Raw genomic sequence first — 57671 nt, 5'->3', positions numbered from 1 at the left:
AGTTCAACGAAGCAGATGGTGTTCAGCGTTCGGCTCTCCTGGCGCTTGGACTGGTGCTTTTCCTGATTACCTTCATTGTGTTGGCGATCGCGCGGTATATGCTGTTGCGTATTGAACGCCGTACACCTTGAAGTGACAGACCATTCATGACGGATCGCTGGAATGACGCATTCAACTTCACTTTATCGCAGGCGTAAACTGGTCAATCGTATGGTGATTGGTTTATGCCTCTCGGCAGCAGTTTTCGGGATTGTCTGGCTTGTATGGATCCTGATTACCCTGCTATGGAAAGGAGTGCCCATTCTGGCGCCCTCCATCTTTTATGAGCGTACCATGATCTCTGGTGGAGGGATCGGGAACGCGATCATCGGCTCTATTACGCTGACAATCGGGGGAACGCTACTGGGTACAATTATTGGCATAGCTGCCGGAACATGGCTGGCGGAATATGGTTCCGGTACGAAGCTGGCCCCGGTGGTTCGCTTTATCAATGATGTGCTGCTCTCTGCCCCTTCTGTCATCATTGGCCTCTTTGTCTATGCGATTGTTGTTTTGCCAATGGGACATTTTTCAGGAATAGCCGGTATTCTCGCATTGGCGATTATCGTTATTCCTGTCGTTATCCGCTCCACCGAAGATATGTTGAGGCTGATTCCCAATTCATTACGTGAGGCTGCAACGGCTTTGGGGGCACACCGTTGGTGGGTGGTTGTCCGTGTTTGTTACAGCGGAGCCAGAGCGGGGATCATTACTGGTGTGTTGTTGGGATGTGCGCGGATCAGTGGTGAAACGGCCCCGCTGATCTTTACTTCCCTGAACTCCAATCAGTGGAATTTTCTCAACCTTGGCACGGAAATGCCCAACCTGCCGATGACGATCTATCAGAACATGACGATCAACTCGTTTATTCCTCGTCAGCTGGAACTTGCATGGGCCGGTGCGTTGATACTGACGGCCACTATACTCATCCTTAATATCATTGCTCGCGTTGTTGCGCGGGACAAGAACAAGAGGTAATCATGTCCTCATCCTATCTTGATACCGGCGCTTCCATGGCTGACGGCAAGGATCAGCGAATCGATGCCAGACCCTTTAGTGTGTCTGAATCCGGTGTATCTACTGCAGATTCGGAAACCAAGCTTGAAGTGAAGGATCTGAATTTTTATTACGGTAATTTTCATGCCTTGAAGAATATCAGTATGAAAATGCCTGCCAATCAGGTGACCGCATTTATCGGACCCTCCGGGTGTGGTAAATCGACCTTATTGCGTTGTCTGAACCGTATTCATGATCTCTATCCGGGCGTGCGCACTGAGGGTGAATTATTACTGGATGGTCAGGATATCAATGATCGTAAAGTTGATATCAACCTCTTGCGTGCACGTGTCGGAATGGTCTTTCAGCGACCGACACCGTTTCCAATGTCAGTATTTGACAATATTGCATTCGGTGTGAAGCTGTATGAACGTTTGCCTCGGCGTGAAATGGAAGAAAGGGTGGAATGGGCATTGCGCAAGGCGGCGCTGTGGGATGAAGTGAAAGACAAACTACGCAAGAGTGGGCAGGCGCTTTCAGGTGGTCAGCAGCAGCGACTATGCATCGCTCGCAGCATTGCGATTCGTCCGGAAGTCATTTTGCTGGATGAACCCACCTCGGCGCTGGACCCTATTTCGACAGGGTATATCGAAGATTTGGTGAATGAACTCAAGCAGGAATACACCATTGTTATTGTCACGCACAACATGCAGCAAGCTGCGCGCGTGTCAGATATGACAGCGTTCATGTATTTGGGTGAAGTTATCGAGTTTGATCGCACCGCTAAAATCTTCACCCAGCCGGGTAATAAACGTACTGAAGATTACATTACCGGCCGTTATGGGTGACGCCTCTTGTCGATGCAAGTATTGACTAAAAACATGAACTGACAAAACGCCCAGGAATAGGCGCTCTAAAAAGGTCTGCTGCACTGATCTAAGCGCAGCAGGCCTTTTACATATGGTAGGCATTCATGTAACCGCTGAGCTTCTCAGACATCGTAGAACCTTGAATTGTGGATAGCACGACTCCCGGGCCTTAAATGGTCACGCTAGGTTTGTGATGAATAGGGGCTTGGCCTTAGGAGGCTCGCGGGGCGAATAACCTGAAATGGACCAGAATCTGCTCCAGCTTTTCAACGCACGCAGGCCCCAAGGGCGTCATTAACCACCAGGGAAGAAGTATCAGGGCGATGGATAGCGACCCCATCCAGACATCCATGAACCAATGTGCGCCCACCATAATACGGGGCGCACTTAACAGCACGACCATCAACAATGCGGTGACTTTCCAGCGTCGTGTTGAAAAACGCAATATGAAGGCCGCAAAAATCATTAACATCATTCCATGGTCACCTGGAAAACTGGATGACGCCATATCTTTCGTTGAAAAGCTGACCAGCTGCGTCAAATGATTATAAGGTACTCCGGCTGCACGGAAGACATAAGTGGGGCTGGGGTGTGCATAAAAGTGGTTGATGATTTTGTGATTGAAAAGGGCCACTACGACAGCGGTTACCACCATCATGACACCCACACTGAACCAGTGGGCGACTCGATCCGCACGCGGGTCTTCTCGCATGGAGAGGAACAGTACCAGCAACATCAACAAAAAGGATATGACATCGTAGTACCGTGTGTTCAGCGCTGCCATTAGAGTATCCCAGAGGGGGTGCGCAGGCGTATAGGTCGCATTGAAGCCGAAAAAGACGGCGTTATCCAATCTTGGCCACAGCGGCAATACCGTTTGCAGCCAGCTGAACAGGATGGCTAGTCCAAGGATATTCAGCAAAAGTATTCGGGGGAGTCGCATGGGCTATTCCAGATATGAAACCGATGACGTATAAACAGAAAAGTGAACTCCCTTGGGCAATTCACAATGCCTTACCGTTGAAGGATACGAGCATCAGCATATGGCTGAAAGGCTTCTGAAACAAACGTGAAGGGTATTGATACAGAAGTCATTAAGATCGGGTATCCGTTTCCCTGCTCTTTACTATCAACCAGAAAGTTGAGCAGGGAACGTCATATTTCAAAGATACCCTAAAGTGAAGAAATTTTTTCGTACTGATCGTCAAGCAAGGTCAGGGCTTGTTTGGCCTCTTCAAGACGGGCGCGCTCTTTCTCCACAACAGCAGCGGGGGCCTTGTCCACGAAGTTGGCATTGGACAGTTTGCCTTCGATCCCCTTGATTGACTTCTGATGCTGTTCGCGTTGCTTATCAAGACGTGCCAGTTCAGCCTCTTTGTCGATCAAACCCGCCATGGGAACACGGACTTCCAGACTTCCTACATACCCCAACGCAGAGGGTGGTATATCCGTTGCGTCGGCAAATTCGGCACTTTCCAGCTTGGCAAGTTTGGTAAGCACGCGATGGTTTTCTTCGAGGCGGCGACGATCGGTTTTATCTCCCCCACAGAAGAAGAGGGGTAAGGCCTTGCCGGGTGAGATATTCATCTCGGCACGAATATTACGGACAGCCACGATGACGTGCTTCACCCATTCGATGTCATCAATAGCCGTTTGATCGATGCGTGACTCATCGGCTTGCGGCCAGGGTTGAACCATGATCGAGGCGTTCGCTGTCACTTCAATACCTGCCAATGGCGCGATACGTTGCCAGATCTCTTCTGTAATAAAGGGCATCATCGGATGCGCCAGACGCAAAATGGCTTCCAGTACACGTACCAGTGTTCGACGGGTACCGCGTTTCAGTTCGCCACTGGCTGAATCGTCCCATAATACGGGTTTGGACAGCTCAAGATACCAGTCGCAGTATTCATTCCAGACGAATTCATAAAGTGTTTGCGAAGCAAGGTCAAAGCGGAATTCATCAAAGTGACGTGTTAACTGGGCTTCCACCTGCTGAAGACGTGAAATGATATAGCGATCCGCACGGCTAAGCTCAACCTGTTCACCATTCGCTCCACAATCCTGATCTTCAGCATTGGATAGCACATAACGTGCCGCATTCCACAGTTTGTTACAGAAGTTGCGGTAACCATCCAAACGACCAAGGTCAAACTTGATATCGCGCCCGGTAGAGGCCAGAGAAAGATAGGTATAGCGAAGGGCATCGGTGCCGTGAGGCTCGATTCCCTCAGGAAATTCCTTGCGAGTCGCTTTCTCGATTTTTTTTGCCAACTGTGGCTGCATCATATTGCCGGTACGTTTCTGAATCAGCGTGTCCAGATCAATACCGTCAATCAGATCGATAGGATCAAGTACATTGCCTTTCGACTTGGACATTTTCTGCCCTTGTGCATCACGTACCAACCCAGTGATATAGACCTTCTTGAATGGCACTTCATTAGTGAAGTGCAAGGTCATCATGATCATTCGGGCAACCCAGAAGAAGATGATATCGAAACCGGTCATCATCACATCGGTGGGATGGAAGGTTTTCAATGCTTCGGTATTTTCGGGCCACCCCAGGGTTGCGAAAGTCCACAAGCCCGAGCTGAACCAGGTGTCGAGTACGTCTTCGTCCTGCCGCAGCGTTAGCTCTGAAGAGAGGCCATGCTTTTGGCGCACGTCTTCTTCGTTGCGACCCACATAACAGTTGCCTTGATTATCGTACCAGGCCGGGATGCGGTGCCCCCACCACAACTGGCGTGAAATACACCAGTCCTGAATGTCCCGCATCCATGAGAAGTACATGTTTTCATAACTTTTCGGGACGAACTGGATATCACCATCTTCAACAGCCTTGATCGCTGGTTCGGCAAGCGGGGCAATCGAGACGAACCATTGTGCAGTCAACATTGGTTCGATAACCGTACCGGAACGGTCCCCGAAAGGCTGCATGATTACCTTGTCTTCAACCAGTGGTTGTCCTTCCGCATCGGTAACGGCAAAGCCTTCCGCGGTGACGGCGTCAACAACTTGCTTGCGTGCCTCATAACGGTCGAGTCCACGGTACTCATCAGGAACCAGATTGATGTCGCTGACATCACCTTTTTCACGGTGCCCATGCGCGATAGCTTCAGCCTGTTCGACACTTTCGTTGTAGGAAAGGCCATCCGACCGCATATGAGCGGTCAGATCCATCAGTTCATACAAGGGCAAATCATGGCGCAGGGCGACCTCATTATCGTTGAAGTCATGCGCTCCGGTAATTTTTACTGCACCGGAACCGAAATTGGGGTCCGGATGTTCATCGGCAATGATGGGAATCTGGCGGCGCTGCTCTTTAGGACCTACAGGAATAATCGCGAATTTTCCGACCAGTGCCTTATACCGTTCATCAGAAGGATGAACGGCAATGGCACCGTCTCCCAACATTGTTTCGGGGCGAGTGGTCGCAATCGAGATGTAGTTGCGTGTTTCGCGCAGTACCACGTTACCATCGGCGTCTTTCTCGATGTATTCGTAGCTTTCACCGTTGGCCAGAGGATATTTGAAGTGCCACATGTGGCCGGGCACTTCCTTGTTCTCGACTTCGAGATCGGAAATGGCCGTGTTCAACACCGGGTCCCAATTCACCAGCTTCTTGCCACGGTAAATCAGCCCTTGTTCATGCAGACGAACGAAGGCTTCCAGAACAGCATTTTGCAAGCCGTCATCCATGGTGAAACGTTCACGTGACCAGTCGACGCTGTCTCCCAACCGGCGCATCTGACGTGTGATATTGCCACCTGATTCCTGCTTCCATTCCCAGATCCTTTCAATGAATGCATCGCGGCCCAGGTCATGGCGACTTTTGTTTTCCTCGGCGGCTACCTTGCGTTCTACCAGCATCTGGGTAGCGATACCGGCGTGATCCGTACCCGGTTGCCACAGGGTGTTGTAGCCTTGCATACGTTTGAAACGCACCAATGTATCGCGCAGTGTGTCACCAAACCCATGACCCATATGTAGACTGCCTGTGACGTTGGGGGGAGGCAGCATCAGCGAAAAGGGCGTTCCCTTGCCTGATGGGGCGAACAGGCCTGCCTGTTCCCAGCGATCATACCAACGCTCTTCCAACTGCGCTGGATTATAGGTTTTGTCCATAGGTTCCATGCGGCGACTCACGATCCATTAAAACGAAAAAGATAAAAAAAGAGCAGGGTAAGCGCCCAGATCATCTGAGCAGGGCCCTGTTAATAATGCTTACAATTATACGCATCTTGCACGCTTGTGGGTATTCTTCTCGCCAAGAGGTAGGTGTTATTACCCTTTTGCCTTGAAATTTTGTCTTTCTATACCGATAGAGACTACATTGGTATGCGTATTAACGGATGCTCAACACATTTCATGAATGGCAACAGTGCCCCATGGAATGAACCCTACAACACATTAGTGTCTGGAGAAATTCATGAGCGACAAACAAAAGCGCGTATGGCTAGTGACAGGATGTTCTACAGGATTTGGCCGTGAGCTGGCTAAACAGCTAATTGAGCGAAATGAAAATGTGGTCGTTACTGCACGTAAACCTGATCAGATCGCCGACCTTATTCAAGGCCACGGGCATCATGTACTAGGGCTTGAATTGGATGTGACCGATGCGTCCTCCATCGAAAATACTGTTCGCCAGACGTTATCTCGTTTCGGCCGTATCGATGTGTTGGTCAATAATGCAGGTTATGGCTATCAAAGCTCTATTGAAGAGGGCGATGAGCGGGAAATTCGGGCTCAGTTCGATGCCAATGTCTTTGGTTTGTTTGCGCTGACACGTGCGGTATTACCGACGATGCGCAAGGAGCGTAGTGGACATATCCTGAACATCACCTCAGTGGCTGGCCTCGTTGGGTTTGCCGGTTCAGGCTATTATGCTGCCACTAAACATGCCGTTGAAGGCTTTTCCAGTGCTCTTTCTGCTGAAGTGGATCACCTGGGTATCAAGGTCACATGCGTAGAACCCGGGCCTTTTAGAACGGATTGGGCCGGCCGATCATTGCGCCAGACCAAAACCGCGATTCACGAATATTCTGACACCGTGGGTAAGCGACTTGCTGCTACGTCTGATGGCAGCGGCAAGCAGGCAGGCGATCCAGTCAGAGCGGCTAGTGCGATGATCAAATTGGTCGATGAGCCGAATCCCCCCCTGCATTTGGTATTAGGCAATTTTGGTGTGGATGCGGTGTCAAAACGACTACATGAAACGCTCAGAGAAATTGATGATTGGCGTGAAGTGAGTATTGCTACCGATTATCCCAAAGAGTAAAAACGTTTTAATCGAATGAGGATGAGATGAGCCCCAACATAGCGTAGGCAGCCCTCTTTTCTTGTTTCAGACTTGTTTTCTGCTCTTGGCGAGGGATATTCGATGGCATTGATGATTAAAAAGGTGTCAAATACTGCCTCTAAATATTTCTTGTCATGAATATACTGCTGATTTTGGGGTTGTTGATCACATGTATTCTATGAACAATTTTAACTTTACGAAGACGCTTACATGACCTTGAAACCGTTGCCTGTCTCGCGTGTTGAATTGGCCAGTCTGTTATTGATGGCGATCACACTGATACTCATCATGCCTTTTCACTTGCTGGCACCTTTATTGGCGGGCCTGCTGGTTTTCGAGGTCATCAATAACCTGGCTCGTTTTATCGAAACACGCGTATCGTCGCGATTCGGTCGCCCGTTGGCCGTGGCTGTTCTGGTGATTGTTGTGCTAGGTGCATTGGGAGGGATCTTCACGGGTGCCTTCAATCTGATTTTGCATGAAGTCAATGATCCAAGTGACCGCTTGACACAGTTGCTGAACGTGATCGACAAGGCACGCAGTCAGTTGCCGAGCGTCATCACTAATCACCTGCCCAGTTCATCGGCTGATCTTTATCAAATGGCCCAACATTGGGCTCGTGAACATGTCGGCCAATTACGCCTATGGGGTAGGGAAACCTTGCACCTGCTGGTCGCTATCCTGATGGGTATGGTGTTGGGGGCAGTCGTTGCTGTCATTCCTTCGCCTGACAAAAGCACGATGAAACCACTGGCCAGGGCTTTGCAAACCCGTGTTGAGCGGTTGGCCGATGCATTTCACCGCATAGTTTTTGCTCAGATCAAGATATCTCTGGTAAACACTATCCTCAGCGGTATCGTGCTTTTGGTGATAATGCCGCTGGCAGGTGAACACATTCCCCTTGCCAAAACACTGGTACTCCTCACGTTCGTTTTCGGGTTGCTTCCGGTGATTGGCAACCTGATCTCGAATGCGCTTATCTGCGTGGTTGGCCTTTCCGTCTCTATCTGGATCGGGCTCATCCTGTTGGTGTACCTGATGCTGATTCACAAGCTTGAATACTTGCTCAACGCCAGGATAGTAGGTGGACGTATCAGTGCGAGAGCATGGGAATTATTGCTGGCAATGTTGGTCATGGAGTCCATATTCGGATTGGGTGGACTTATCGCCGCACCGATTTTCTATGCCTACCTCAAGATCGAGCTTCGCAATTACGAGCTAATTTGAAAACAGGGTATTTTATTGATTTGCTCCTCCACTTTTGGTCCTCCACTACAGAAAAACCATGCGAGGGCGATGAAGGGTGAAGCACTGAAGTGAGCGAAGTTATAAACGGGGCGTTATAAATCGACCGCTATAAATGGGTCGTTATAAGTGGGTAGTTATAAAAAAAGGGCAGCGTAATCGTGCGCTGCCCCTTTGTCTCTCAGGCTCGGCAAACATTCCTGCTGGCCTTGTTACCGATAACGTATCTGCTTATTGCGGTTTTATCTGGTGAGCCTTGACTGGATACCCGCGCTGTTTATATAGCTGCCAGCATGCCCGTTTGTCATTCAGTACCTGTTGATTCTGATTGATTATCTCGGCGACACGTTCGAAACGGGAAAACCACTCCGGTACATCAGGGTGCAGGTTGAGCATTACCTCTACGCCCATCGGGGGAGCCTCATGCCACCCTATAGCCACTGGCGTTTTCGCCTCTTCCTTGTCGGTGTCTTTCAGCGTGCCTCCCGTCAATGTGTGGGGGACAAAACTTTCAGGGCGGAATATCCATAACTGATCATCAAGTGCCCGCGCTGCGGCTTCATCTTCGCAATGGATATAAAGCTGGTAGCCTTTGCGATAGATGGTCTCCGCCAGCTTACAGGCGAATTCAAGCCGAGCCTCGACAGACGTTTGAGACAAAACGTAGAAATCAATCTGGGTCATTGTGAAGGGTTCCGCGTGGCGCTGTATTACTCGAATCTGAGATATCTACACTGATATGGAACATGCCAGGATGTGCTCACCTGGCAACGACGTATATAGACTAACATCAGGATTGGCTGGAGACAGAATTTTTATATCTTGCACTGCCATTTTCGTCTTTGAGAATAGCCAGGGGAGCGACATCAGGTTATTCATTACTCTTTAAAGCAATAATAATCTCAAGCAGCTATAAATGGCAGCCTGGCTGTCATGGTGTGAGCAGATATTTGTCGATGTTGTCTTTTAACATTTGGGGGGAGTATACGTGGCTCCATACAATAAATGTATCGTCCGGGAAGGGGTACAATTCATGATGCGTCCGGGAGTGGACATTCTCCAGCCAGTGTTGATGTAGGTACTGGAGTAGGCCGATGTTCCCCTACACCCAGGAAGTCGAGTCGCATCTCTACGCGGCGACTTGCCTCTGCAGTTGGCTTGGTATCATTTGAGGAGTATCCACCCACTAGAAAGAGATCTCGAACCTGTAGCTTCTGATTGTCATTAAGCAGATTCGGGCCGGATGTTGACATCAACGTGCATAAAACACGTTCACTGCGTTGCAGACTCAAATTGAGGTTGCTGAGATAAGTCCCTTTCCTGTCAGTGAAACCTTCAACGACTACTCTTTTTATTACATCCTGGCCTGCTTTGTTATTTGCTTCTGATAAAATAACAGGCACGAATTGCCTGAGCAGGCCTTCCTGTTCTGAAGTTAATGCTGAGCTGGCAAAGTTAAAGCGAGCTCTGTCGCCAAAATCAATGACCCCGTTATTTTGATCAACAGTAACACCGTTATACTGTTTGGCTGCTTTTGCAATGTGCTCCATAACAGTCTTTATTTCCTGTTGATGTTCACCTTCCAGTTTTTGCTGCTTTTGTTCCATTTGTTCATGATGGGAAACATGGCTAGTAACGACATTCAATGTTATTGCCATGAGTATCAGGAATAGCACCATCAAGGCCGTCATCATATCTGAATAGGATATCCAGAAAGGTTTCTCCGCTTCGTCCCTGGACCCACGTTTGATGATGATACGATTACCCAGCATGATTATTTACCGTCGGTTGATAATAATTCCGTCCGCATAACACTGTATGTGATAAAGCTTCATACATCGTTGTTTTGAGTACGGCTATGGATAGGCGTATCAGATTGGAAAATATTACTCTCCGATTCATAGGTACCATCCATCATGTGACTAATTCGTGTATCGATCTGCTCCAGAGATTTAAGTGTTACCACTACCTGCTCAATACTATCTACCGTTTTTTGGTTTAGTTCATTGAGACTGTTTAGCTGCCTACTGAAAACATTGTCCAATTTATATATAAAATCGGTCATCACTTTCTGAAGTGATTCATTATTATTGGTATCTGCGCGCTGATATTTGCTCATGAATTGCAGCGTATTGGCAATGTGTTGCAGGGTAGGGTGTAAAGCATCCTGCACATTTTTGTTTATGGAAGCTTCAATGGCCTGATTACCCGTATTCAAGGATTCACGCTGAGTGTCCTTGAGTTCGCGTAATGTACTTCCGAGTTCGGAAATCAACTGATCCTTGAAAATATCAAACTGGAACGACGATTTGTCCGAAGCTTGCACTAGTCGTGACAAGTATTCTTCACCTACTCCGGAAATAAAGTTCTGATCCACACGCTGAGCAATATTTTCCGTTCGCTTGTACAACGATGACATTAGAAACTTTTCAATGAAGGTTACGATCATTGCCAGTGTGATCGCAAAGGCCGATATGGTGAACGCACTTGATACCAGGTGCATCAGGTTTTCGAGGCTATGGCGTACTACGTCAGTGTTATTGCTTAGCGTAAAGTGTTGTAGACCCGTTATCAGGCTGGTAAATGTCCCAATAATACCGATGCCGGTAAAAATACCCGGGAAATGCTTGAAGAACTCAGTCCCAACGCGATGATCGACAACGGCCTGGGTACTAAAAAAAAGCTCAGCAGGGACAGTAGCGCGTATAGTCGCACTTCTTGAACCGTTCACATCATCGGTGGACTGAGTATGAAGCGTCTTTTGATATTCACTCCATAGATGCGACAAGTGCGCATCGACCGAGAATATTTCCTGATATTCACTGGGAGTGATAAAAGTACTGCCATGCGTGTTACTGGAAAGCCCCCCCAACTGCTTATCTATTTTTTTCAGCAAAAATACATAAAAAGAGGCTCTAGCAAAGAAACACAGGGAGAGAATCATGAGTATGAGCAGGCAGATGCCAATGTATGCATGCTCTGACAGCGCTGCGAATAACATACTTATATACACTCGCTTTTTTCTCCCTTCATTACGTTTTCTATCTCTAACAAGCGATGATCAAATAACAAAACAGCAGGATGATGAATACTGTCCCAAACTATCCCCGGTCAAATATTCAACATCCCCGGCCATTACTTCCTTAACCCTTGTTTCTATATCTTTTCAATATACTGTTCTCACGTCTTGCGTCAAAGAACGATTCAGAGCATCAGGATTGAGCATATACTGAAGAGACACCTTGATCATCATAGGAAGAAGAATCGTCACTGCCTCCCTGAATTTGATTATCAATGGCGGATTCAGCCTGGTTCTCTCCCTCATCAATACCTTGCTTGAGGCCTTCCTTGGCAATCGAAGCGGCGCCTTTGGCAGCCGTCGAGCCTGCGCCTAGCGCTGCATCTGTTGCAGCATCAATACTGGCATCTGCCAATCCGCCGAGCTCTTCACCGCCGGGGATGATGAACGAGACAACAGCAAGGGCTGCTTCTCCCAAACCTTCAAGGAATTTTTTGAAGCCACCGCCTTTTTCTTTTTTAGCATCGGGTTGAGTTTCCTGTCCCGTTTCCATATCACTGGCAGAGGAGGAATTAAAGCCCCCTCCCAGAATGGACAGTGTATCCGGAGCAGCCGTCTGGTCTTGAGTGTGTTTCATGAATGCAGCCAGGTCACCCTTGCTGATATTACCATCGTTGGCTACATCCCATGCATTCCCTCCGGCACCGTGCTTGCCGTTATCCAGCATCTCGAAGAGCATGGAGTGGGGTTGAGCCAACAACGTTGCTGCATTTCTTACATCCTGGCTATAACTACTGTCATTGGCGATATCATCCAGTTTGCTTTTGGTAATGCCACCATGCTGGAAGAAAATATCCTGATTGTTTTGTAATGTCTGTAAGGCTTGCTGCTCCTGTGGTGAAAATTTCACTTGTTGTGCAGCCAGATCAGACATTCGGTCAGTGGAGATCTTGCCGTTTTTGGCGCCATGAGTGAAAGCGCTCCACTGAGCGGGATGGTTAACAAAATACTGGGCAGCGGTCTGTAATTGTGGGGGAGCCTTGTCACCTTTCTGAGTGCCGTCTGCAATTTTCTGCAAAGTGCTGAGATCCAGATTTTTTGGCAAGCTTTGCGAAAAGTTGAAAAGCTCTCGCATGGCATCATTTTCGCTCATTTCACGCGGCAATGCCCCGGGAGGTGCATCAGACGGCACATAGTTATGCGTATAGCTTTCAGCTTCACTGCTCTGAAGCTTTTGCGCTGCCGTATCTTTCTGCATCATGGCATGAACATCCTTGGAGCTGAATTTGCCATCCAGATGTTTACCGCTTTGGTCTCCCTTCTGGTTCCCGCCATCCAGTTTCGCGAAGTAGGATGGATTGTTCAGTACTGTCCGAAGTGCTGCTTTTTCATCGTCGGGCGTATTCTTGTCTTTCAGGATCTTTTCAAGTTGTTTTTTATTGTCACCATGACTGCTCAACAACCCCAAATGGCGATTAAGCACTGTCAGCACTTGAGCAAAGGACATTTGCCCCTGAGTGGTTGCGCTTCCTGATGTAGTGCCTGAATTGCCAGATGAGCCCGACCCCAACGCACTGTTCAAGTAATCATCGGGTGACATACCAGCACTGCCGCCAGAATGACCTGAAGAACCGGTGGAAGAGGGCAGAGTTGTCGGCGTAGGTGTCATTCTTGTCGTGTTCACAGCTGCCGCAGGATCAGTTCTCATTTTAAATCTCCGGAAATCTGGATACCTACGCTCGAGTGAGCCACCCTCGGGCGTGTTGTAAATATCGTCGGGTTATTATTCTGTAAAACCGTGGTTAATATGCTTGTCACTGAAATAGGGCTATTAAACAATTCCAGTTGCCTTACGCATTACCAAAAGAAGCATATAATTCATTGGATGTTGTCCCGCTCATCGGATTATTGCCTGCACTATTGCGATCATCGTCGGGATGAATATAGGCACCGTTCATACCCAATTTATTTTCAAGGAAATCACCCGCTTCTTTCATCGTCGCTGTGGAACCATCGTACCAACCGGCGATGGTGGCATTTCCTGCCGAGTCATGGCTCACCAGATTCGAAGGCGCCTGAGCCGCTATGCTGGTGTTATCTCCCTTGTTCAGTCCCTTGCCATCGCTGATTTTGATGGAGGCATTACGTCCATCAATGTAGCTCACGTCAGGGAACTTCATTTTGCCGTTGGCATCGGCTTCGTACTCGAGACGACTAGCAGTCGGCAGGAATTTACCGTTTGCACTCGCCTGGCTGACGACACCCGCTTCACCATTTTGATAATGAACACTGGCAGTTTGGCCAGGTTTGATGGTGATTTTAGCGGAAGGGTCGGTCGTGGATTCGCCATTCTTGAATTTGCCGATGGTAATGTCATGGTCCTGCGTATTCTTGATGTGAATAACATTGGGACCCGAGCCGATACTGCCTTGCGATGTCTGATTGCTGGCGGTTGTTGCAGGAGCGGCCGATGCAGCAGATGCCGTGGTAGGTGATGGGGATACCGTTTTATTTATTAATGAGGGCGACTCGGGGGCTGGCCGGGAATCAAAGTTGATGGAGTCGGGCGAAGAAGGCAACATGCTGGATGCACTCCCACCCTGAATGCCACCACTCTGTTCTGTACCTTCAATTTTCTGCTCGATTTGCTGCAACATCGATTCCAGTTGCTGGAGTACCTGGGCAACATTAGTCCCTGATCCATCAATCTTTTCCATACCACATTCCTCATAATATCACTGTAAATAAGAGAGTCGGTGATCACGAATAACGCCGAAGAATGCGATGTAGTACAGATGCATTTATCTGATAGGTAAGCATCCGCAGGGGCGACTTATTCACGTTTTGTATGATGACTCTCAGGGTAGAGATGTTTTATGTGTGGCGTTTTTCTGTAGATTGGTTCCATTCAATTGAATTAAAGGCAGGAAAAATAATTATCGAAAAAAAATGGAACCGTGAGGAGCTCTTCTGTCACTTAGCATGTGTGAGTGAAGGAAAAGATAGGATGGTTATTGTTGGATATGACCGCCTTGATTCGAACCTGGTTAAAGCTGTTCATATTGTAACGCCAAAAAGAATGGAACCGTATCTGGATAGATGGCACTCACATAATACGAGTGAAGGCTTTAATGACGATCCTATTGTTGATGTAAAACAATTTCTAAACATCGGAGAGGACTCCATCGTGACAATTGAACATTATCATTTTCATGTTCATCACCATCATCATGCTGATGAACCAGAGGCGCTTCCAAAAACGAAAGCAGAGCCAGAGGCAGAAGAGCCGAAAGCCAGTGGTAGTGGCGTTGAGGTTAGTGCTTCACCTGCCAGTGAAAGTGAATCGGAAGGCGCTGGAGTGAGTGGTAGCAAACCTTCAACAACTCATGGATCCAGTGAAGCACCTACTTCAAGTGCTGAAGAGAGTGGTTCAGATAGTTCTGGTTCTCTTTCTGGGCTGGGAGCGCTTTTCGGATCACTTCAAAAAGGGTGGGGAGAGGTAGGAGATGCTGCCGATACGGTTGGGTCTGCTATCAATGCAGTGAATGAAATTCGTGATTTTCTCGATGGTAATTCTGCTACAGACAGCACTTCCTCGAATGGGTCGTCAAATGATGCAGCTGGTAACTCTGGTAATTCCAGTCAGTCTGCAGGCGGAACCGCTGATAATCAAGATACTGTTGGCAAGATTCTAAGTGATATCACTGCTTTGGAGGCACTTTTTGGTGACTCTAATAATGCTGACAAGGCCTCAGCAAATACGGATTCCTCCAATCAGCAGCTCTCTCAGACTGACGGGCTGGCCTCTTTGCCGATCCAGAATAATCCAGAGGCGCAGGGCATAATTAATATTCCAGCGAATTCTGGTTCATTTGGTGTCCCCAAAGATATTGATTCAAACTTGCCATTATTGAATCAGCCGCATCATAACGAGGGTGGGCTGGCAGGAATATTGAATGGTCCACAAGGCCCCGGTCCTGTTATTGGGCCGAATCTTGGTGGAGCGCCTCATGAGCCATTGTTGGCCACCAATGGTGGTCAGAGTTCAACCACCACGACTACCACAACCACCACGACTACCACTACTTCAACTGAAGTCTGAATATAATTTGTTTTCAGTTGATTGGGTATAAAAGTGTAATTGAAGATAACGTTCGTTGAGTGCTGGGTTAATAAACCCATTATATCATCTTAAACAGGAGTAACGATCATGTCAGACGTATCTGCAACTGGTGCTGGATTTAAAGCGGCCCTTCAGGGCATTCAGCAAGAGAACGAAGCCACCACAATCGAGCAGGCTCAAAACTCTGCTCAGCTGCAGAAGCAGCAGGCTGAGCAGGCCATCATGACTGAACAAATGACCGATAACAACAAAGCGTTTAGTGCTGTCACTAAAGCTGACCAAAGCATCAGTTACTAAACTCGGCTCCGCTACATATCCTGGGTCTACTTGGGTGGTGCTCGCAGTGGGTTGATTTAAGATTCATTGCGAATGAAAGTGCCTCTGTAGACCCGGTTGCAGCTAACTGAGTGTTTGTTTTGGGTAAGAAATAGTGGGTGCCAATCATTTCAAATGCTTAGGTGAAATGTAATGAAAATTCCTGCAGGGATGGGGGAACTTCTCCACAAATTCAGTCAGCATTATGGGTTCTCTGGTGGAGATGAGGCCAACAGGTATAATGTTATCAATGATGCCTACAGAATCTACAAAGGCGATAGTCGAGCAGATATCATAGGCGATACCATCTCATATTTAACTTCAGCCAGCGATGATAAAAAAGATAAACATGCATCTCCGGATCTTTCCAGTTTAGTTGGAACAATGAAACCGCCCCATTTGCAGGCGAAGGGGCCGGTCGATGTGTCAGCACAGCCGTTTCCCAGGTTTCCCGAGCTCAAGGAGCCGTCACTAGCGCCACTTGCTGAATCTGTTCGTGGTGATATTGCCCCAGGGCATTCTAATGAAATCTCCAGTCAAGCTAACCTGGATCAGTTGTTGACAGCTTTTCGTGATGATATTGCTCCAGGGCATTCTAATGAAATCTCTAGTGAAGCCAACCTGGACCAATTGCTGTCAGCTTTTCACAAGGGTGAGTAATAGAAGTGCAATCGCGGTACGTTAGTATTTTCGCAATAATATGCTGCGATGTGTGTGATGAGTGGTGAAGTGAACGATTAATATTTCCCGAATTTGCTGATGACTTGCATTTGGTCTTATTTGGGTTTTATTACATGGACAGGCTTGCTAATGTGCTATCAGTTCCTGTCAAGTTCTTAATGTGTTGATATAAACAGGAGTAATAACTATGTCAGACGTATCTGCAACCGGTGCTGGATTTAAAGCGGCCCTCCAGGGTATTCAGCAAGAGAACGAAGCTACCACGATCGAGCAGGCTCAAAATTCTGCTCAGCTACAGAAGCAGCAGGCTGAACAAGCCATTATGACCGAACAAATGACTGATAATAACAAGGCGTTTAGTGCTGTCACTAAAGCTGACCAGAGTATCAGCTACTAATTCACTGACGATGCTATTGTCAGTCGGATAATTGGCTTTGGGTCGCTATCGATTCTTCGATGGCGGCTTTTTCACTTTCTGGAGTAATTATGGCTATTAATCCATTGGATGCAGCATTGACACAAGGCATCAACCCTCAGTCACAATTAAGTGATGTGGTGGAAGAGGGGATGGATGGACGCCCCTTGGCGCCCGCTTCCAGTGATGTTGATTTTTTCAAGCAACAATTGGACGGTCCTCTTTCTCCACAAGAGAGTGCTGCCACTCCGTCTGTTTCTGGTACTGGCAAAGGCAATGCGATCACTGCCATGCTGGACTCCTTTAATGATTCCTCCAAAGAAGCAGAAGCCAGCTTGCAAAAGGCGTCACTAGGCACTACCCCGGCTCAGATTGTCGATAGCATGCGTAAAGTCTCTTCATTTGATCTGCAATCACGGTTATTGGCCAAAATGGTAGGCGATGGCGTGAAGGGCATCGATAAACTGACCAATATGCAGTAATGGAGCGGTGTGCAGGATGAGGAAGTTGTTTCTGTATGTGCTGTCATTCCTGTTGCTGGCAGGCTTGTCTGCTTGCAGTGGACGTTATCCGCTCTATAGCCATCTGGACGAAAACAATGCCAACGACATCGTTGCCGCGCTTGAAAGCCATGGCATCAATGCTGAGCGTGAGCAACAGGGAAGTAGCATCGCGGTAACCATTCCTTCGGGCAGTGTTCAACAGGCGGTTCAAATACTCAATGCCTATGGATTGCCCAGAAAAGAATCCGTAGATCTGGGTAGCATGTTCCAGCAGGATGGCATCATGTCGACGCCTTTCGATGAAAAGGCGCGTTACATATACGCACTTTCACAGCAGCTGGAATCAACACTGGATCAGATTGATGGTGTTGTTACGGCCCGTGTACAGGTTGTTCTTCCTCAACAGGCGGCTCCCGGTCAACCTATTGAACCCGCCTCAGCTTCAGTGTTTATAAAGTATCGTTCGCCCCTGGATCCTGATGTACTCCGCCCTCAGATTTTACAATTGGTGGCTACCAGCATTCCCGGAATTTCTGATGGAAATCGCAATCTTTCGGTCGTGTTTGTCAAGGCTGATCCGATTTCAATATTGAATCAACAGGAAAAAAACAGTAACGCATCTGTGCATGCACCGCCGGCTCATGGTCATGGAAGTATCTGGTTGTGGGTAGGATTGGGTGTGGTAATAGCAATTGTGGTCATAGTGAGCGTATTGACGTTCTAGTGCCATACACTGTTCAGGTTAAAGATGAGTGAAATAAAGAGGCGGGTAATTTTCCGGGCAAAATGAGGTCTATGGAAGGCAATGCGTGAACTGGACTGGATCAATTGGTGGGCGACCCCATGGGAGAAGGCGCTGGAGGAGTGGTGGCCTCCCTTGCTCAAAGCTCTGGATGCGGCTCAGTTGGAAACTCTGCGTACGGTGAGTCCGAACAGCTTTCTTCGCGCATTTGACATTACACCCTACTTTCCTGACCAACCCAATAATCTGGTATTGCGTTTGGTCAATATGAATTCAGAAGAGTGGACACATCTACACCACCTGAGTTTGGCGGTATGTTCTCCCTCCAAACCCTCCCCTCTGTCCGAGGGGCAACGTATCTGGTGTGAGCGTTTTGCCAAGGGGGTTAGACCCGGGCGCTGGTTGAATGAAGGGGATGATCCTTTCTTTCTGCTGAAGTTATGGTTGAATGAGCCTGCCTGGGAGCGTGTTCGGCTTGTTCTTCCTCGTGAGCATGTTGCGTCTCTGGAGTCTCTCGTTCCTGCAGAAGAACCGAGCAAAAGGCAATTGCGTATTTTTTGGGAATCATTGATCTGGCGTGTATTGGGTACAGAATGACCGCCTGCCTATTCATGATCATGGATATATATGTTTGTTAAAAGACATTTGAATCTCTCCCCTTCTGGTGACGGGCTTGTTCCTGCTTATATAAGGCGTGAAGATCTTCTTGAGAGCGGTGTTCTGGAAGATATTCGCCAGTCAGCACAAGAAGAGGCAGAGCAGATACTCGCTACAGCAAAGGCTGAAAGTGATCGATTGCATGAGGAATTCGAGCAGGTGTTTTCCCGACAGGTGATCAATGTCATGCAATCGCTGAAAAATCAGCAGGTCAACATTGTCGCGAATGTTGAACAGTATGCAACCGACGTGGTGATTACTGTTCTGAGCCAGCTTATGCGTGATGTTGATATGCCGACACGTATGCTTTCCATGATCAGGGAGTTGTCATCCAGGCATGTCCCCTCTGCCGATCTGGTTCTTTACTGCCACCCGACGGTTTATAGTGACGTCAATGAGGTTGTCAGGAAAATAGGCAGCCATCTTTTTTCAGTTGCCGAGGATGATTCGTTGTCGGTCGACGCATTAAGAATGGCGACGGATTTTGGGCAAGTGGATATTTCGTGGAAAGCATTCTGCGACGCTGTTTTGGCAAGTATCCAGACTGCCAATGTGCAGGAGTGAATGAGGAGTCGATATGGTTGGAAAGATGCTGGATTTCTGTATGGTTTTAAGTAGGACGTCATAAAAAAGACAAAAAGTATTAATAGGATGGAACCGTTCTTCCGATCAGAGGCACTAACATCTATTTAAGCCTGATCGATTTAATCGAAGGTGTTGCCATGGATTCTTTCTCATCTGCTCCAATGCCATTGAGTAGTGTACTTACACTCCACACCAGTCTTGTGGAGTCGGAATCCCTCGCGGCTTTACCAGAGGACGAAGCGGTGGGCAATGCCCTGCTCGGAGCGTGGGAGGCCGAATCTGCCATCGAGCCCGGTCGTATTCCGCGCACTTCCCTGGCACAGCGCGATATCAACATACTTCCCTCCAATCAGCCCCTTTCTCTTGGCCCTACCAGTGGGATCCAATTGGGACGCATGGGCTCTCGTAATCTGAAAACGTTGTCCAACAAGCTGAAGATAAAAATCAGTGCGGGTGCCAGTATTGATGAGCTTTTGGAAGAGACGGGTGGCGATGCCGCATTGCTGGCGGATGTGCTTGCACAAGAAGAGGGCGATGAAGAAGATCGTAAAAAGCGTCAGGCTTATTCGCGTCTACTTCTCTCTCAATATGGCTCGCAGGTCTCGTGCAATGATCTAGTAGAGAATCATGCACAAACATCTTCGCAGCAGGAACTTCGTGGTTTTTTCCATGACAAGCTATGGGGGGATGCCTCCTCCAAAAATCTTTTGGGGGCGATGATAAAGTTTTTGGGAGATAGCGGTTTGCCCACCGGCTTTAAAGAACTCCGACACGAACTCAACCGCAGGCTCGGTGAACAGTCGTTGGGTGCTCGACAAGCGTTATATAGCCAGCAGCTGGATTTTCTTGTCATCAGTACGTCTATTCGACTGGTAAATGCATGGCGTGGCTGTCATGAGTTAATCTCTTTCATGCAGATTAATGATAAACCCACTGCTTCGGCCCTCTTGCAACGTATTCTTGAGATGATCGATGAGGGATTGAGTGGAGATTCCATCAAGTCTCTCTACATTAGTATCGGGGGAAATCAGGGAGCCTATCGGCATCGCATGAGTATATTCAATTACCTGATTACGCTCTTTCGTCGTCTGCCACTAGTGATGTGGAAAACGGAATCCGATCGTCAGAATGATATGACAATGTTACTTACCGTCATGGGGTTACTGACGTCGAAGGTGCCGCGTAATGCCTTGCCAACATTGTCACAATCTGTAGCAAGAGGTATTACTCATGGGTGAATTATCATTGAAACTAAATGCACTCTTGAGAAACGTAGGAAAGCGTTCCGAATTGATTGCCGCCGGATTCGTTCTGGCCGTGGTCTTCATGATTATCATTCCCTTGCCGACCTGGCTACTGGATGCTCTGATTGCAATCAATATCTGTATTGCTTGCCTGATGATTACGATTTCTCTATTCCTTCCGAGGCCACTGGCCTTTTCCAGTTTTCCTTCCGTTTTGCTTCTTACCACCATGTTTCGCCTGGCACTCTCAATTTCGGCGACGCGATTGATTTTGCTTTATGCAGACGGTGGGGCGGTTATCAGTTCTTTTGGTCACTTTGTTGTACGCGGGAATCTGGCCGTCGGATTGGTCATTTTCCTTATTATTGCTGTTGTCAATTTCCTCGTCATCACCAAAGGGTCTGAGCGTGTGGCGGAGGTCTCCGCGCGTTTTACGCTAGACGGCATGCCGGGCAAACAGATGTCCATCGAAAGTGACCTGCGTGCAGGTCTGATCTCTCAGGAACAGGCGCGTGCCAAACGTGGAGAATTGGTAAAAGAGAGCCAGATGTTTGGTGCCATGGATGGGGCACTCAAGTTTGTCAAAGGGGATGCTATCGCTAGCCTCATCATTGTGGCGATCAATCTTATTGCTGGTCTTGCTATTGGTATGTTGCAAAAAGGAATGCCCATCACTGAAGCGCTTGCGGTTTATTCAGTGTTGAGTATTGGTGATGGCATGGTTTCCCAGATTCCGGCACTCCTTATTTCCCTGACAGCCGGTATGATCACGACACGCATAGCTCAGGATGAAGATGGCGAAGAAGGTGCTTCCAATGTAGGGCGTGATGTCATTTTGCAAATGAGCCGTGAACCACGTGCCTGGTTTGTGGCTGCCCTTGGTATGGTCGTATTTGCATTGATTCCTGGCATGCCTACTATCGTATTTCTTTTCATGAGTGCTCTGGCCGCCGTGGGAGGCTGGTATCAGTATCGGCACAAGGCCCGTGAAATGAATCAGCAGGAAGTGCTTCCGCCGGAAATCGCGCCTGCAGAGAATGGCTTTCAGGATATCAAGACGTTCGATCTTTCCAGAGAGTTGTTGGTGCAATTGCCTGCCAGCTATGCAGGGCAGGAAATTACAGCCCCTATCATGCAGGCGATACGAAAACGTCGTAATTTGATGGTGACCAGTATTGGGATGGTTATTCCCAACCTGAAAGTGGAATGTACTACAGCGCTGGAAGAGGATGAGCTGCGGTTTTGCATCCATGAAGTGCCTGTGATGAAGGCTACGTTAACCAACACAATGGTTGCATTGAGGAGAGGACCACTACCCGTTCAGCCCATGAGCTTCACCGAAGGTCGTGCCGACAGGGGGGAAAGCCACCTGATCTGGGTTCCTCAGGAAGATGCACTGGTCAGTCATGAAAACGTCGTTGTTTCTACCAGTGAAGAGATGATCGTGGATCGTGTTGAAGAAGTCATGTTCAGCAATGCATCGCGTTTCTTCGGTATGCGGGAAACAATGATAATTTCGAAATGGCTGGAAATGCAAAAGCCGGAGCTTGCTCAAGAGCTGCAACGTCTTATTCCACTTGCCCGGCTGTGTAGCATATTCCAGCGGTTGGTGAATGAGCGGATCCCTTTGCGGGCAACGCAATTGATTGCTGAAGCATTATGTGAGCATGGGCAATACGAAAAGGATGTAACAGCGCTGGCAGATTATGCACGTATTGCTCTGCGAGACCAGATCTTCGACTATTTTCAGCATGACGGTGTTCTTAACATTCATATTCTTAACTCAGAAACTGAAGAGCTTTTGAGAGAGTCATTGCGTCAGACACAAACGGGGACGTTCCTGCAGTTGGAGCATGAACATGCACTTAGGCTGACAAACCATCTTTCCAAAGTCTTTGGGGCTTCACGGAGACCCAAAAGTGTCCTCATGGTTGCGCAGGATATACGGGCTCCGTTGCGTGACCTGATTGCGGGTGATTTTAACCATGTGGCTGTCCTTTCCTTTGCTGAAATATCCAAGGTGACCCCAATTGAAGTAGTAGGCCGGATGGATATCACGAAAGATGAGCAAGCTCAAAGTGCATAAGGAAGGTAAGGTGGTTGCTAATACCATGGGTATGATGTCACACACTGTTATCTCTGGTATTTCGGGGGTATCCATCATTGAAAATGCCGTACCAACGGTTGTAACGACTACAGTGGTGGGGTCTTTGGCTATACATGTTTGAGCTAAGAATTCTGAGTGGTACTCATCAGGGGGCCATGTTGCCGCTGGTGGGAGAAAACTGGTCCATTGGCGCAGGCAAGGACGTTGATCTGGTCCTGTTTGATTCAGGCTTTGCTGCCAGCCAACTGTTTATATATTGGGCCAATCAATGGTGCTATGAAATGCAGGGCTCAGCCACTCTCCTGGATGGAGCCAAAAACAGTTTGCCCGGAGAAGGTGTAATAGAAACGGGTGTCCCGCTATGTGCCGGCGGGGTCTGGCTTTGCATTATGTCCGCCGATGCCGCATGGCCGGAAGAAGGGGCCATGACACACCTGACTTCGGCCAAAAGCAAAAGCGGGCCAATAAAACAAGGATTGCTGCCCTGGATGGAAGGGCGATTGTCCAGCGGGCGGGGGGTGTCAAAACCCGCATTTCTGAGCAGGATGAACGAGCGCACATTGTGGGTCACTATTGTGGCATCCCTCTTTGTGATTGCCATTCTCGGTATTTTGCTATGGAGTTTTTTTACCCGCGGACAAAGCGATTTTTCAAACAATGCCTATGAGAATGCAGCCTCTCCTGTGAGCAAGCTGACACTTTCTCCGGAAAATGCGGCTCAACATCTGGAATATATGCTGGCCGAGCGTGATATTGATCAATCTGTAAAGGTAAATAGAAAAGGAAATGATATTCAGCTAACCGGCTCGGTAGACGGCGAACAGCAGGGGATTCTTTCCCGCATGCTCACGACATTCAGCATGCAATATCATACTCCCGCACATATTGAGAATCGTACTACACCCATCAGCACCCGCCTGCCATTTGGTATTCGCCAGATTGTAGGCGGTTCAGATCCCCAAGTAGTGTTGGATACGGGGCATCGGATGTATCAGGGCGATACCTACAAGGGTGTGAAACTCGTCTCTGTCACTGCCAGTACAGTGAACTTCCAGAGCGGAGAACAACAATACGAGGTGCACTGGTAAAATGAATACAACACAACAGCGCCTGCGCACATGGAGAGAACGATGTCTTGAGCAAATAGGCAACGTTTCCCCATTGAAAACCTTTGGAAGGGTCCGTGAGGTTAACGGCATTCTGGTCAAGAGTAGTCTTCCTGGTGCCACTATTGGAGAGCTTTGCAAGATTGCGCTTCATGATGGTAAGCATGTGCTGGCAGAAGTCATCGGATTCAATCAACAAGAGGCCGTCCTGAGTGCACTCGGTGGAATAGAAGGCGTGCAGCTAGGGAATCTGGTAGAACCTCTGGGGCATGCCCATCGCGTGAGTGTCTCCGATGCATTGCTTGGAACTGTACTGGATGGTTTCGGGCGGCCTTTGGATGGTAACGGTGTCAGTGCCTTTGCCACACGCGCGGCAAAATCATCAGTGGATGTGATCAACGCCGTTCAGGTACCCAGTAGCCGTCCGCGTATTACTGAAAAGCTCCTCACAGGAATTCGGGCTTTGGATGGCCCCCTTACCTTGGGTAAAGGGCAGCGAGTCGGTATCTTCGCGGGCGCAGGATGTGGGAAAACGACGCTCATTGCCGAGATAGCTCGTAACGTTGATTGTGATGTCATTGTATTCGGGATGGTGGGGGAACGTGGTCGAGAACTTAGGGAGTTTCTTGATTACGAACTGGATGAAGCATTAAGAGCTAAATCCATCGTGGTATGTGCCACTTCTGATCGCTCCAGTATGGAACGTTCACGCGCCGCATTCACTGCAACTGCCATTGCAGAAGATTTTCGCCGCAGAGGCAAGCATGTCCTGTTACTGATTGATTCATTAACACGCTATGCCCGTGCCCAACGTGAAATCGGCCTTGCTGCAGGTGAGCCTCTTGGAAGAGGTGGACTCCCGCCGTCGGTCTACAGTATGTTGCCTCGCCTGTTGGAACGTGCGGGGCTGGATTCAAACGGTGCCATCAGTGCGATCTACACAGTGCTTATCGAACAGGATTCCATGAATGATCCCGTTGCCGATGAGGTGAGATCCTTGATTGATGGACATATCGTTCTTTCGCGGAAATTGGCAGATCAAGGACATTACCCGGCTATCAACGTGCTTGGCAGTCTATCGAGAACCCAAAGTAACGTCGCCGATGACGCGCATTTGACCGTGGCGTACCGGTTGCGGCAATTGCTATCGGCCTACGAAGATGTGGAATTGATGGTTAAGCTGGGAGAATACCGCCCTGGTCATCAGCCCCTGACAGACCTTGCTGTCAATAGTCGTAGTGATGTCATGGCTTTTTTGCGGCAGGCTTCTCGGGCTCCCAGCCCTCTTGAAAATACACTGCACCAGCTATCGGAGTTGACCGCCAATGTTCAATGATGAATTGACCGCACTTCATTCAATTCGCCAGTTTCGTGAACGGCAGACTCAGCGTCAGTGTAATCTTGCACAGATGCATTTGGATGAGTTGAAAAAGAAAATAGTAAACTCTCAACAACAGCTTTTAGCGGCTCACGAACAGTGTATGCACAAACGGGAAGACCTGGAACAATCGTTCGTTGGTAGGCCCATGGCCGCTGATAACCTGCGTGAATGGAACAGGTTGGAACAGTCACTGATCAATGACGTCAATCATTCCCATGATATTTTGAATCAATTGAAAGATCATCGCGGTAGGTTGTCCGAAGCGCTTGAATCTGCCAATGCACTGTTGAAAAAGCAGAAAAAAAGCGTCGAAAAAATATCAGAATTACAAAAGCTGATGAGCGAGGATGGATTATGAAAAATTCATCCATCCCTGTGGCATCCACTCATCAGTCTGTAGTCCATGACTCTCATGACCATAAACATCCGTCTTCAGCCCCGCAAAGGAGGGGATTGTCACAGTATAATGAGGTTTCCTCTCGTCGTGGTTCTTTACGGTCGCGCATTGATCTTCCTGCTGGATCTGAGGTGCGCGGGAGTAATGAAAAAGCATGTCATACCGCTGCTGATAATGTGATCAATGATGCTCTGGTCAATGATGGTTTTATTTTCAATGCAATTTTGTCAGAAGCAAGTGAAACTGGATCACATCATGCGACTGAACATGTTTCTCCCGAGAGTTTTGCCTTGTTCACCGCGCAAAACGAGCCAATGGTAGAAATTGCATCCTCTTTGGCGGATGTACTTGGTCCCGAGTTATTGGCTGAAAATTTTGCTGAATTCTCTGTTGATATCCTATTGCCCAAATTTGGTCGGGTGCGCGTCAGGTCGCGAAAACAGGCATCGAGCAGACATTTACAATTGACCGCTGAGAAGGAATCGACTCATTTCTTGTTGAAGCAATATGCAAACGAATGTAAAGAGCGATTGAGTAATGATCTGGAAGAGAACGTGTCTCTTACCATACAAAAAAGTGAATTTGACCTGTCATGACTATCACCCCGCTTGCGTTCGAGAATGTTTCTACGCTGGAACAACAGGCCAGAACATTATTGGGAAAAGGTAGGAAAGCCAATGTCGCTCAGGGGGAGATGTCCATTCTGCTGGAGCCTGTTGCCAATGAGATCCAGGCTACGCATGATGTTCCTTTTCTGTGGCAGATTCGCCAGGGTGTCATTCAATTAAGTAACGCCAGTCCCTTGTTAGGGATGGTGAGTGAGTGCCCAGTGACACTTGGGGACTCGTTGCCTGATGACTCGGATTGGTTTTGGGGTGTTTACAATGCCTTTCTTGATGCGCAGGTTAAATCACTTTTTGGCGATATAAGGCCTGCGTCCGTGGCGGATATCTTCGCCTCTCCCATCAAGTTAACGTTGACGATTACCCGCGAAGGGCGGAGTGTCGATGGACTTCTTGAAATGGATTGCAACACCCTTGTCAGCCTGCTATCCGAGGGAAACTGGGAAACGATTTCAACTTCACTGCCTGATGATTTTGCTCTTCGGTTACCCGTTATCATTGGCAAAGTTGCATTATCGGAAAAGAATCTTCAGTCGCTCAAGACAGGTGATTTAATCTGTCCTCAAACATTGTATTTTGATACCAGTGGCGTTGGACATCTCGTCGCTGAAAGGCAATTTTTACATGTTCGTTTTAGCGATACGGGGACGTCGTTAGTGATTATCGACCAGAGAGAACACGACATGAATACGCAACAGCCAGCGGGGTCAGTCAACATTCCTGAAACAGGTCATACTGACCGGATGACAGGGCAGGAAACAACGTACGATGAATCGTCGTTTGCTGATGGCCTATCCAATGAAATAAACAGCGTGGAACACGATGCAGGACAGGCACCTCAACCTTTTGATGATCTGATATTACCGCTGACTGTCCGTTGTGGTTCTCTTGAGCTGACATTAGAGGAATTGAAAAATCTGCAGGTAGGTAATGTACTGACGTTGGAGGGTGTGACACCGGGGGAGGCCACTCTTTACTATGGTGAACGCCCATTGGCCTCGGGGGAACTTGTCAGTGTAGATGGCAGGCTTGGATTGCAGATTCGGCAGCTGGATTCAGGGGATTAGTGTGCAGGATACCAATGTTATTGCACTGCTTGCCATTCTTGCAGCAGGGTCACTGATCCCTCTTCTAATGATCGTTAGTACTTCGTTTCTCAAGATATCCATCGTGCTTATGATGGCTCGAAGTGCATTGGGAGTTCAGCAGGTTCCGCCCAATATGGCCATCTACAGTGTGGCTCTGGCGGCGACTATTTTCGTAATGGCACCGGTAGGGTATGCGATATCCAATAATTTCCAGCATACGCCTATTGATACGACTCAGCCAGGGGCTCAAATCGAGCAGCAGCTGGAACATAATCTATCCCCTCTGACTGATTTCATGCAGCGCAATACGACGCCAGACATGATTGCGCATATGCACGCCATGGCTCAGCGAATGTGGCCCCCCACAATGACGCAACACATGCGTCAGAACAGTGTATTTATTATTTTACCTTCCTTTGTTCTATCGGAACTACAGAAAGGCTTCGAAGCAGGCTTTTTGGTCTATATCCCGTTTACAGTTATTGACCTGATTGTATCCAATTTATTATTGGCGCTGGGTATGCAGATGGTGTCACCAATGACAATTTCGCTTCCGCTGAAGGTTCTTTTGTTTGTTATGGTCAGTGGGTGGACACATTTGCTGGATAGCCTGTTCTATTCCTATCATTAGGAGAAGGAAATGGATCCATTAGCAATCTTCAAGCATGGCATGGTACTGGTCATTCTATTGTGTGCAGCACCTCTTCTTGCTGCAGTAGTAAGCGGCGTATTGGTTTCCCTCATTCAGGGCATGATGTCCATTCAGGATACGACACTGCCGTTTTGTATCAAGCTACTGGCCGTCAGTATTACGTTAGCGATTACCGCGAGATGGATGGGGATTGAGCTGATGCAATTTGCGAGTAATTCATTCGATCAGATGAGTTACCTGCAAGGCTAAAGGGAATCGCTACCATGCTGCAGCTGGATTACAATTTTATATTGGCTATTGGTATCGGCATGGCGCGTCTGTTCCCCTGTTTCATACTGATACCCGCATTCAGTTTCGAGTATATAAAAGGATTGCCTCGTTACGGCATTATTTTCGCTCTGGCGTTGCTCCCGGCGCCAGGCATTCGGCACTACATCATCATGCAGCATCTTGACCTTGTTTCATTGGGCGGCCTCGCTATCAAGGAACTATTGCTGGGTACGATGCTGGGTATTTTCCTTTCCATGCCTTTCTGGCTGTTCGAATCGGTAGGAGCATTATTTGATAGCCAGCGCGGCGCCCTGATGGGGGGGCAAATCAATCCCAATTATGGCCCCAGCGATACTCCCAGTGGTCGTACCTTTAGGGACCTGACGGTCTATTTGATGGTGATTGGACTTGGTTTTTATGGCATCGTCCGACTGATATGGGATAGTTATCAGTTATGGCCAGCAACGTTATGGTTTCCTCATATTGCGCCTGGTGGCTATGATCAGTTTCTGGATGTGCTGAATACAACTTTGCATGACATGATCCTTTATGCCGCTCCATTTGTGACTCTTCTGATATTCATCGATTTTGGCATGGGTGTGATGAATATCTTTGCTTCCCAACTCAATGTATTTGTACTTTCCAGCCCTTTGAAAAGCGTTATTGGTTTTGTGATTCTGGTGTTATATCTTCCGACCCTCACTGGCTTGATCACTCAGCGTATTAGTGAGATGCAGAATCTTCCCTATTTTCTGTCGCATATCATTGGTATTCACCCATGATCGCTCTGATGAACGGAGGCACTGGACATGGCAGATGACGGTACAGGCGAAAAGACAGAAAAAGCAACGCCTAAAAAGCTTCGGGAGGAGCGCAAAAAAGGGCAAGTCGCGCAGAGTCAGGATATCCCCAAATTATTTATTCTCATGGGGCTGGGTGAAGTCGCTCTGGATATGTCGGCTACCAGCCTTAAACATTTCAATGCCATGTTGTTGGATCCCATACAAAACATGAATGGCTCTTTTGCACATGCATTGGATTCGGTGACAACGACGCTCGTCCATAATGTCCTTTATTTCATGCTGATCACGGCGGCTGTTGCTGTTATTTTGCGCTTGGCAGGGGGGTGGATCCAATTCGGTTTTCTATTTTCAACAGAAAGTCTAAAACCCAATTTCAAAAAGCTTGATCCTGTTACCAACATTAAGGAAAAGTTTTCCACTAAAGCATTGATCACGATGCTGCTGAATGTAGTAAAAGTGACGTTCATTGCCTGCATTGTTTATATCATGCTAGTGCCACTTATCCCCGGTTTATTCAACTTGACCCACACGAACGTATACGGTTTTTGGGAAGGGTCCATGTCAGTTTTTAGACATGTGCTTTATGCAACGTTCGCTGTACTGATTCTTCTGTCTTTTGCCGATCTGAAAATTCAGCGGGCGCTCTTCGCCAAAAAAATGAAAATGAGTATTCAGGACATCAAGAGGGAAATGAAAGATACCAATGGTAATCCTGAGACATTATATGCGCAGAGTAGATTCAGGCAGGAAATATTAAACACGCCTCCCCCGACGAAAACAGAGAATGTTGAAAATGCTGATATGCTTGTGGTTAACCCTACCCATGTGGCTGTAGCACTTTCCTACAAGCCTGAGGAAATACCCCTGCCAGTGATTATCGGAAAAGGGGAAGAGGCGGGTGCCCTCGAAATGATCGCAGAGGCTAAAAAAAGAAATATTCCTGTATTGCAAAGCATTCGACTGGCACGCGCTATGTATCCCGCCAATGTAGGAGAGACCATCCCACGCGAAACATTGCGTGGTGTGGCAACGCTCTACAAGATACTTCGAGAGCTTGAAGATTCACTGGGCGATGATATATACGAAGTGTCCGACAAACTGGTAAGTTGAAAAAAATTATTTTATTGGAACCAAATAGCAGAAATTGGCACTATCACTTAGGCAGAGGTCTTTTCTTTATTATCGGGGGTTAAAATGTTTCCGGATACCAAGATCGAAAAAAAAATGGACAATCGTCTTGATGACATGATGGAGCAAATGGACGAGGCTGCACTAACAAATAATGGCACACCTCAGGATGCTCTTTTTTTCGATCAATTGGTTCGAAAAAGTGCAGGGGCTGAGTTTGCAGTCACGACTCAGATTGAGGCATCGCACAACATTGCTGGCAAGGTCATTGACTCCATCTCCTGATATTTCTCGCCAACTGCTCGATCATCTGGAGAACCTGGGCACGCAAGATGTAGAGCTTACGTGTGATGGGTTACCTGTGGTCTTCTGTCAATCCGATAAAGGGATTGTCTTGCATGCGGGAACAGGGGTAGACAGCGAAGGCGATCGGATCGATAGAGTGCTTGGTCAGTTCAGCCATGTTGTCATTCCGCTGAAAATAATTCCCTGTATCAATCCGGATGATAATTGTTGGTGGTTGTTACGGTATGTGGAACCGCAACGCCGGTCAGAATTGATTTCCGTTCTTGGCAGGATTCTTGATGTCAGGGATGAATTCAAGCGTTGGCTATCCAATAATGAATAATGCGGGAATCATGTTTTGATCAAAGTAGGTAACAACAACAGAATGCTGGATTTAGTGGGCAGATACCATTCGATGGGAAGATTCACACGCGTCAAATGGTTGGCGATTATATCCCTCTTCATATTGGGGAGTGTACTTGCATCCGCGCCTTCCTATGGTGATGTGCCCGATGCCTGGCATGATACGCCGTATGAATACAATGCTTCCAATACGCCTCTGCATGATGTATTGAATGATTTTGCACAGACATTCGGGGTAACGTTACGCGCCAGCGGCAATCTATCGGAAAGCGTGAATGGAAACTTTCAGGCCGACAATGCCGTTGATGTTCTGAATCGCCTGGCGACTCAATATCAGTTGCAGTGGTATGTCTATAATAATGTTCTTTATATCAGCCCTCTATCAGCGGCCACTTCGTCAAGAATAAAGGTTTCATCCCAAACCATGTCCAACTTCCGGCAGGCCATGTCCGATATTGGCTTGTACGATCACAATTTTGGTTGGGGGGAGCTTCCTGATGATAATGTGGTGCTGGTGACTGGGCCTCCCAGCTATATTTCCCAGATTCAGCACTTTGCGAATGAGGGGAACACTACTGATAATTCTGCGTCTGATGACGCCAACAAGCGAATCATGGTGTTCCCGCTTCATTATGCGCAGGCAGGTGACAGAATTATCAGCTATCGACAACAGACACTGACTATCCCTGGGATGGCCAGTATTCTGAATGCACTTCTCAATCCGGATGAAGACAGGCCCATTCAGTACAGTAACCTTACCGACAACGGTAATAAGTCAGGAATGAATACTATCCCTTCTTCTACAACGCTGAATTCCATGCGTAATTCGCTTGCGAACGAGGAAAGTCCTGACGACCAACAGGAATTGAGTAATATCAATGCGCAAATGGACGCAATTCCTGTGACTGCTGATATCCGTGATAATGCTGTGTTGATTTATGACGATCCTGCACGTCGCCCCTTTTACCAAAGGGTCATCAATCAATTGGATGTCCCCCGTGACCTCATCAATATCAATGCCGTCATTGTAGATATTGATAGAAATCAGATGGGCGCACTGTCATCTGATTGGCAAGTCAGTAGTGGTAACAGCGCGCTTGGCAGTGACATGATTCCCGCAGGCGCCAGTTCTACGGTTTTCATTCAGAATTACGATAACTTCTTTGCACGGCTGAGAGCTTTGGAAGGGGAGGGTGAAGCTCGTATTATCGCGAATCCGTCTATCATGACGCTTGATAATCAGGCAGCTGTCATTGATCTAAGCAAGACGGATTACATTACGGCAACAGGTGAGCGTGTAGCCGATATCCTGCCTGTGACGGCGGGCACAATGTTGAAGGTAGTGCCTCATGTCATCATGCCCAATACGAAACAAGTGATCGATCATCACAGAAATGCCATACAGCTTGATGTTAATGTTGAGGATGGGAGTTTGCAGAACTCATCCATCAATTCCGGAACACCTGAAGTCAGTGATGCCAATGTGGATACCCAAGCGGTAATAGGGGAAAAACGCTCCCTGGTGATTGGAGGGTTTCAGGCTGAAGAAGATACGCATCGTCGTAGACGCGTTCCGATATTGGGTTATATTCCCATTCTTGGTAATTTACTTTTTTCTTCCAATGAAAGTACGGCCGACAATCGTGTTCGCCTCTTTATACTCACTCCCAGTATTGTAGGCACCCAGGTTGATCCGAGCCAGTATCTGCCACCCTCCGAGCGTTGGGGAGTCAATCATATGATGGATGAAATCGCTCAGCGTCAGCAAGGCGATGTTATCCAGCGTAACAAATTGCGTACCGTGATGCCTGAGTTCGCAGCAGGTTGGGTGCCACAAGGCTTTAGTAATAGGGTTCCCACGGCAGCTGAAGAGAACACATGTCGTTCAACCAATGTGTTCGATGTTCAACGTCAACGTGTTGAATATTACAGGGGGCCGGATTTTGATATGGAAGTATTCGCTGTCAGAAACAAAACAGACCATCAGCAACGCTTCTCCGAGGTGAACTGTTTTGGGCCAATGACGTTGGCAGTTTCAGCATGGCCACATATTTGGGTAGATGGACATGCAGAAACAGAGGTATTTGTGGCTTTGCGCCATCATCAGCCCTTGCCTCCGGGCATGCATGTCAGACCTACTCTGCTTACGAATGAGGGGCAGGTCAATACTCCCCTGAATACCACTATTTCTAATCATGGCGGGAGTGGCTCATGAGATACATAAAGGGATGTCTTGCGGCCACCCTATTGGTGACAATTTCCATGATTTTGAATGGGTGTGCTTCAGCACCTCAATGCACTGCTCTTGAGTGTCATGATCCACATAATACAGCCAACTCCATGGTGATCTGGTGGGCTCCCTCCATGTCAACCCAACAGCAAGCCAAACAATCCACCGATTGGGATCGAGTCTATGTGCCTCATTAATGTGGCGGAGCAGTAAGAAATGCTGTACCGGGTTGATAATCAGGCACAATTCATTGATAAGGCAGAACGAGGTATACGGGTTCTATGGTCGCCTTCGGCAGCCATAGAGCTTTCCTGTTTGGGGGATTTGCAATTTAGAATGAAGCTGTATCAACGACACTACCCTTCGTTGTTAGCAGTAGAGATGGCCAAGGAGATCTTTCAACAGTCCAATGATATACATGATTGTCTACTGACCATGGATGATCAGAATAACATTGTGATTCACAATGTTATTCATGAGCAGAAAAAAGGAGAAGGCTGTATAAATGAATTTATACAGCATGGTTACAAGTTATTATCAGCCGCTTTACACCGGATTGATGCGTTGTAGGTCCCGTAGCTTTTCACGGGCTCGTGAAAGTCGTGATCTCACTGTGCCAACAGCAATATTTAATTTTTCTGCTGTTTCATAATAATTGTCATCACTGTCAAGCCGGGTCTCAATTATTTCCTTCATGTTTTTAGGCATTTTCTCAAGCTGCTTTCTTATTTTTTCAAATTCCTGAGTTTGCTCAACAATGTCTGAAGGATTATAAAATTCCAAGCATGGGTCTGAGTTATAGAGGATCTCATTAATATCATCGATATTTTCAGTAATATGCTTTCGACGTTCTTTTATATATTTTTTTATGATATTGCAAGCAATCCCGCACATCCACGTCTCAGGTTTTGAATTACCTTCAAAACGATCCTTGCAGCGCCATGCTTCCATGTAAGTCTGCTGGATAATATCCTCAGCATCGTCATTGTGGTTTATTTTTCTGCGAATCGTGTTTTCAAGCTTACTGCAACCACAGGACAAAAACTTATCCAGTAGTAGACGATTCTTTCGTTGTATATTTTCAATTTCAAGGTGTGCATCCGTTGGTACTTGGGGAGCATTTTCCCCACGATCCTGAGTCTTTGTCTTATTTTTATGTGGTCGGTATATAATAACGTTTGGTATATATAATAGCGATATTGTTCGATATATAGAACAATTATTATTTGAGGGACAAATGGAGTTGAATTGGTAATTTCCTAACCATAATATGGAGTGCGTTTTATTCTTATTTTTAGTTAAGTCTTGTAGCAACATCTACATATCCTCTCTCTTATCTTCAATCTTATGTCAATCCAGAGTGTGTGTTGAATGCAGGTGTTATTCCCTTTTTTAATTTTATCTTAATGTTAACGATAGCGAATAAATATGAGTATGGCTAGCTTTTTAAAAAGTAATGCATCATTAAAATTAATGATACTGAACAAAGGTTAAGGTTTTGTAACAAAGGATTACTGATGAAAAAAAGGATAGGAATAAACGAGAAGGGGGCTCTATATATTAGAGCCCCTATCAAGTCATCGCAGAACTAGTGATATTTATACACTGGTATTCGAAGTGCCAATGCCACTAATGCTTTCAAGCTGCTCGATTTGCTGCATAATGTTTTGCATTTCCTGCTCGAGCGAAGCTATTTGAGAGGATTGTGTGCCAGCACTTGAGCCGGTAGACGTTGTGGTCGATGTAGTCGTTGTTGTGCTGGTATTGTTAGCAGGTGTATTGGATGTGTTATCGCTGTTGAGATAAGGATCAACGCTTGTCGTGCCGCCATTGGCAATATCGTAAGAAACCTGTTGTAGCTGCTTATTGGCCTGTGAGATTTTCTCGTTGATCTGATTTTTGTCCTGCTGATTGGCTGATTGCTGCACTGATGAGTTGTTGAACCCTCCATCCGCGGCAAATTCCAGATTGCCAAGTCCGGATTTTCCATCTGCACCTGCAACGTCATGTGTCTCAACCGCTGACCATACACCAGGGTGATTCAGATAGTATTGTGCCGCTTGTTGTACATCCTTAGGCACTGAACCGCCTTTATTATCTGCCATGTTTTGTAGATCACTGGTGTCAAAAACGTCTTGCCCTTTACCCTGTAGATATGACAGCAATGTTTGACTGGTAGACTGAATGGAAGGGCTTTGATTGGTGCCTACATTATTTAGTTGGGTCTGTAGTCCTTGAAGTTCTTTCAGCAGGGAACTCTGCTCATTTTCCTGTGCCTGTAGCTGTGCTGATGAACCCTCTAGCCCACCATGTGCAGCCCAATCCAAATTGGATAAACTGGAAAGATTATCCTTCTGATTGGGAACGTCATGCTGCTCAATAGCGCTCCATACCGGGGCATTATCCGAATTGCTCAAAAATGAAGCCGCTTGTTGAATGTCTTTGGGGACATTGCCACCTTTATTGGCAGCAAGGTCTTTCAAATCATTCAGAGTAAAAGTCGATTGTCCCTTGCCTTCGAAATAGCCTTCGAGTTGGCGGCTGGCACTTTCAGTTGTTTCTTGTGAGCCACTTGTGTCAGCAGCAGATGAATATCCTACTCCGGAATAGTTGGAGGAAATCGAGTCAACCATAATGCCTCTCCCAGTCAATATAAATGTACAAGTTAAGTAGAGTTGAAAGAATCAAAGCTGCATGACTTGAATCATTCGAGATCGGGTTTTCAAGGGTCGATCTCGAGTAGAATTTTTTGTTTACATGGAATGAGTTACCAATTGTTGCAAATGGGTTCCAAATTTTTTTCTCCAGAATGAAGAAATACGGATTGGTTCGGGTATCAATTGATTTTGGAGGTAACACGCGAACGAATATCGGAGACGATCCGTTTGTTTTTACTCTTTTGCCATAATGGGGATTGGGGAGGGGTATCTTTGCCAGAGATGTCAATGGATGGCCGTTTCGGGTTCCCAACCTTAACTTGTCGGTATAAAGGTTTGATGGAGAACGGAGTAAAAGATTCAGGCGAAGTGAAAAGGCTCAAGAGGGAGGCGAAAGAGGGCAGAAGTGACTTATTGAATAGGCGTATCGGAGAAGAGAGCAGAGGGGCAAAACAAGCCTCTTTTATAAAACCATCAAAAAGAGTACCTGTTTGCCCAGATCAGCCAGAATAGAATGTCAGCTATACGCCTCCATCAATATCGAGTACCGCGCCGGTTGCAAATGAAGCTTCCGCAGAGGCCAACCATAGTATGCCATTGGCGATTTCCTCGGCCTTTCCCGCTCTTCCCATGGGAATGCGTTGCGCTGATAGACTGGGTTTGTCAGGGTTGCCACCAGAGGCATGAATCTCTGTTTCAATGACACCGGGGCGCAGGGTGTTAACCCTGATGCCCTCTGCAGCCACTTCCTTTGCCAGCCCTTCACTGAAGGTGTCGATTGCACCTTTTGAGGCCGCATAATCGACGTACTCATTGGAGCCACCACGATGTGCTGCGGCCGACGAGATATTCACGATAGCGCCGCCGTTGCCTCCATGATGCGTCGACATGCGCTTTACGGCTTCACGTGCACACACCATGGGGCCTACAACATTGATGCGCATCATGCGTTCAATACGTTGATAACTCATTTCATCAACACGGCTTTTGTTATCAACGATACCGGCATTGTTGACCAACACATCCAGTCGACCAAAATGGTGATCGATGGTTGAGAATAGTCTCAGAATATCTTCCTCCAGACTAACATCAGCCTGTACGGCCAATGCTATTCCTCCGGATTGAGTAATTTCTTCAACGATAGCCTGTGCTTTTTCAGCCTGTGAGCGGTAGTTAATCACAACTGCATACCCGCGCATGCCAGCAAGATGCGCTGTTGCTGCACCGATGCCCCGTGAGGCACCGGTGATGAGGATAACAGGGTGATCTGTGACAGTAGACATTAGACCTCCTCCAATGGGCCGAGTTGATCTTCATCCAGCGATTCAGCTTCACGATCGAAAAGATATTGCGTGAGCAGGCCTACCGGACGGCCTGTGGCTCCCTTGCGGCCATTCCATGCGGTTGCCGCCACGTCCAAGTGTGCCCAGGGGTATTCGGTTGCGAAGCGGGAGAGAAAGCACGCTGCGGTGATCGAGCCTGCAGCGCGCCCGCCGATGTTGGCGAGATCGGCGAAGTCGGAATCCAGTAGAGACTGATATTCATCCCACAGGGGCAGCTGCCATGCACGATCCCATGATTCATCGGCCGCTTCGAGCAATGCTTCCGCCAGTTCATCATCATTGCTGAAGAGGCCGGATGCCTGACTACCCAAGGCAATGACAACGGCTCCCGTGAGTGTGGCAATATCGACCACGCTGGCAGGTTTGAAACGCTCGGCATAGGTGAGCGCATCGCTAAGTACCAAGCGACCTTCTGCGTCCGTATTCAACACCTCCACAGTCAGCCCCTTAAGGGTACGGATAACATCACCCGGTTTGAGAGCATTTCCATCCGGCATGTTTTCGGCAGAAGCAATAATGCCTACCACATTAATACGTGGTTTGATTTCCAATAGAGTCTTGAAGGTGCCCATGACGCTCGCTGCACCGCCCATGTCATAGCGCATTTCATCCATGCTGGCACTGGGTTTGATGGAAATGCCGCCAGTGTCGAAGGTAATACCTTTACCTACCAGGACGTGAGGGGCTTCTTCCGGGGATGCGCCATTGTATTCCATCACGATCAAACGTGAGGGTTCTGTTGATCCTTTGCCCACTGCCAATAGGGCGCCGGCACCCAGTTCCTCCAGAGCTTCTTCATCCAGTATGGTGACTTTCAAATCACCGGACCGCCCGAGGGAAACAGCTTCATTTGCCAGATAAGTGGGCGTCAGGATGTTGGAAGGCAGGTTGGCAAGCTCGCGTGCGTAATTGATGCCGTGACCGACACCGGCGCCCAAGGCCAGGCTGGCTTCTATACGTTTTTCATCCAAAGAGCTATCAATCAGCAGTGTCAGCGATTTAAGTGCTATCGCTGCGGGAGGCTGGCTCTTTCCTGCGGTATAGCGATATGTGGCCTTCAACGCTGATTCAGCGCTGAGCCGTGCCTGCCACTCTGGCTCACGATCATCCAATAGAGGATCAGTCAGCTCAGCGGCGATTTCCTTGACGGAAAGTTGGCTTGCCGCTGTGAAAGCACTGGTAAAGGCTTCACGCAATTTGGGTTCGGAAAACGAGTCAACATCCCCCAGTCCTATCAACAACAGCCTTTCGGCACTGATTCCTTTGGGTTCGGGAAGGAGCAGCGTTTGGCCCACCTCTGCCTTGAAATCTCCCTGTTCGATCAAACGTGTCAATAACCCGTCCAGAGCTGAATCGATTTTTTGAAAGCTGTCGGTTTGGCGCGGATTTTCCGAGTGCTGCTTGAAAACAGGAAGCAGAAGACAGGGGGTAGAGAAAGAGACGGGTTCAGAGGCGCGGGCTTGAAATTGCATGGAAACTCCTGTGTTTATTATCAATAAATCAAATCTCGTGCAGCATTTCTCTCTTTAAAGACAAGTATGCGTTGTTGCACGATAATATGCATTATGGTGGTGGCTTTGAGGGGGAGATGCAATGTAGTACACCACATTCATGTTTCCGCACGCTTTTTTCTGTGGTGCGAACTTATATGACATAATGATCTCAAACCTGATAATGATTCAAAAAATCACAGGCTTGCAGGTAGCAGATTGATACCTGATGCATGCTTTTTTTGCCTCCCGGAGACGGAGACCTTACGTTGGTCGTTTTTCGTTATTTGATTCGTGAAATTCTGATTACCATGCTGGCCGTCGCATTCGTGCTGTTGCTTATCATCATGGGCAGCCGATTTATTCGCTATTTCGCACAGGCGGCCGCAGGGCAACTCCCAGTGAGTCTGGTAGGTGATCTCATGTTGTTTCACTTACCCAGTTTCGTGCAGCTCATCATGCCGCTGGCTTTCTTCCTCGGGTTCCTGATGGCGTATGGCCAACTGTACATGAGCAGTGAAATGACCGTACTTCAGGCATGCGGTTACAGTCCTTCCAAATTATTGAGTATATCGCTTTGGCCGGGGATTATAGCTGCAATCCTTGTGGGGATGTGCTCGCTTTGGTTGACTCCGGCGGGCTTGTCGGCCAGTGCAAAGGCGCTTGATAACCAAAAATCCCATTTGGATTTCAGTGTGCTGACACCGGGGCGTTTTCAAAATATTGGGCACCGCACGGTGTATGCCTCTCATCTTGCGGATAACAACACTCGATTACAGCAGGTTTTTATCAGTGAAGATCATGACGGTGAACAGATTCTGACCCGTGCTGACGAAGGCTATCAGTTCACCGACCCCCACACTCATAGCCGATACCTCCAGCTAAGCAATGGCATCCGCTACGTCATTACCCCGGGGAGTGAGGTGGCGCAGAAGTTAAGCTTTGGTTCTTACGCATTTCTGGTACAGACACCGCAATCTTCCTATGAGCTGAATGCACCGGAAATGCTTCCGACGACCACGTTGCTTGCTACCCATGATGACGATGCACTTGGACAGTTGGAATTCCGCATCAGCCTGGCGCTGATGATCCCCATTTTAGCGGTATTGGCGATGTCACTATCGAAAGTGAATCCGCGGCACGGACGTTTTGCCAAGTTGCTCCCAGCGATTGTTCTTTTTGTTATTTACCTTAGCTTGTTGATCGCTGCACAAAACATGATGCATAACGGAAAGCTCTCGCCCATGATTGGGGTCTGGCCCATCCATATCGTGTTTCTAGCGCTGGGTGTGTGGCTGTTACGCAAAACGTTTGGTAAGCAGAGGGTACGTTGATGTTCAGTATTTTTGATCGCTACGTTGCGCGTAATGTACTGGCGGCAATGTTCATAACTGAATTTACCCTGTTGGTGCTGGATTTTGCGCTTTCCTATCTGGCTGAACTAAATCACCTGCAAGGGGATTACGGGACACTACAGGCCTTTGTTTATCAGTGTATGCGGCTTCCCTGGCGAACCTACGAATATGCACCCTTGGCAGTACTACTGGGCGGCCTCTTGGGTATTGGCAGTATGGCCAGCAGCAATGAGCTGACTGCAATGCGCGCAGCCGGTACCTCTATCTTTCGCCTGACGATTTCGATCCTGAAGCCTTTACTGGTTGTTATTGTACTGGTCATGGCGCTGGGACAATGGGTTGTCCCCAGAACAGAGCAATATGCTCAGGTCTATCAGGTCGAAAAAATGCAGCAGGGCCGAAATGCTTCGGTGATTCATGGCACCTGGCAGATCGATGGTAATACCTTTTATCGCATCGGGGCGGTTCAGTCTGACAACAGCCTGGTGGGCGTGGCTCGTTATGAATATCAGGGGAAAAGCCTGGTATCAGCCAGTTATGCGGATTTTGCTTACTGGAACCCGGAAACACATGACTGGACATTGCAGAATATCCGCGGTACCCGATTTACAAACGATGATCACACGCAATCTTTCCAACTTCAAAGTAGCCATTGGGAAACCCATTTTGATCCATCCTTTTTGAAGTTGGTGACACAGGATGTAGATACCCAACCCATTACGTCCTTGTGGGAATATGCACGCTATCAGGACAACCAGGGTATCAACAGTAATTCCACCTGGCTGGCCTTCTGGCAAAAGGTTCTTCAGCCCCTCGCGTTCATGGGACTGATGTTAATTGCGGCATCATTTGTCTTTGGTCCATTGCGTTCGAAAGCGGCGGGTACACGTATTTTCATGGGGATTGTTGTCGGGCTCTGTTTCAAGTATTTACAGGACTTGCTTTCACCCGCTTCATTGATTTTCGGCTTTTCGCCGTTGTGGGCTGTTTTGGTGCCGATTATCCTGTGCTACGTCGCTGGGCTCTATTTGTTGCGTCGCGGAGGGTAGCGCACCCGTGTTTAGCATGCCATTGGGTAAATGGAAATATAAAGGGTAAAGAGAAGCTGAAGATTTGGTATTTTAATCTTGGGAGAACTGTTTTTATTTACCTTGGTGAAGGTATAGTATCGTTATCAGGATTAAAACAATCCTGTCTTTGTTATGAGACAGTCGTTGGATATAAACGTTGTTGGAAGCTAGGAGTTGTCACTGCTGAATTGCCATCAGCGCCAATGAGTGAGCCCTCTGCCAGACGCATATCGACGTGGTCACTCTCTTGATAAACCCGGGAATGAATGATGGACGAACACAACAATAACGGCGCGTCTTCTACCAGTCAGGCGCCTTCTACTGATCAACAGCAGGTGCAAACACAATCACCTGCGCATGATGCCCATACAGTCGAGCCTGCAAGTCCCAACATGATGGGGCAGTCTTTGCTGGCGAGCCCTGCCGCCAACTATGTGGTTCCTGCTGTGTTGTGGGTATTGGTAGCCTTTGTAATCATTAGTTGGGCGATGTTGTTGATCAAAGGGCTCCAGTTTGGGCGCTTCCAGGCACAGCGCAAACGTTTCCTCAAGCAGTTCTGGGCATCTGATAGCCTGCTGGAAGGTGAGAGCTCGCTGGATGTAAATGCTGGTGCTGTCGTCACCCTTGCCCGCACTGGTTTTGATGTTATTACTGGCCGTGACCTGACTCAGCACAATAGCGCGCTAGTAGGTCAGGTCAATCGTGGCGAACGCTTGGTGCGTAGTCTGCGACGTCAAATGCAGCTGCAAAAACGTTCTCTGGAAAGTGGCCTTGCGATCCTGGCCAGTATTGGTAGTACAGCTCCGTTCATAGGCCTTTTTGGGACTGTATGGGGGATTATGGAGGCTCTGGTGCACATTGGTGAAACAGGGCAGGCTGACCTTGGGAGTGTTGCAGGTCCAATTGGTCATGCACTGATTGCTACTGGCGTTGGTATTGCAGCGGCGGTCCCCGCTGTTTTGATATACAACTACTTTATTCGGCGCTTGAAAATCGCCTCTGGTGATATGGAGAATTTCTCTGAGGAGTTCTATCGTCTATCGCAGGAGGTGGGCTTCCATTTGGATGGCACTAAAGCACAGCCGAAGCAGTGATTATTCCTATGGAAGGTGAAAGTCCACGATGGGAAGCATCTCTCGTTTCACGATAACCAAAATAGCTACTAAAACGGTGGCTGGTAAAAACTACGGCTGATAAAACTACGGTTACTCAACTCACATTTGCTTGAGCTCCAGTGACTCGCACCACAGCTACTCGAGCTGATTCACCTGATTAAAAAGCAGCGCTCATGGTTTTACCGTGTCGCTGCTTTTTTAGTATGTGTCAATGAAAGAGGTGCATGTAACCAGAAACCAGCTCTTCTTATAACAGGGCGTTGTTGCGCAGTTAAGCGATAGTTGGCGCTCTGCATGCGGGCTCATTATCAGCAACATGTATTCATAAGGAGTATGAAGGAGGACAGTGGGCTATACAGGAGAAAAAACAAGGAAGAGGATAACCCTCTTCCTTCGTTGGTCTTTGATGAGCTATTTATTTTTACTGAATAGATACAGCCCTAACAACGTGCATAACACTATTGGCAAAAGCACGGCCAATACGGGAAGAATTCCATACAGCAGCGAGAGCGGAGCCATAATCTGTTGTAGATAGTGAATACACAGGCCGATCACAACCCCGATGAAAATACGTGTACTGGCTGACTTGGAACGTAGCGGACCAAAAACAAACGATGCCGCCATCAACATAAGACTGATGAAGGAGAGCGGTTGTAAAATTTTCTGCCACATATAAAGGCTGGTCGTACTACTACTTGTATGTTGATCACGTTGATAGTGTGCCAGATCCCACAGGCTGCTGATCGATTGTGTTTGAGGATCAATAAGCATGCGTGACAACAATGTCGGTGTAAGATCTGTTTGCCAGAGCATGGTATCGGTATGACTTGGCGAGACACTGTCATTGTTGAAGTTTGTGCGTTGGACGTTGTGCAAAATCCATTGGCGCTGCTGATGATCATATGTACCAGACTGAGCAGTATCTGCCTCTATCAGCCTTGTACCGTCAAATTCGTAGCGGACAATACCCAATAACGTACCATTCGATCGGATGGCATCAAAATGGTAAGCGTTGCCGTGATCCAACTGCCATAATCCGTTGTCTGTCGAATCAACTTCTTGTCCCTGTTGTTGTTTTGTAGCACGGTAATCCTGTGCCGCTTGCTCGGAAGAGGGAATAACCCACTGCCCCATCGCCATGACGAGAAGGCTAATAACCAACAAGGGTTTTATTGCTGAGAAAGTCAGCCTGGCAATCGAACATCCTGCCGCCCGCATGGCTGTTAGCTCGTTGGATGCCGCCATGTTTCCCAGCCCTATTAAAGCGCCGAGCAAAACAGAAAGGGGAGCGAACTGATATATACGCCAGGGAATACGCAGACATTGATAAATGAAAGAAGCACCCACGCCATAATTCCCCTGAATTCCCCCCAGCTTGTTAATAAAGATAATGCCGAAGTATAAAGCGACCAGAATAATTTCAGTAATCAGCGTCGCAGCGACGACATTGCGTGCGACATAGCGATCGAACCTGTTGAACATCAGCGTTTACCTCTTGTCCCGTAAGTTCGATAAGCGAGCCATAATCCCAGCAATAAAAAGAGGATATGTACTGGCCATACACCAATCATGGCGGGGAGTTTGCCGGACTGTACAGTATCCTTTGCGGCAATGATCAGGCTGACATACACAATATAGAGCAGAAGGGCGGGCAAGAGTTTCGCGAAGCGGCCCTGCCGGGGATTGAGACGTGAGAGAGAAATTCCCAGAAGGGCAAGAATCGGTACCATCAGTACAAGGCTGATACGATACTGAATTTCACCAATGGCTTGACTACCACCCTCTGTTAATAGACTGCCTGTTGACATCTGTTCCGGGCCTGCATCGCTATCAACCGCCGTGTTGCGCTGGATGATACGGTAGTAGTGATCAAACGAGGATACCTCCGCATTGCCCTGACCAGGCGTAACCTTGTATTCAAATCCGTTGGAGAGTCTGAGATAGCGATTGCCCTGCTGCGAATCAGTAAATTGGGAGCCGGTTTCGGCACGGATGACAGATGATGTTTTACCCGGCTGAGTATCGAGCACATAAATATTCTGAATTTGAGTGCCATGATTGGTCATTTTCGATACATAAACCGTTCTATGATGCCCGATATCCTGAAAACGCCCCGGTGTTATCACACTGAAATCCAGTCGTGAACTTTGTGTATTCATACTGACGGCATTGTTGTGCAATCCAATAGGTGTTAACCATAAGGAGCAGGCAGCCACGATGAGGGCGGTTATCATACCCGGCCATAACGCATAGCTGAGCAGCTTCATTGGACTGAAGCCGCAAGCCTGCATCACGATCATTTCATAATTCAGATATAACTGACCATAGGCCATCAGATAACCCAGAAAGAAGGCCATGGGGAGAATCAACTGAAGAAAGCTGGGCACCTGATACAGCATCAGCGTGCTCACAAGGTTGATCGGGAAGTCACCATCGGCGGCATCGTTGATATACCCAATAAATTGATTCCCCATGATGACCAGCAACAAAACGGCTGCAATGGCCCCCATGGTGATCAGGATTTCCCGAATCAAATAGCGAAAGATGATCAATGCGTGTTCCTGTTTACAAGCGTTACACGAGTTCTACTCAAGCAGCCTTTTTCATGGTTGCCTTGTGTTTGGACGTTGACCACGAACGTCTCATATTGTTCGACATACCTTCATCCATACTTCTGGGTGGGCAGCGTTTCCAGCTGGAAAACGCGACCGGAGTGCCTCATTTTCAGACACTCTTTAACCTGAATTGAACCGATATTGTGCAAAAAAGATGAATGAGTGAGTAAAGAGGAAAGTTTTCACTCGATACGTACTCTATTATGCCATTTTAGTTGGCATGAAGGGGAGACAGCATTGTCTGACACGTTTTTTTCTTTGTTCACCTGCCATTTCTTTAACAGATTTACCCTTTATATCACGAATATTCGCCGGTTATAGGCACATCAAACTCATTGGTTGGGCGGAATTCGTAAATTTATGTAAATTGATCGCATTTTGGGGGAGGAATCGTGGATGAAACTCTGCTATCATATGCGCCCTATAAATTTACGGCAGAATTTTTTCGTTCGAGATCTGTTCAAATCTGTGGTTAGCGTGTTGGAATATACATACAATATTGTATGTTCCGTGATGCTTTTTCATTGGGTTGTTTAGCGGTTTGCAATAGTCTTCTTGGCTGAATGCTGCCTCAATCCTGTTCGTCAGGGTTCGATTACCACAGTAACATCGCAAATAGTATTCAAAGACATGCTGTTTTCTTTTGGTATATAATGCGATGATACCGTAATGAGTTGGTGACCATACGCTCCCGTATCAACAGCGGGGCGGGCCTAAAATCGCTCGACTTGCTATCGGCAGTCTCTCGAATGGATATGCTGAGGTACGTTATGGTCAGGTGCCAATTTTGGTCATGTATGTTTTGCCAAACGTTTACACCTGCATGAAGGTAATTGACCGACGCTAAGCGTGGGGTGATGAGTTGTCTCTTTCAAATAATACTTCGATGAATTCACAAGAATCGGCGATAAAGCTTTCGGGGCAGCCTACCCCCACCATCAATACTATTCCTTTACGTTACGCCGATTTTGCAAACCTGGCCGAAGCGCTGGATTATGCAGCTACGGGAACTACCGGTGCCAATTTCTACGCCGGTGGGAAGCTTGCGACTGTGCTTACCTATGCCGAGCTGCGGGAACAGGCGACAGCGCTGGCATGCAAGCTTGCATCCTTGAAGTTGCCTCGCGGCTCATGTATCGCGATTGTGGGTGAAACTGCGCCCTATTTCCTGCGTTTCTTCTTTGCTTGTCAGTATATGGGGCTTGTGCCTGTTGCGTTGCCTGCCAGCATCAATCTGGGCGGTCATGCTGCCTATGTTGAAAAGCTCAAGGGCATGCTGACGAGCTGTGGTGCGCGTGTTGCGGTTTGTTCAGAGTCCTTTGCCGGTTTTCTTGGTGAAGCCTCCGAGTCCCTGGATCTTGTCATGCAGGGCACGCCGGAAGTTTTCGATGAGTTGGCGCCTGTTGATATCTCCGAGATCACGCCAACCCAGCCTGACGAAATTTCCTACATGCAGTTCACCTCAGGTAGCACTGGCTTTCCGAAGTCTGCCATGATCAAGGCGCATGCGTTGATGGCAAATATTCAGGGCTCTGTGAAATCCGGTGTTCAGATGGTAGAGGATGACCGTTTTAGTTCATGGCTTCCCTTCTATCATGACATGGGGTTGATTGGCTGTTTGTTGACGGTTGTTTCGAGCCAGCGTTCGATTGATTACCTTGATACGCGTGAGTTTGCCATGCGTCCGCGTCGTTGGCTTGAGCTGATGCATCAGAACAAGGGAACTGTCGCTTATGCGCCGCCTTTTGGCTACGATTTGTGTGCACGCCGTGTACGCCCCTCGGATGTTGAAAATTATGATCTTTCACATTGGCGGGTAGCCGGTGTCGGGGCCGAACCGATTCACCCCAGTGTGCTGGACAGCTTTGCTGAAACCTTTGAGCCAACAGGCTTTCGCAAGGACTCTTTTGTTCCATCATATGGTATGGCTGAAAATACGCTGGCCATCAGTTTTTCGCCACTGCGTGAAGGAGTAAAGGTCGACTGGATTGATCCGGACGACCTGACCGACAATCTCAAGGTGACACCTGTCGCCAAAGGGACTGGGCGTGGCTTTGTTCGTTGTGGCAAGCCTATGCCACATCATAAAATCAAGATCGTGAATGATGATGATGTCGAACTTTCAGAAAAGGAAGTGGGACGTATCCTCATACATGGCCCCAGTTTGATGACAGGCTACTATAAGCGTCCGGAAGAAACGGCCAAGGTTCTTTTTGAAGATAACTGGTACGATACGGGTGATGTAGGCTATCTGGTAGATGGTGAAGTGGTTATCACGGGCCGTCACAAGGATATGATCATCATTAATGGCCGTAACATATGGCCGCAGGATATTGAAGCTATTGCTGAAAAGCAGCTTAAGGTTCGTACCCGTGATGCGTCTGCATTTGGTTTGACTCAGGAAGATGGCACTGAAGTTGCCGTTGTTGTCGTTCAAACCAATATGCTCCACACCGAGGAAAACAAGGTGTTGGAAGCCCAAATCCGTCGTCAGGTTTATGAAGAACTGGGTGTTGTATGTCTTGTTGAGCTGGTTCCACGCCATACATTGCCTAGAACCTCTTCAGGCAAGCTGTCACGTTCGGCGACACGTATAGGATACCTTGAGCGTCTAGCCCAGAAAGAAGGCGATGGCTCTTCCAGAAAAGCGGCAGTCTAAGCAGTGAAGGATTCGTCTTTTCTGTGATATACAATCGGAGTACCCCTTGTGGGGCTCCGATTGTTTCATATAGTGGGATGCGAATTCTTGAGGATGTAAATTCAGCCAATGCAAAGTAAACGCAGAGTCTCGCGTCAATCGGCGTTAGGCAATTGAGCCAGGGTGTCCCTTGTGAATGATCCTTCGACCAACAAGCCTTCTAGTGATTCAATGTTTTCATCCAATACTGCTCGATCAGAGCCACCCTCGCAAGTGGAGACTCAAGCCACTACCATTGCGGTTACTGGAGCAACAGGTTTTATCGGTAGTCGGCTGTGTGAAAAGCTGTTGGATGCAGGTTTTAAGGTGAAAGCCCTGTATCGCTCGAGTCCTGTTGGAAAATTGGAGCAGAGCGATGGCATTGAATGGGTAAAGGGGCAGCTGAATGATGCCGCAGCGTTGTCTGCATTGCTTGAGGATGCTTCTGCGCTGGTACATTGTGCGGGAGCCGTCAGGGGAAAAAACCGTGCTGATTTCGACCGTGTGAATGTCGTTGGTACCTGGGCTGCCATTAATGCAGCCAATACCTCTTCTACCTGTCAACGTTTTGTACAGATATCGTCATTGGCTGCCCGTGAACCTGAGCTCTCCGATTATGCTGCCAGTAAACGTGCAGGGGAAAGACTGCTTGAAACCAGTGAGGCCGCGCTCAATTGGATGATCGTGCGTCCACCGGCAGTGTATGGCCCCGGTGATAAAGAAATGCTCCCTGTATTCAACAGTATGGTGAAGGGGCTGGTACCTGTTCCCGGAGCTGCTCAAGGGCGGTTATCCCTGATCTATGTGGATGATCTGGTCGATGCTATCATTAAATGGTTACGAACTGACCCTGCGAAATGTGTTAATGCGCGTTATGAAATAGATGATGGGCGCGAAGCAGGTTATGATTGGAATATCCTGCTGACACAGGCGGCTGAGGCATTGAAAAAGGATAAGCCTATCCGCCGGCTATCAATTCCTGCGTCGGTTCTCCGCCTTTTCGGGTATACCAATTTGGCAGCCTCGCGTTTACTGGGATATTCTCCCATGCTAACACCCGGCAAGGTGAGTGAAATTACTCACTCTGATTGGGTATGTCATGACAACCCGATTTTTGAGCAGGTGACAGGCTGGCAGCCAACTACCACTTTCAAGGATGGTCTGCTTAAAACGTTGAACCATTCATCAGATACCTAACGGAAGATTTTATGAGCTATCAAGATATTGTGAATGACCTGGTCGAGATTATCACTCCACTGGCGAATGGCCACGAGGATATCAACGAACATACAGAGCTTACTGGTGAGCTGGGTCTGGATTCCCTGAAAGTCATGAACATGATGCTTGCAGTGGAAGATAAATACGATATTTCCATTCCCATGAATGCGATGGCTGAAATTCGGACTGTGGGTGATTTTGCCAAACAAATTGAGAAGTGGACGTCCGAAAACGTATGAAAAGCAATCCCAGATTACGTGCTACACAGGCCGCCAAGGAAGAACTCTCCCGTTTGGGGGTAGACCCATTTTCCGTCCAAATTGACCGTATTGTTACGCCCACCGTTGGAATGATTGGTGGCCGTGAGACCATTCTTGCCGGCACAAATAATTACCTCGGTATGACATTCAATCCCGAGTGCATTGCTGCAGCCAAGGAAGCACTTGAGGCATCAGGCACCGGTACAACCGGTTCGCGGATGGCTAACGGTACCTACGCGCTTCATCATGAGTTGGAGAAGGATATCGCCCGTTTCTATGGCAAACGGGATGCCATTGTGTTCTCAACGGGGTACCAGGCCAACCTGGGCATGATTTCAGCATTGGTAGGCCCCGGTGACACCGTCGTTATTGATGCTGACAGTCATGCCAGTATTTACGATGGCTGTGCACTGAGCGGCGCCAATGTGATCCGTTTCCGCCATAATGATCCTGAAGACCTCAACAAGCGCCTGCGTCGACTTGGCGATGCGGCGCAGGATGCACTTGTCGTTGTTGAAGGCATCTATAGCATGATGGGTGACCGTGCTCCGCTGCGTGAATTTGTCGAGATCAAGAAGTCGTATGGATGTGCGCTTCTGGTCGACGAAGCTCACTCTATCGGTGTTCTGGGTGAAAAAGGGCAGGGCCTTTGCGAAGAAGTGGGTGTCGTTGAAGATATCGATTTCATTGTCGGGACCTTCAGTAAAAGTCTGGGTAATACCGGTGGTTATTGCGCGAGTGATAACGAGCAAATGGAAGCCTTGCGTTACACCAGCCGTCCATATGTATTTACTGCATCACTGCCGCCCGCGACTATTGCAGCAACGCGTAAGGCACTCGAATTGCTTGAGAATGGGCAGGCACTTCGCCAGCAGCTGACAAGCAATGCCAATCAGCTTCATTCTGGACTTGAATCTCTCGGATTTGAATTGGGTGCGCCTGCCAATGCAGTTGTTGCGGTGATCATCGAAGATAAACTTGATGCACTCCATATGTGGGATTACCTGTTGAAGCATGGTGTCTACGTCAATTTGATGGTGCCTCCGGCGACACCGGGCAGCTACTCTCTTCTGCGTTGTAGCGTGAGTGCTGCGCATACCCCTGAGCAGATCCAGACTATCTGTGATACTTTTGCCAATTGGTTGGCCTTGCCTGAAGACTCTCCGTATCGTCGTCCTCAAGCGTAAGCGTATCTCCGAAAGGTACCCCTTTGATAAGGGGCCTTTCGGGAATGAGTGTCATCCAGTAGTCCAGTTCGGGAACGTTAGCCAATATGGATGAATAATAACTAATCTGCTCTCTCTGAACCGCGTAGTTTTTCCTCTCCTATGATCAAAGAATGGTTCACAGATGGGGCTTTCCGTTCCATTCTGAAAAATGCATTTGTACTTTTTTCCAGTAATGTAGGCAGTGCTCTTATTGGGCTTCTTTCACTTGCACTGGCAAGTAGAACATTGGGGCCCGATCTGTTTGGTATTTTGATTATCATCCAGACCTATACTCGAACCATTAGTGCTCTTCTCCAGTTTCAATCATGGCAAGTGATCGTCCGGTATGGTGCGCCTGCACTGGTGCGGCGTGAACTGCCTATCTTCAAGCAAGTCGTCAATTTCTCATTTGCACTGGATATTGTGAGTAGTGTTCTTGCATTTTCAGTTGCCATCATGGTTTTGCCATGGGTGAGCCATAAAATTGGTATCCGTGGTGAAGATTTCTGGTTGGCAATGGGGTTTTGTACATTGATTCCCTTGTTGGCCTCGGCTACGCCCACGGGTATTTTAAGGTCACTCGATCGTTTTGATCTTCTTGCCATTCAGGAAATTATATCGCCTGTCATACGTGTAATCGGTTGCATTGTTACTTATTATGGCCAGTTTGGGTTCTGTGGTTTTGTACTCTCCTGGTATCTGGGATCATTAATAGGGGGAGCAACATGCTGGGTATTTGCGGGCATGGAGCTTGGGCGGCGTAAAATCCGTGGCGCATTTAGGCCTTCCCTTATAAAGCCTGCTCGACAAATCAAAGGTGTCTGGAATTTTGTTTGGGTCACTCATCTTGCATATACCCTGGGTTCTATTAAAAATTCCGGTAGCAATTTTATGGTGGGGATTCTTTTGGGCGCTGATGCGGCTGGTCTGTTCAAAATAGCACTTACTTTTTATGATGCTGCGGCCACACCGGGTCAAATTATGGAAAAAAGTTTCTACCCTGAGATCATGAGGCTTAACCCCAGAGAAAAGCGCCCCTGGCTACTAGGCATTCGGACAGCATTTACAGCGGTTGGTTTTGGTTTATGCGTGGCTATCATTGGGATTCTGTTAGGAAATCCCCTGATTGATGTTGTATTTGGCGATCAATATTCGACAGCGTTCACCTTGCTGGAAATCATGTTGGGCGCCATAGTGCTTTCCATGGCAGCGGTACCTCTGGAATCCTTGCTTTTCATGGCTAGCCGTCAACGCCAAAGTCTCTGTGCACAGAGCCTGGCAACATTGATATATGCGGTATTATTGATTGCTTTATCGTTGTGGCTGGGTATTGTAGGTGCAGCTCTGGCTTACGTCGGAAGTGAACTTCTGATTATTGTTTTTTCATTGCTCCCTACCATGGATGCATATCGAAATCGGCACAAATTGCCTTTTGTTCTTCCTGAGGAAACACGTCAATAATGGTTGCAAGAACTCAGCAATGGTTAACCTTTTCGTCCGAAACGCTTGATAGACTTTATGAAGCGGTGGAAACGGATGACATCGTCGATGAGCATGTTGAGCTCCCAGGGGATGTTGTGCTGGAGGGGAATGAATCCGTGCTTTTCAGCTGTTATTCTCTTTGTCTGCAATTTTGGGAAGAGGGGGTATCTCGCACCCAACTATTGAAGTACGCAGATAAGCTGCTTGCCGGTGTTCCCTTGAGCGATGACGAAAAGCGCGACTACAAAAAAATGCGTGGATGCTATAAACATTTGCGGTTTGCTGTTCGGCTTTACAGTCGCAATCATCGTTCTTTCAAGTTGTTCAATTACACAACGCATATTTTGGGCGAGTTACAGGATGCCTTCCGGCATCAACAAACGGACGACATACAGCGATACGGTAAACGTTTGAAACTGCTTTTGAGCCGCCCGTTGTGGAGTTTGATCGAACATCGCATGCGGCACGTTCGTCTGGATACCCCCGAGGGCTTTCATAACTACCGCCAGCACAGACTATGCTCTTTCAAGAAAGGCTCTGACAAAGCTGAAGTGAGTGGGCATGAGTTTCATGATATGCGCAAGATTATCGGGCAGCAGGTATCCTATTACGATACGCTTCGCTCCATCGATCCCGATAATACGAGTGCCTATAAAATGTCCCGCTTCCTTTCTGCTATCAATGGCTTGATGGGAGATCGCCATGACGAAATGGTCGAAGATGCCATGAATAACACGCGTCCTTATGGTTCTCCTGAAATCATTTCATCGGACACACGCTGGCGTATTGATGCGTTTCTTGAGCGTTTTCTAAAGTGAAGTGAACGCCCGATAAATCTCTATTGGGCGATTTCTTTTAATATTGCGGGCTCGATCCCTCTAATACGCTGTTTTTCTTCCTTCTGAGCAGGGGCTTTTGAAAGTAATTCGGCTGCGACGGAAAGTGCTATTTCTTCGGGGCGTTTTAGCCCTGTGTTGACTAAACCTATAGGGCAACGTACGCGATTCAGTTGTTCGTCGGTGAGCCCCTGAGCTGCCAGGCGATGACGAAAGCGTTGCCATTTTGTTTTCGATCCAATAAGACCCACCGAGCCAAGATCCTCTCGCTGTGCCAACTGATATATCAGTTTTTCGTCTTCCAGATGATCATGCGTCATGACAATACAATGCGTACCAGCGGTGATCCATTGGCTTGCTTCGTCAATACTTTCGGTGGAATAGGACGTCATGATGCGCGTGCGTGGCCCATGATGTTCCAGCATATGGGAATGAACATCGGTTCGTGAATCGAACCATGTCAGGCGCCAGGGGAGGGTACGAAGAATCGATTCCAGTGCAATACCGACGTGCCCCGCACCAAACAGGGCAATATTCATCTTTGCACCGGGATAGCATTCAAACAATACTGCAATGTGCCCCCCACAACATTGCTGTGCTTGTGCACCGAGTGAAAAACGTTCTATTTTCGTATCACTTGCTCCACTATTAAGCATGGCTCTTGCCTGCTCAATTATCCTGTATTCGAATCTGCCGCCGCCAATGGTATCGAACTGATCAGTATGAGTGATCACCATCTTCGCCCCGGGTTCGCGCGGAGTAGAGCCGGCACAACTTACTAGCGAGAGGAGTACGTGTGGTACGCCTTCCCGCTGGCATCGGGCAAGTGCTTCACTCCACTCTCTGGACATACTCATGCGCTAACCTTGTCTTCCTGTCGTTCGCGAATCTTGTTACATGCGAACAAAATACGCTCGGGTGTTGCTGGCGTATTCAATACAGGGTTAAGGGCATAATCCGAGAGGCTGGAAATGGCATCCCGTAACGCTGCCCAGGCAGAAATCGCGAGCATGAAAGGAGGTTCACCTACTGCCTTGGAGTGGTAGATAGTCGCTTCAGAGTTAGGGTGGCCTTCCAGCAAATTGACTCGGAAATCGATCGGTGCATCTGAATAGGCTGGAATCTTGTAAGTCGAAGGCCCCGCGGTCATGAGCTGTCCATCGTCATTCCATACCAGCTCTTCTGTCGTCAACCATCCCAGACCTTGAATATAGCCGCCTTCTACCTGCCCGCGGTCAATGGCCGGATTCAGGGATTCACCAACGTCATGCAGGATATCAACACGGCGTACCCGGTTTTCTCCCGTTAAGGTATCGATTTCAACCTCAGTGACGGCAGCCCCGTAGGCATAGTAGTAAAAAGGTCGCCCACGAGCGGTTTTCTTGTCATAGCCTATCTTCGGTGTGGCATAGAACCCTTCGGAGAACAAGGGGATGCGGTGCAAATAGGCTTGCTGAACCAACTCGGGCCACGATAGAGTGAAAGCATCGCCGGTCAATGTAGTCGCGTGGAAGGCATTCTCTTCAAGGTGCATGGACGCAGGTTCCAGCGCGTACTCGTCCTGAGCAAACTGGAACAGACGCTGCTTGATCTCCAGCGCTGCCTTTCTTGCGGCCATGGCATTCAGGTCAGCCCCGGAAGATGCCGCAGTGGGCGAGGTGTTGGGCACTTTGTCGGTGCGTGTTGCGCTGATACGCACATTCTCAAGACTCAATCCCAGTTCACGGGCCACGACCTGACACACTTTGGTATGCAGGCCTTGCCCCATCTCGGTGCCGCCATGATTAGCGAGTACACTGCCGTCGGTATATACCCGAACGATAGCACCTGCCTGATTCAAATGGGTGGCGGTGAAAGAAATACCGAACTGAACAGGGGTGAGTGCCAGCCCTCGTTTGATAATAGGGCTCTGTTTATTGAATTCAGCGATTTTTTGGCGCCTTGAGCGATACTCACTGCGCTCTTCCAGCGTCTCCATCATCGGGCCGATCAAGTGTTGCTCAACCTTTTGCCCATAATGCGTTTCATCCTTGCCAGTGCGGTAAAGATTACGTTTACGTACATCAAGAGGGTCCAGACCCAACGTCCGGGCAATATCGTCCATGACTGTCTCGATGGGCAGCATCCCCTGTGGGCCGCCAAAACCGCGGAAAGCGGTGTGAGAAACGGTGTTGGTTTTGGCCCGGTGGCCTATTACCAATGCATCGCCTATATAATAGGCATTGTCTGCATGAAACATGGCGCGATCGACCACTCCCTCGGACAGATCCGGTGAATAGCCGCAATTGCCTATCAGCTCGATTTTTGCGGCCTCAATAACGCCTTCATCATTGAAGCCGACATCATAGGATGAGCGGAAAGGATGGCGTTTACCCGTGACGCGCATATCGATTTCACGTGGCATTCGAAATTTAACGCTACGCCCTGTGCGCCAACATGCCAGTGCAGCCAGCACGCCTACCGGTGCAGCCTGACTTTCCTTGCCCCCGAAGCCACCTCCCATACGCCTGACTTCCGCTACAATGCGGTGGAGGGGGATGCCAATGACCTCTGCTACCAGTTTTTGTACTTCACTGGGATGCTGAGTTGACGTCACCACCCTTAAGCCATCATCTTCCCAGGGCTCTGCAATCGCAATTTGGCCTTCAAGATAAAAATGCTCTTGTCCACCAACATCCAGCCTCCCAGAGACTCGATGTTGAGCACTTTCCAACGCGGGTAAAGGAGCCTCACGATGTGCTTCGTCAATAATGTTCTGACCGGCTTCACGGCGCTGGACATGTTTGGGCAATACGACCGAGTTTTCTTCGATCGCCACGGCAGGGTCAAGCAGCGGTGATTCACTCTTGTACTCTATCTGTGCCAGGCTGGTAGCTTGTCGCGCATGTCGCAGTGTATCGGCGACTACAGCAAAAATGGGCTGCCCTGCATAGCTGACGCGACCCTCCACCAACAAAGGATCGCCAGGGAATACGGCACCGACTTCATTGTGCCCGGGTATGTCCTGACTAGTGAACACATCAATGACCCCGGGGGCTGAACGCACGGCATCCAGATCAATTTTTGTTATCTGTGCATGGGCCTTGGTGCTTACGCCAACGGCCAAATGCAACATGGCCGCATGCCGATATACGTCATCTGTATATCGTGCGGTGCCACTAACATGCCCCTTGGCACTGTCATGTGCTGGTGCCTTGTCTGTTCGTGCTTTATCTGATGAAGGGGTAGGGAGATCAATTAACTGGCGCATCAGACAAGCTCCGCTTCAATAGAGTTATTGGTGAGAACCAAACGCAACCTTTCCAGTAAATTACCTGCAACGGTGAGTCGATAATCAGCGCTTGCACGCATATCGCTCAATGGTGTGAACTCTTCGGCAAGTGCTTGCTGCGCCTGATGAATGGATGAGCGATCCAAAATACAGCCAGTCAGCGCTTTTTCTGCCGTGTATGCGCGTTTGGGAATGGCAGCCATACCACCAAATGCAATGCGAATATCCCGAACAGTTTCTTCTTCCATTTCGACACGTACAGCTATTAGTACCGCTGAAATGTCATCATCAAAACGTTTGGATATTTTCCAGACAAATTGTTGTTGCTGTGGCATCAGCTTGGGAACGATAACAGAACGAATAAACTCGCCTTGCCTGAGTGCTGTCTTTTTATAATCGAGGAAGAAGTCCGAAAGATTAATAGTGCGCTCTCCCTCTTTTGATGTCAGACGAAGTTTTGCATCCAATGTCAGAAGTACGGGAGGTGTGTCACCAATAGGGGAGGCATTGGCGATATTCCCCGCCAATGTCCCTCGATTGCGAATCTGACGAGAGCCCAGGCGGTGGAGCATCTTTCCGAAAGCGGGGTAGTGTTTATTCAACAAGGATTGCAGTTGTGTGTAGGTTACTGCAGCGCCTATTTCCCAGCCGTCAGATTTTTGCTCGATATGCTGTAACTCGTGTACTTGAGTCACATCAATCACAGAGGGGAAATCAATGAGTCGCTGTGTGGATTCCAACATGAGATCGGTTCCACCTGCGACGAGTTTGCTTCCGGGCAGACGGTGGCATAGATCGCTCAACTCATCCACCGTAGTAGGCCGATAAAAATGACGCGCCACTTCTTCGAACTCTTTTTTGCTGGGGGGCATGTAATCCCACGGTGCTTCTATCCAGTCGTGTACATGGCCTGATGTCTTGCGCATGTTCAAGGCTGCATCGCGAATGGGACGATAGCCTGTACAACGGCAAAGGTTTCCACCCAACGCAGTCGCTATCTCTTCATCAATTTCTTCAGTTGAAAAGGGTATGTCTTCTGAATGATATAAACTGAAAAGAGACATAACAAAGCCTGGCGTGCAGAAGCCACATTGGCTGCCATGGTGCTCAACCATTGCCTGTTGTACCGGATGAAGCTGTGGCCCCTGTAGCCCTTCAACGGTGACAACATCCAGCCCATTGAGCTGACTGGCTGGCATGATGCAGGCATTTACACTTTTGTATGTGTTCTCTCCTGAACTTCTAACGGCGATTGTGCATGCGCCACAGTCACCCGATGCACAACCCTCTTTTGTGCCGCATAGATGAAGATGCTCTCTTAATAACGCCAAAGAACTGTCATAGGCCTGTACTTCATCCGTATCCAGTGTGATGGGAGCACCGTTAAGTCGAAAATTCAGCATGTTCAGCCTTCTCACTCAGTTAATAATTATAGTTATCATTTTAGTACTACATGATTATGCCTCCCTCCATTTATCAGTTTGAAACTCATATGCATAAATAAATGAAGGATTAATCGCACGTTTTGAAAAAGGATTTTTCTACTCATCTGAATGAATGTGCGAAGAAAGTACTTTGAGGCTCTTTTTTTGGCTTGATCAACAGTTATACCAATCCAACCTCTGACATACAAATTCATGTGCAAATCATGCAATCATAAGCAATGAATGAACGGTCTCTGCACAATTTTCCTCTCTAGAATAAAGTCTATGCAGCGTTGTGGCGCAGATTATGCGTTATAAAGAGGTCTGTCAGAAAAAGGTTCTTCAAAAGAGTTTTGAAATCTCTACATGAAACGCTTGCAATCCCCCTCGTTAATCAGTAAAGTACGCCACCGCTGCAGAGGCAAGGCCTGGCAGCGGTTGAGTAAGTAATGAAGTTGAGTTTAATTTAATCAATTGATTTTGCT

The 57671-nt window shown here is 48.0% G+C and carries 56 protein-coding genes (1 of these 56 running past the window's edge); 40 read left to right on the top strand and 16 right to left on the bottom strand.

Going from position 1 to position 57671, the window contains the following annotated elements; genetic code table 11:
* The 3 genes in view from pstC to pstB are tightly spaced (at most 31 nt apart) and all read left to right on the top strand, a layout consistent with a single transcriptional unit that may run on beyond the window.
* Positions 1–131, top strand: the final stretch of a protein-coding gene (gene pstC, locus LMG33818_RS10765) for a phosphate ABC transporter permease subunit PstC (RefSeq protein ID WP_442323394.1). Its footprint begins 811 nt before the window's first position; only the last 131 of its 942 coding nucleotides appear in the window; its start codon lies beyond the left edge, outside the window; its stop codon occupies positions 129–131.
* Between the two features lie 31 nt (positions 132–162).
* Positions 163–1017 (top strand): phosphate ABC transporter permease PstA, encoded by an 855-nt coding sequence (pstA, locus tag LMG33818_RS10760; RefSeq protein ID WP_442323393.1) that lies wholly within the window; start codon positions 163–165, stop codon positions 1015–1017.
* Between the two features lie 2 nt (positions 1018–1019).
* A complete protein-coding gene (gene pstB / locus LMG33818_RS10755; RefSeq protein WP_442323392.1) occupies positions 1020–1883 on the top strand; it encodes a phosphate ABC transporter ATP-binding protein PstB in 864 nt (287 codons plus the stop codon).
* A gap of 232 nt (positions 1884–2115) precedes the next feature.
* On the opposite strand, the gene LMG33818_RS10750 is transcribed toward pstB, so the two are convergent.
* Together LMG33818_RS10750 and LMG33818_RS10745 are read right to left on the bottom strand one after the other, a co-directional pair.
* Positions 2116–2847: a phosphatase PAP2 family protein gene (locus tag LMG33818_RS10750; protein ID WP_442323391.1), complete on the bottom strand. Its 732-nt coding sequence runs from the start codon at positions 2845–2847 to the stop codon at positions 2116–2118.
* Between the two features lie 230 nt (positions 2848–3077).
* Positions 3078–6029 carry a valine--tRNA ligase gene (locus LMG33818_RS10745; protein ID WP_442323549.1) on the bottom strand — a complete coding sequence of 984 codons (2952 nt, stop codon included), beginning with the start codon at positions 6027–6029 and terminating at the stop codon, positions 3078–3080.
* Positions 6030–6333: 304 nt separating this feature from the next.
* On the opposite strand from LMG33818_RS10745, the gene LMG33818_RS10740 reads away from it, so the two are divergent.
* Both LMG33818_RS10740 and LMG33818_RS10735 read left to right on the top strand, forming a co-directional pair.
* Positions 6334–7182: an oxidoreductase gene (locus LMG33818_RS10740; RefSeq protein ID WP_442323390.1), complete on the top strand. Its 849-nt coding sequence runs from the start codon at positions 6334–6336 to the stop codon at positions 7180–7182.
* Positions 7183–7413: 231 nt separating this feature from the next.
* Positions 7414–8430: an AI-2E family transporter gene (locus LMG33818_RS10735; RefSeq protein ID WP_442323389.1), complete on the top strand. Its 1017-nt coding sequence runs from the start codon at positions 7414–7416 to the stop codon at positions 8428–8430.
* A 249-nt stretch (positions 8431–8679) separates the two neighbouring features.
* On the opposite strand, the gene LMG33818_RS10730 is transcribed toward LMG33818_RS10735, so the two are convergent.
* The 5 genes from LMG33818_RS10730 to LMG33818_RS10710 form a co-directional block, all read right to left on the bottom strand.
* Positions 8680–9132: a DNA polymerase III subunit chi gene (locus LMG33818_RS10730; RefSeq protein ID WP_442323388.1), complete on the bottom strand. Its 453-nt coding sequence runs from the start codon at positions 9130–9132 to the stop codon at positions 8680–8682.
* 347 nt (positions 9133–9479) lie between these two features.
* Entirely contained in the window at positions 9480–10220 is a 741-nt protein-coding gene (locus LMG33818_RS10725) for an OmpA/MotB family protein (RefSeq protein ID WP_442323387.1), read from the bottom strand.
* Between the two features lie 59 nt (positions 10221–10279).
* A complete protein-coding gene (locus tag LMG33818_RS10720; RefSeq protein WP_442323386.1) occupies positions 10280–11461 on the bottom strand; it encodes an anti-phage protein ZorA-like protein in 1182 nt (393 codons plus the stop codon).
* 199 nt (positions 11462–11660) lie between these two features.
* Positions 11661–13175, bottom strand: a complete 1515-nt coding sequence (locus tag LMG33818_RS10715) for an HrpF/NolX family T3SS translocon protein (protein WP_442323385.1) — start codon at positions 13173–13175, stop codon at positions 11661–11663.
* A gap of 142 nt (positions 13176–13317) precedes the next feature.
* Positions 13318–14184: a hypothetical protein gene (locus LMG33818_RS10710; protein ID WP_442323384.1), complete on the bottom strand. Its 867-nt coding sequence runs from the start codon at positions 14182–14184 to the stop codon at positions 13318–13320.
* 131 nt (positions 14185–14315) lie between these two features.
* Here LMG33818_RS10710 and LMG33818_RS10705 point away from each other — a divergent pair, with 131 nt between their 5' ends.
* The 25 genes from LMG33818_RS10705 to LMG33818_RS10585 all read left to right on the top strand — a co-directional run bounded on the left by LMG33818_RS10705 (position 14316) and on the right by LMG33818_RS10585 (position 33735).
* A complete protein-coding gene (locus LMG33818_RS10705) occupies positions 14316–15569 on the top strand; it encodes a hypothetical protein (RefSeq protein WP_442323383.1) in 1254 nt (417 codons plus the stop codon).
* A gap of 108 nt (positions 15570–15677) precedes the next feature.
* Positions 15678–15887, top strand: coding sequence for a hypothetical protein (locus LMG33818_RS10700; protein ID WP_442323381.1), 210 nt, complete (start codon positions 15678–15680; stop codon positions 15885–15887).
* 171 nt (positions 15888–16058) lie between these two features.
* The gene (locus tag LMG33818_RS10695) at positions 16059–16565 is read left to right on the top strand and encodes a hypothetical protein (RefSeq protein ID WP_442323382.1); all 507 of its coding nucleotides are present in this window, start codon (positions 16059–16061) and stop codon (positions 16563–16565) included.
* 208 nt (positions 16566–16773) lie between these two features.
* Positions 16774–16983: a hypothetical protein gene (locus LMG33818_RS10690; protein WP_442323381.1), complete on the top strand. Its 210-nt coding sequence runs from the start codon at positions 16774–16776 to the stop codon at positions 16981–16983.
* Between the two features lie 89 nt (positions 16984–17072).
* On the top strand, positions 17073–17483 hold the full coding sequence (locus tag LMG33818_RS10685) for an EscI/YscI/HrpB family type III secretion system inner rod protein (RefSeq protein WP_442323380.1): 411 nt from the start codon (positions 17073–17075) through the stop codon (positions 17481–17483).
* Between the two features lie 16 nt (positions 17484–17499).
* On the top strand, positions 17500–18228 hold the full coding sequence (gene sctJ / locus LMG33818_RS10680) for a type III secretion system inner membrane ring lipoprotein SctJ (protein ID WP_442323379.1): 729 nt from the start codon (positions 17500–17502) through the stop codon (positions 18226–18228).
* 81 nt (positions 18229–18309) lie between these two features.
* The gene (locus LMG33818_RS10675) at positions 18310–18843 is read left to right on the top strand and encodes a hypothetical protein (protein ID WP_442323378.1); all 534 of its coding nucleotides are present in this window, start codon (positions 18310–18312) and stop codon (positions 18841–18843) included.
* Positions 18844–18873: 30 nt separating this feature from the next.
* A complete protein-coding gene (locus LMG33818_RS10670) occupies positions 18874–19467 on the top strand; it encodes an HrpE/YscL family type III secretion apparatus protein (protein ID WP_442323377.1) in 594 nt (197 codons plus the stop codon).
* A gap of 158 nt (positions 19468–19625) precedes the next feature.
* Positions 19626–20726 carry a hypothetical protein gene (locus LMG33818_RS10665; protein WP_442323376.1) on the top strand — a complete coding sequence of 367 codons (1101 nt, stop codon included), beginning with the start codon at positions 19626–19628 and terminating at the stop codon, positions 20724–20726.
* A complete protein-coding gene (sctV, locus tag LMG33818_RS10660; RefSeq protein ID WP_442323375.1) occupies positions 20719–22818 on the top strand; it encodes a type III secretion system export apparatus subunit SctV in 2100 nt (699 codons plus the stop codon). Before LMG33818_RS10665 ends, sctV begins: the two co-directional genes overlap by 8 nt.
* Complete coding sequence (locus tag LMG33818_RS10655) at positions 22796–22960, top strand: hypothetical protein (RefSeq protein WP_442323374.1); 165 nt, start codon at positions 22796–22798, stop codon at positions 22958–22960. Before sctV ends, LMG33818_RS10655 begins: the two co-directional genes overlap by 23 nt.
* Positions 22953–23927, top strand: coding sequence for an FHA domain-containing protein (locus LMG33818_RS10650; RefSeq protein ID WP_442323373.1), 975 nt, complete (start codon positions 22953–22955; stop codon positions 23925–23927). The genes LMG33818_RS10655 and LMG33818_RS10650 overlap by 8 nt, the downstream gene beginning before the upstream one ends.
* 1 nt (position 23928) lies before the next feature.
* Positions 23929–25281: a FliI/YscN family ATPase gene (locus tag LMG33818_RS10645; protein WP_442323372.1), complete on the top strand. Its 1353-nt coding sequence runs from the start codon at positions 23929–23931 to the stop codon at positions 25279–25281.
* Positions 25271–25684 (top strand): type III secretion system stalk subunit SctO, encoded by a 414-nt coding sequence (gene sctO, locus LMG33818_RS10640; RefSeq protein ID WP_442323371.1) that lies wholly within the window; start codon positions 25271–25273, stop codon positions 25682–25684. Before LMG33818_RS10645 ends, sctO begins: the two co-directional genes overlap by 11 nt.
* Positions 25681–26319 carry a hypothetical protein gene (locus LMG33818_RS10635; RefSeq protein WP_442323370.1) on the top strand — a complete coding sequence of 213 codons (639 nt, stop codon included), beginning with the start codon at positions 25681–25683 and terminating at the stop codon, positions 26317–26319. Before sctO ends, LMG33818_RS10635 begins: the two co-directional genes overlap by 4 nt.
* On the top strand, positions 26316–27413 hold the full coding sequence (gene sctQ / locus LMG33818_RS10630) for a type III secretion system cytoplasmic ring protein SctQ (protein ID WP_442323369.1): 1098 nt from the start codon (positions 26316–26318) through the stop codon (positions 27411–27413). Before LMG33818_RS10635 ends, sctQ begins: the two co-directional genes overlap by 4 nt.
* A gap of 1 nt (position 27414) precedes the next feature.
* Entirely contained in the window at positions 27415–28065 is a 651-nt protein-coding gene (sctR, locus tag LMG33818_RS10625) for a type III secretion system export apparatus subunit SctR (protein ID WP_442323368.1), read from the top strand.
* Between the two features lie 9 nt (positions 28066–28074).
* A complete protein-coding gene (gene sctS / locus LMG33818_RS10620) occupies positions 28075–28335 on the top strand; it encodes a type III secretion system export apparatus subunit SctS (protein WP_442323367.1) in 261 nt (86 codons plus the stop codon).
* A gap of 14 nt (positions 28336–28349) precedes the next feature.
* Positions 28350–29138 (top strand): type III secretion system export apparatus subunit SctT, encoded by a 789-nt coding sequence (gene sctT, locus LMG33818_RS10615; protein ID WP_442323366.1) that lies wholly within the window; start codon positions 28350–28352, stop codon positions 29136–29138.
* Positions 29139–29165: 27 nt separating this feature from the next.
* On the top strand, positions 29166–30269 hold the full coding sequence (locus LMG33818_RS10610; RefSeq protein WP_442323365.1) for an EscU/YscU/HrcU family type III secretion system export apparatus switch protein: 1104 nt from the start codon (positions 29166–29168) through the stop codon (positions 30267–30269).
* An 84-nt stretch (positions 30270–30353) separates the two neighbouring features.
* A complete protein-coding gene (locus tag LMG33818_RS10605) occupies positions 30354–30572 on the top strand; it encodes a hypothetical protein (protein WP_442323364.1) in 219 nt (72 codons plus the stop codon).
* Positions 30556–30915, top strand: a complete 360-nt coding sequence (locus LMG33818_RS10600; RefSeq protein ID WP_442323363.1) for a hypothetical protein — start codon at positions 30556–30558, stop codon at positions 30913–30915. The genes LMG33818_RS10605 and LMG33818_RS10600 overlap by 17 nt, the downstream gene beginning before the upstream one ends.
* 72 nt (positions 30916–30987) lie before the next feature.
* Positions 30988–33150, top strand: coding sequence for a type III secretion system outer membrane ring subunit SctC (gene sctC, locus LMG33818_RS10595; RefSeq protein ID WP_442323362.1), 2163 nt, complete (start codon positions 30988–30990; stop codon positions 33148–33150).
* The gene (locus tag LMG33818_RS10590) at positions 33147–33362 is read left to right on the top strand and encodes a hypothetical protein (protein WP_442323361.1); all 216 of its coding nucleotides are present in this window, start codon (positions 33147–33149) and stop codon (positions 33360–33362) included. Before sctC ends, LMG33818_RS10590 begins: the two co-directional genes overlap by 4 nt.
* Positions 33363–33381: 19 nt before the next feature.
* Entirely contained in the window at positions 33382–33735 is a 354-nt protein-coding gene (locus tag LMG33818_RS10585; RefSeq protein WP_442323360.1) for a hypothetical protein, read from the top strand.
* Here the strand turns inward: LMG33818_RS10585 and LMG33818_RS10580 are convergent.
* From LMG33818_RS10580 to LMG33818_RS10565, 4 genes are all read right to left on the bottom strand, one after another.
* Positions 33712–34482: an RNA polymerase sigma factor gene (locus LMG33818_RS10580; RefSeq protein WP_442323359.1), complete on the bottom strand. Its 771-nt coding sequence runs from the start codon at positions 34480–34482 to the stop codon at positions 33712–33714. The genes LMG33818_RS10585 and LMG33818_RS10580 overlap by 24 nt on opposite strands.
* Before the next feature lie 281 nt (positions 34483–34763).
* Positions 34764–35798: a hypothetical protein gene (locus LMG33818_RS10575; RefSeq protein WP_442323358.1), complete on the bottom strand. Its 1035-nt coding sequence runs from the start codon at positions 35796–35798 to the stop codon at positions 34764–34766.
* 545 nt (positions 35799–36343) lie between these two features.
* Complete coding sequence (locus LMG33818_RS10570; protein WP_442323357.1) at positions 36344–37105, bottom strand: SDR family oxidoreductase; 762 nt, start codon at positions 37103–37105, stop codon at positions 36344–36346.
* Positions 37105–38637 carry a leucyl aminopeptidase gene (locus tag LMG33818_RS10565; protein ID WP_442323356.1) on the bottom strand — a complete coding sequence of 511 codons (1533 nt, stop codon included), beginning with the start codon at positions 38635–38637 and terminating at the stop codon, positions 37105–37107. The genes LMG33818_RS10570 and LMG33818_RS10565 overlap by 1 nt, the downstream gene beginning before the upstream one ends.
* Before the next feature lie 251 nt (positions 38638–38888).
* On the opposite strand from LMG33818_RS10565, the gene lptF (LMG33818_RS10560) reads away from it, so the two are divergent.
* From lptF (LMG33818_RS10560) to LMG33818_RS10550, 3 genes are all read left to right on the top strand, one after another.
* Positions 38889–39989, top strand: coding sequence for an LPS export ABC transporter permease LptF (gene lptF / locus LMG33818_RS10560; protein WP_442323355.1), 1101 nt, complete (start codon positions 38889–38891; stop codon positions 39987–39989).
* Positions 39989–41059, top strand: coding sequence for an LPS export ABC transporter permease LptG (gene lptG / locus LMG33818_RS10555; protein ID WP_442323354.1), 1071 nt, complete (start codon positions 39989–39991; stop codon positions 41057–41059). Before lptF (LMG33818_RS10560) ends, lptG (LMG33818_RS10555) begins: the two co-directional genes overlap by 1 nt.
* 290 nt (positions 41060–41349) lie before the next feature.
* Entirely contained in the window at positions 41350–42174 is an 825-nt protein-coding gene (locus LMG33818_RS10550; RefSeq protein WP_442323353.1) for a MotA/TolQ/ExbB proton channel family protein, read from the top strand.
* Positions 42175–42606: 432 nt separating this feature from the next.
* Here LMG33818_RS10550 and lptG (LMG33818_RS10545) read toward each other — a convergent pair whose 3' ends face one another.
* Positions 42607–43677, bottom strand: coding sequence for an LPS export ABC transporter permease LptG (lptG, locus tag LMG33818_RS10545; RefSeq protein WP_442323352.1), 1071 nt, complete (start codon positions 43675–43677; stop codon positions 42607–42609).
* Positions 43677–44747, bottom strand: coding sequence for an LPS export ABC transporter permease LptF (gene lptF, locus LMG33818_RS10540; RefSeq protein WP_442323351.1), 1071 nt, complete (start codon positions 44745–44747; stop codon positions 43677–43679). The genes lptG (LMG33818_RS10545) and lptF (LMG33818_RS10540) overlap by 1 nt, the downstream gene beginning before the upstream one ends.
* On the opposite strand from lptF (LMG33818_RS10540), the gene LMG33818_RS10535 reads away from it, so the two are divergent.
* The 7 genes from LMG33818_RS10535 (at position 44747) to LMG33818_RS10505 (ending at position 52473) form a co-directional block, all read left to right on the top strand.
* Positions 44747–44944 (top strand): hypothetical protein, encoded by a 198-nt coding sequence (locus LMG33818_RS10535; protein WP_442323350.1) that lies wholly within the window; start codon positions 44747–44749, stop codon positions 44942–44944. The genes lptF (LMG33818_RS10540) and LMG33818_RS10535 overlap by 1 nt on opposite strands.
* A 752-nt stretch (positions 44945–45696) precedes the next feature.
* A complete protein-coding gene (locus tag LMG33818_RS10530; protein ID WP_442323349.1) occupies positions 45697–47469 on the top strand; it encodes a fatty acyl-AMP ligase in 1773 nt (590 codons plus the stop codon).
* Between the two features lie 171 nt (positions 47470–47640).
* Positions 47641–48684: an NAD-dependent epimerase/dehydratase family protein gene (locus LMG33818_RS10525; RefSeq protein ID WP_442323348.1), complete on the top strand. Its 1044-nt coding sequence runs from the start codon at positions 47641–47643 to the stop codon at positions 48682–48684.
* Between the two features lie 11 nt (positions 48685–48695).
* Positions 48696–48944 (top strand): acyl carrier protein, encoded by a 249-nt coding sequence (locus tag LMG33818_RS10520; protein WP_442323347.1) that lies wholly within the window; start codon positions 48696–48698, stop codon positions 48942–48944.
* Entirely contained in the window at positions 48941–50152 is a 1212-nt protein-coding gene (gene spt / locus LMG33818_RS10515) for a serine palmitoyltransferase (protein WP_442323346.1), read from the top strand. The genes LMG33818_RS10520 and spt overlap by 4 nt, the downstream gene beginning before the upstream one ends.
* A gap of 141 nt (positions 50153–50293) precedes the next feature.
* Positions 50294–51634, top strand: coding sequence for a lipopolysaccharide biosynthesis protein (locus tag LMG33818_RS10510; protein WP_442323345.1), 1341 nt, complete (start codon positions 50294–50296; stop codon positions 51632–51634).
* Positions 51634–52473, top strand: coding sequence for a hypothetical protein (locus tag LMG33818_RS10505; protein ID WP_442323344.1), 840 nt, complete (start codon positions 51634–51636; stop codon positions 52471–52473). The genes LMG33818_RS10510 and LMG33818_RS10505 overlap by 1 nt, the downstream gene beginning before the upstream one ends.
* Before the next feature lie 20 nt (positions 52474–52493).
* Here LMG33818_RS10505 and xdhC read toward each other — a convergent pair whose 3' ends face one another.
* From xdhC to xdhA, 3 genes are read right to left on the bottom strand one after another with little or no spacing between them, the layout of a single operon-like run.
* Positions 52494–53348, bottom strand: a complete 855-nt coding sequence (gene xdhC, locus LMG33818_RS10500; protein ID WP_442323343.1) for a xanthine dehydrogenase accessory protein XdhC — start codon at positions 53346–53348, stop codon at positions 52494–52496.
* Positions 53345–55741 (bottom strand): xanthine dehydrogenase molybdopterin binding subunit, encoded by a 2397-nt coding sequence (xdhB, locus tag LMG33818_RS10495; protein WP_442323342.1) that lies wholly within the window; start codon positions 55739–55741, stop codon positions 53345–53347. Before xdhB ends, xdhC begins: the two co-directional genes overlap by 4 nt.
* Entirely contained in the window at positions 55741–57165 is a 1425-nt protein-coding gene (gene xdhA / locus LMG33818_RS10490; protein WP_442323341.1) for a xanthine dehydrogenase small subunit, read from the bottom strand. Before xdhA ends, xdhB begins: the two co-directional genes overlap by 1 nt.
* Positions 57166–57671: the final 506 nt, after the last annotated feature.

It is taken from the genome of Cernens ardua, from assembly GCF_051251085.1.
Lineage (GTDB): Bacteria > Pseudomonadota > Gammaproteobacteria > Pseudomonadales > Halomonadaceae > Cernens > Cernens ardua.
This window is presented reverse-complemented; position numbering and strand designations above follow the sequence as displayed.

Excerpts from the sequence above, each read along its gene's own strand:
- LMG33818_RS10750 (WP_442323391.1), bottom strand. The coding sequence starts at position 2,847 with ATGCGACTCCCCCGAATACTTTTGCTGAATATCCTTGGACTAGCCATC.
- LMG33818_RS10535 (WP_442323350.1), top strand. The coding sequence starts at position 44,747 with ATGCGTGTTCCTGTTTACAAGCGTTACACGAGTTCTACTCAAGCAGCC.
- LMG33818_RS10590 (WP_442323361.1), top strand. The coding sequence starts at position 33,147 with ATGAGATACATAAAGGGATGTCTTGCGGCCACCCTATTGGTGACAATT.
- LMG33818_RS10735 (WP_442323389.1), top strand. The coding sequence starts at position 7,414 with ATGACCTTGAAACCGTTGCCTGTCTCGCGTGTTGAATTGGCCAGTCTG.
- LMG33818_RS10635 (WP_442323370.1), top strand. The coding sequence starts at position 25,681 with ATGAAAAATTCATCCATCCCTGTGGCATCCACTCATCAGTCTGTAGTC.
- LMG33818_RS10710 (WP_442323384.1), bottom strand. The coding sequence starts at position 14,184 with ATGGAAAAGATTGATGGATCAGGGACTAATGTTGCCCAGGTACTCCAG.
- LMG33818_RS10675 (WP_442323378.1), top strand. The coding sequence starts at position 18,310 with ATGCGTGAACTGGACTGGATCAATTGGTGGGCGACCCCATGGGAGAAG.
- LMG33818_RS10725 (WP_442323387.1), bottom strand. The coding sequence starts at position 10,220 with ATGCTGGGTAATCGTATCATCATCAAACGTGGGTCCAGGGACGAAGCG.
- LMG33818_RS10530 (WP_442323349.1), top strand. The coding sequence starts at position 45,697 with ATGAATTCACAAGAATCGGCGATAAAGCTTTCGGGGCAGCCTACCCCC.
- pstB (WP_442323392.1), top strand. The coding sequence starts at position 1,020 with ATGTCCTCATCCTATCTTGATACCGGCGCTTCCATGGCTGACGGCAAG.
- sctV (WP_442323375.1), top strand. The coding sequence starts at position 20,719 with ATGGGTGAATTATCATTGAAACTAAATGCACTCTTGAGAAACGTAGGA.
- LMG33818_RS10605 (WP_442323364.1), top strand. The coding sequence starts at position 30,354 with ATGTTTCCGGATACCAAGATCGAAAAAAAAATGGACAATCGTCTTGAT.
- LMG33818_RS10745 (WP_442323549.1), bottom strand. The coding sequence starts at position 6,029 with ATGGACAAAACCTATAATCCAGCGCAGTTGGAAGAGCGTTGGTATGAT.
- lptG (WP_442323352.1), bottom strand. The coding sequence starts at position 43,677 with ATGTTCAACAGGTTCGATCGCTATGTCGCACGCAATGTCGTCGCTGCG.
- LMG33818_RS10505 (WP_442323344.1), top strand. The coding sequence starts at position 51,634 with ATGGTTGCAAGAACTCAGCAATGGTTAACCTTTTCGTCCGAAACGCTT.
- LMG33818_RS10610 (WP_442323365.1), top strand. The coding sequence starts at position 29,166 with ATGGCAGATGACGGTACAGGCGAAAAGACAGAAAAAGCAACGCCTAAA.
- LMG33818_RS10650 (WP_442323373.1), top strand. The coding sequence starts at position 22,953 with ATGTTTGAGCTAAGAATTCTGAGTGGTACTCATCAGGGGGCCATGTTG.
- spt (WP_442323346.1), top strand. The coding sequence starts at position 48,941 with ATGAAAAGCAATCCCAGATTACGTGCTACACAGGCCGCCAAGGAAGAA.
- LMG33818_RS10645 (WP_442323372.1), top strand. The coding sequence starts at position 23,929 with ATGAATACAACACAACAGCGCCTGCGCACATGGAGAGAACGATGTCTT.
- xdhA (WP_442323341.1), bottom strand. The coding sequence starts at position 57,165 with ATGCTGAATTTTCGACTTAACGGTGCTCCCATCACACTGGATACGGAT.
- xdhB (WP_442323342.1), bottom strand. The coding sequence starts at position 55,741 with ATGCGCCAGTTAATTGATCTCCCTACCCCTTCATCAGATAAAGCACGA.
- LMG33818_RS10565 (WP_442323356.1), bottom strand. The coding sequence starts at position 38,637 with ATGCAATTTCAAGCCCGCGCCTCTGAACCCGTCTCTTTCTCTACCCCC.
- LMG33818_RS10655 (WP_442323374.1), top strand. The coding sequence starts at position 22,796 with ATGAGCAAGCTCAAAGTGCATAAGGAAGGTAAGGTGGTTGCTAATACC.
- LMG33818_RS10715 (WP_442323385.1), bottom strand. The coding sequence starts at position 13,175 with ATGAGAACTGATCCTGCGGCAGCTGTGAACACGACAAGAATGACACCT.
- LMG33818_RS10700 (WP_442323381.1), top strand. The coding sequence starts at position 15,678 with ATGTCAGACGTATCTGCAACTGGTGCTGGATTTAAAGCGGCCCTTCAG.
- LMG33818_RS10690 (WP_442323381.1), top strand. The coding sequence starts at position 16,774 with ATGTCAGACGTATCTGCAACCGGTGCTGGATTTAAAGCGGCCCTCCAG.
- LMG33818_RS10585 (WP_442323360.1), top strand. The coding sequence starts at position 33,382 with ATGCTGTACCGGGTTGATAATCAGGCACAATTCATTGATAAGGCAGAA.
- xdhC (WP_442323343.1), bottom strand. The coding sequence starts at position 53,348 with ATGAGTATGTCCAGAGAGTGGAGTGAAGCACTTGCCCGATGCCAGCGG.
- sctS (WP_442323367.1), top strand. The coding sequence starts at position 28,075 with ATGGATCCATTAGCAATCTTCAAGCATGGCATGGTACTGGTCATTCTA.
- LMG33818_RS10705 (WP_442323383.1), top strand. The coding sequence starts at position 14,316 with ATGATGACTCTCAGGGTAGAGATGTTTTATGTGTGGCGTTTTTCTGTA.
- sctJ (WP_442323379.1), top strand. The coding sequence starts at position 17,500 with ATGAGGAAGTTGTTTCTGTATGTGCTGTCATTCCTGTTGCTGGCAGGC.
- sctQ (WP_442323369.1), top strand. The coding sequence starts at position 26,316 with ATGACTATCACCCCGCTTGCGTTCGAGAATGTTTCTACGCTGGAACAA.
- pstA (WP_442323393.1), top strand. The coding sequence starts at position 163 with ATGACGCATTCAACTTCACTTTATCGCAGGCGTAAACTGGTCAATCGT.
- LMG33818_RS10510 (WP_442323345.1), top strand. The coding sequence starts at position 50,294 with ATGATCAAAGAATGGTTCACAGATGGGGCTTTCCGTTCCATTCTGAAA.
- LMG33818_RS10580 (WP_442323359.1), bottom strand. The coding sequence starts at position 34,482 with ATGTTGCTACAAGACTTAACTAAAAATAAGAATAAAACGCACTCCATA.
- sctC (WP_442323362.1), top strand. The coding sequence starts at position 30,988 with ATGGGAAGATTCACACGCGTCAAATGGTTGGCGATTATATCCCTCTTC.
- LMG33818_RS10665 (WP_442323376.1), top strand. The coding sequence starts at position 19,626 with ATGGATTCTTTCTCATCTGCTCCAATGCCATTGAGTAGTGTACTTACA.
- LMG33818_RS10520 (WP_442323347.1), top strand. The coding sequence starts at position 48,696 with ATGAGCTATCAAGATATTGTGAATGACCTGGTCGAGATTATCACTCCA.
- LMG33818_RS10670 (WP_442323377.1), top strand. The coding sequence starts at position 18,874 with ATGTTTGTTAAAAGACATTTGAATCTCTCCCCTTCTGGTGACGGGCTT.
- lptF (WP_442323355.1), top strand. The coding sequence starts at position 38,889 with ATGCTTTTTTTGCCTCCCGGAGACGGAGACCTTACGTTGGTCGTTTTT.
- lptG (WP_442323354.1), top strand. The coding sequence starts at position 39,989 with ATGTTCAGTATTTTTGATCGCTACGTTGCGCGTAATGTACTGGCGGCA.
- sctT (WP_442323366.1), top strand. The coding sequence starts at position 28,350 with ATGCTGCAGCTGGATTACAATTTTATATTGGCTATTGGTATCGGCATG.
- LMG33818_RS10570 (WP_442323357.1), bottom strand. The coding sequence starts at position 37,105 with ATGTCTACTGTCACAGATCACCCTGTTATCCTCATCACCGGTGCCTCA.
- LMG33818_RS10575 (WP_442323358.1), bottom strand. The coding sequence starts at position 35,798 with ATGGTTGACTCGATTTCCTCCAACTATTCCGGAGTAGGATATTCATCT.
- LMG33818_RS10730 (WP_442323388.1), bottom strand. The coding sequence starts at position 9,132 with ATGACCCAGATTGATTTCTACGTTTTGTCTCAAACGTCTGTCGAGGCT.
- LMG33818_RS10550 (WP_442323353.1), top strand. The coding sequence starts at position 41,350 with ATGGACGAACACAACAATAACGGCGCGTCTTCTACCAGTCAGGCGCCT.
- LMG33818_RS10740 (WP_442323390.1), top strand. The coding sequence starts at position 6,334 with ATGAGCGACAAACAAAAGCGCGTATGGCTAGTGACAGGATGTTCTACA.
- LMG33818_RS10695 (WP_442323382.1), top strand. The coding sequence starts at position 16,059 with ATGAAAATTCCTGCAGGGATGGGGGAACTTCTCCACAAATTCAGTCAG.
- sctO (WP_442323371.1), top strand. The coding sequence starts at position 25,271 with ATGTTCAATGATGAATTGACCGCACTTCATTCAATTCGCCAGTTTCGT.
- LMG33818_RS10685 (WP_442323380.1), top strand. The coding sequence starts at position 17,073 with ATGGCTATTAATCCATTGGATGCAGCATTGACACAAGGCATCAACCCT.